Here is a 57,671-nt window from a genome sequence, read left to right as displayed (position 1 = left end):
GGCAACTCGTGGAACAGCGCCGCGAGCAGCCACATCAGGAAGGTGGAGAACAGCGCGGGCTTGCCCTGCAACTCGGCCAGCTCCAGCAGGCTGATCACCCCGCGCCCCTCCTCGGAGCGCATCAGGTCCGCGGGGTCCAGCTCCGGCTCGCCGAAGAACGTGTCCCCGCCCTGCGACTCCAGGTTGAGCAGCGACCGCAGGATCACGCCCGCCGTGGCCGAGGACACCCCGCCCAGCCCCTTCAGGTCCTCCTTGCCCTCGTCGCTGGTCAGGTGCTGGATGACCGCCCGCAGGTCCTTGGTGTCCAGCAGCGGCAGGCTCCGCGAGTCCGCCCAGTGGAAGATCAGGCCGAGGGTGGACTCCTGGGTGTCGTTGAGCCCCAGCACCTTCGACAGCAGGATCGGCCCGAAGCTGGTGATCGTCGCCCGGATCGGCACACTGGACCCGCCGGTTCCCAGCGACAGGAACTGCACCGGGAAGCCCGCGGCCGCCCAGTCGTCCCCCGTCTCCTGCGCCCGCTTGGCCACCTTGTCCCCGCCCGCGCCCGGCGCCGACAGCCCGGACAGGTCCCCCTTCATGTCGGCCATCACCACCGGCACGCCCGCCGCCGAGAGCTGCTCGGCCATCAGTTGCAGGGTCTTGGTCTTTCCGGTGCCCGTGGCGCCCGCCACCAGGCCGTGCCGGTTCAACGTCGCCAGCGGCAGTCGCACCCTGGCGGTGGCCTCGGCCCTGCCGTCCACTACCGCCGCCCCCAGCTCCAGTGCCCCACCCTCGGTGGCGTAACCAGCGGTGATCTCCTCGAATGCGGACACTGCGGCCTCCTGCGGGTTCCACCGATCGGCGCAATCGAGGGTAGACAGGACGGCCCGATCGCGCGCGTTCAGCCGATTATGGCCCGTGGCGGTCTAGGCTCTGCTGGGTGACTGATCGTCTGGTGTGGATTGACTGCGAGATGACCGGGCTCGATCTGGGCAAGGACGCCCTGATCGAGATCGCCGCCCTGGTCACCGATGCCGAGCTGAACGTCCTTGGCGAGGGCGTGGACGTGGTGATCCACGCCGATGACGCCGCGCTGGACGGCATGCCCGACGTGGTCCGCCAGATGCACGCCAACTCGGGCCTCACCGAGGAGGTACGCCAGTCCCCGATCACCCTGGAACAGGCCGAGCAGCTCGTGCTCGACTACATCCGCCAGTACGTGCCCGACCCGCGCACCGCCCCGCTCGCGGGCAACTCCATCGCCACCGACCGCGGCTTCATCGCCCGCGACATGCCCGCACTCGACGCGCACCTGCACTACCGCATGGTCGACGTGTCCTCCATCAAGGAGCTGTGCCGGCGCTGGTACCCGCGCATCTACTACGCGCAGCCCGGCAAGGGCCTGGCCCACCGCGCGCTGGCCGACATCCGCGAGTCCATCCGCGAACTGGCCTACTACCGCGGCACCGCCTTCGTGCCCCAGCCCGGCCCCAGCAGCGAACAAGCCCAGGCAGTGGCCGCCGAACTGCTGCGCGCCGACGGGATCGGCTGACCCGTTTTTGAGCCTCGGCGGGCGTGCGCTACGCTATGCCAGTCGCCGCCGGAGACGGTCGGCAGGACATGGTGGGTGTAGCTCAGTTGGCAGAGCACTGGGTTGTGATCCCAGGTGTCGCGGGTTCAAATCCCGTCACTCACCCGAGAAAAGGGGACCGGCGCTGCTCGCGCCGGTCCCCTTTTCCTATGACTGTGGGGCTCTCGCCCCACGCCCCAAGCCAGGAGGGCTCCGCCCCCTGGACCCCCGGACCGGTTTTGTAACGGCGTTTTAGTTTTGATCACAATACGCGGAATCCGTCAAGGGGGTCGCGTCAGAGCGGCTATTCCGATTGAAGTCAAGGGGGTTTTCGCCTTCTTCCCCGGGCGAGGCGTGTGGTATTCATGAAATACGCGAGAAGGGGGAGCGAAAATGCAGTCAGGTTGGTTCGTGGATGAGCGGTGCACCAACTGCGACGTCGCCCGGCAGTTGGCGCCCAGTCTGATCGGTGAGGTGGCGGGCCGTTCGGAAGTGCTGCGCCAGCCACGGGACGAGGCGGAGGAGCGCACGCTGCACGCCGCGGCGTACGCCTGTCCCACCAGGTCGATCCGCCGCCACGCGCGCGGGTTGGACCCGGAACTCGACCCGTACCCGCTGCCGCTGACCGAGGGCGCGTACCTGTGCGGGCACAACTCGACGCGGACGGCGGGGGCCAATTCCTATCTGCTGCGACGCCCCGGCGGAAACCTGATGATCGACACTCCACGGTGGAGCGAATCACTGGCGCAGCGATATGAGCGGTTCGGACCGGTGACCGAAGTCCTGCTTACTCATCGGGACCACGCGGCACACGGTCGGCGTTATGCGGACCGATTCGGCGCGCGGCTGTGGATTCACGAAGGTGATCTCGAAGCGGCCCCGGACGCGGACGAGGTCCTGACCGGGATCGAGCCGATCGAGGTCGCCGAGGGCGTGGTCGCGCACCCGCTGCCCGGGCACACCGAGGGCAGCGTGCTGTACGTCGCCGACGAGCGGTCCTGCTTCAGCGGGGACAGCCTGTACTGGTCGCGCACCACCGCGGACGTGGAGATCGCGGAGAGCGTCACCTGGTACTCGGTCGAGGCGCTGGCCGCCTCGCTGGAGCGGTCGGTGGACGGGCTGCGCTTCGAGTGGCTGTTCCCGGGCCACGGGGACCGCAGGCACCTACCGGCGGCCGAGATGAGCAGGCGCCTGCGGGGACTGACCGAGCGGGTCAGGGCCATGCGGCCCCAACCAATCGACTTCACCGCCGTCCGCTGGTGACCGAGTAGTGGCGTGAAGGTGGCTTTCACTGCGCTGGGCGCAGTGAAAGCCACCTTCACGTCACCCCAGCCGCCGAAAACAGTTCGCCGCGATGAGCAGCCCTCGGTAGTCTGCCCCGCCTTGGGGGGACGAACCGTGAGCTCGCACGCCGAAGAAGAACTCCGCGCCGAACAGCAATACCTGGTCCACGCGCACGCGTGTCTGCGCAGCAGCCGCGCGCAACTACTCGAACTCGCCGAGCGCGCCCGCGCGCGTCCGGGGGACGAGGAGGCGGTGGCCTGGCTGGAGTGGCGGGCCGAGCAACTGCGCGACGAGAACAAGTCGCCGCTGTTCTTCGGGCGCATCGACGGCCCGGAGCCGCGGCCCTGCTACATCGGACGCCGCCACGTCAGTGACGAGCAGGACGAGCCGGTGGTCATCGACTGGCGGACCCCCATGGCGGCGCGCTTCTACCGGGCCAGCCCCGGGCAGCCGATGGAGGTCACCCGCAGGAGGCGGTTCGGGTTCGCCGCCGACGGGGCGCTGACCAGCTTCGACGACGAGCCGCTGACTGAGAATTCAGTCAGTGCAGGGCTGAGTGAGCTGGTCATCGCCGAGATCGAGCGCACCCACGTCGGACCGATGCGCGACATCGTGGCCACGATCCAGCCCGACCAGGACGAGATCGTGCGCACCGAACTGGCCAGCACGCTGATCGTGCAGGGCGGTCCGGGCACCGGCAAGACGGCGGTCGGCCTGCACCGCGCCGCCTACCTGTTGTTCGAGCACACGAAGCTGCGGCGCAGCGGGGTGCTGGTGGTGGGGCCGAACGACCTGTTCGTGCGCTACATCAGCCGGGTGCTGCCCGCACTGGGCGAGAGCCAGGTCGTGCACCTGTCGGTGGACGAACTCGTTGCGGCGAAGCGGAAACCGGTACCGGAGGCGGCGGAGGTCGCGGCGCTGAAGGGCGACGCGCGGATGGCACAGGTGCTCGCCGCGGCGCTGTGGGCGGGCGTGCGCTTGCCCACCGAGGACACGGTGGTCCGCGAGTCGAGCCCCTACGTGCGGATCCACCCGGAGACCGTGCGCGAGCTCAGCGAAGACCTGGTGGCACAACGGGTTCCGGTTGCACGGGCCAGGGCGCACCTGATCGAGCGGATCACCGCGCACGTGCGGCGCGAGCTGGAGACGCGGGGACACGCCCCCAGCGACGCGGACATGCGGCGGATCGCCCGCGCGAAGTCGGTGCGCGAGCTGGCCGCCTCGGTGTGGCCCACGGTGAACCCGGCCCAGGTGCTGGTCGACCTGTTCTCCGACGCCGACCTGCTCGGCCGCGCCGCCGAGGGCGTGCTCACCGCCGAGGAACAGCGATTGTTGTTGTGGCCCAGCGCTCCCGCCTCGGTCGGCCGGGCGAAGTGGTCGCTGGCGGACCGCTTCCTGCTCGACGAGCTGGCCAGCCTGGTCGAGCCGCCGACCCGATTCGGCCACGTGGTCATCGACGAGGCCCAGGACCTGTCCCCGCTGCAACTGCGCGCGATCATGCGCCGCTGCGTGGACTCGGCCACCCTGCTCGGGGACATGGCGCAGCGCACCACCCCGTGGGCGGCGGGCAGCTGGCGGGCGGTGGCCGAACACCTGGGCGTGCCGAGCCGGGTGCTGCAACTGACGACCAGCTACCGGGTGCCGCGCGACATCGTGCGGGTGGCCAACTCCCTGCTGCCGGAGATCTCCCCCGAGCTGCCGCCGACCGTCTCGGGACGGCACGTGCCGGGCGCGCTGGAGGTCCAGGCCAGCGAGGACACCGCGGACTCGCTGGTGGAACTGCTGCGGGCCGCCGAGCAGCACCCGGACAGCGTGGGCGTGGTGCTGGCCGACGACCGGTTCACCGCGGTCCGCAGGCGGCTGGCCGCGGCGGGCATCACCGCCGGGCTGCCGCACGAGGACGAGGCGGAGCACAAGTTCTCCCTGGTGCCCGCGAGCCTGGCCAAGGGCCTGGAGTTCGACCACGTGGTGGTGCTGGAGCCGGAACTGATCACCGCCGCCGGGCAGGACGGGCTCCGGCTGCTCTACATCGCGCTGACCCGAGCGATCTCCAGGCTGACCATCCTGCACACGGGTGAACTGCCCGCCGCGCTCGCCGCCGCTCGCTGATCTCCGGTTCGAGCCGCCACTCGGGCGATTGCCCGACCAACCATTGACGTGGCCGAAGTGCGTCTGTAACCCTGTGGCAACTCCCTGCAAAACCGATACAGCATTACGCAAATTTTCAGCAACTTGCTGTAAGTGTTTGCCTCCGGCTCCTCCCCACTGCGAGGTACGCCCATGACAACCAGACGCCTCCTCCCCCGGTTGGCCGCCCTGCTGCTGACCACGACCGTCGTCACGCTGACCGCTGTCGGGCTGTCGGCCCCCGCCTCCGGTGCCCGCAACCTCGCCCAGGGCGGGACGGTCACCGCGAGCAGTTCGACCAGCCCCTACGCAGCCGCCAACGCCGGGGACGGCAACCAGGCCAGCTACTGGGAGAGCACGAACAACGTGTTCCCGCAGTGGATCCAGGTCGATCTCGGCGCCACGGTGCCGGTGGACCACCTCGTGCTGAAGCTCCCCGCCACCTGGGAGGCCCGCACGCAGACCTTCGCCGTGCGCGCCAGCGCGAACGGCGAGGACTTCACCGACGTGCTGCCCTCTGCTCAGCACGTCTTCGACCCGGCGAACGGCAACACGGTCGGCCTCCAGTTCGGCGCGGTCACCACCCGCTTCGTGCGGCTGGCGATCACCGCGAACACCGGCTGGCCAGCGGGTCAGCTGTCCGAGTTCGAGGTGTACGGCCCCAGCGGCGGCGTCGACACGACCCCACCGAGTGCGCCGACCAACCTGGCCTACACCGAACCGGCTTCCGGGCAGATCAAGCTCACCTGGAACGCCGCGAGCGACAACGTGGGCGTCACCGGCTACGACGTGTACGCCAACAACACGTTGCGCACCAGCGTGGCCGGTTCCGCGCTGACCTACACCGACACGCAGCCCGCGGGCACGGCGGTCAGCTACTTCGTGCGGGCCAGGGACGCCGCGGGCAACCAGTCGGCGAACAGCAACGCGGTGACCCGGCAGGGCAGCGGCGGCGGCAACGGCAAGAACCTGGCCGTGGGCAAGCCGATCACCGCCAGCTCGCACGCGCAGACCTTCGTGGAGACCAACGCCAACGACGACAGCGTCACCACCTACTGGGAGAGCACCGGCTTCCCCGGCACGCTGTCGGTGAACCTGGGCGCCAACGCGGACATCAGCTCAGTGGTGGTCAAGCTCAACCCGGACCCGGCATGGGGCAAGCGGACCCAGAGCCTCCAGGTGCTCGGCCGCGACCAGAACTCGCAGGCCTTCACCTCACTGGCGGGCCAGGCGACCTACACCTTCGACCCGGCCAGCAGCAACCTCGTGACCATCCCGGTCACCGCCACGGCAGCCGAGGTACAGCTGCGGATCGACGCCAACTCCGGCGCGCCCGGTGGTCAGGTCGCGGAGTTCCAGGTGATCGGCACGCCCTCGGCGAACCCGGACCTGACCGTCACGGACACCTCGTGGACCCCCGCCGCGCCGGTGGAGAACACGCCGGTCACGGTGAGCGCCACGGTCCGCAACGCGGGCACTCTTCCTTCTGGCGCAAGCGATGTGAACTTCTACCTCGGTACGACCAAGGTCGGCACCGGTCAGGTCGGCGCGCTGGCGGCGGGCGCATCGGCGCAGGTCTCGGCGGACATCGGCACCCGTGACGCGGGCAGCTACCAGCTCACCGCCAAGGTGGACGAGTCCAACAGGGTGATCGAGCAGAACGAGTCGAACAACAACTACACCAGCCCGAGCGCACTGGTCGTCACCCCGGTGGCCAGCTCCGACCTGATCGCCTCCTCGGTGTCCTGGACCCCGGACAACCCGTCCGCGGGCAACCAGGTCGCCTTCTCCGTGGGCATCCGCAACCAGGGCAGCGTCGCCTCGGCCGCCGGCTCGCACGGGATCACGCTGACCCTGTTGGATGCCAACGGTGGCACGGTGCGCACGCTCACCGGCGCCTACACCGGCACCATCGCGCCCGGTGCCACGGCGGGTCCGGTCAACCTCGGCGGCTGGGCCGCGGTCAACGGCCGGTACACGGTGAAGGTGGTGCTGGACAATGACACCAACGAGCTGCCGGTCAAGCAGGGCAACAACACCAGCACCAAGTCCCTGTTCGTCGGGCGGGGCGCCAACATGCCCTACGACATGTACGAGGCCGAGGACGGCGTGCTCGGCGGCGGGGCGCAGGTTATCGGTCCGAACAGGACGATCGGCGACCTGGCCGGTGAGGCGTCCGGCCGAAAGGCGGTGACACTGAACAGCACCGGCAGCTACATGGAGTTCACCACCAGGGCCAGCACGAACACCCTGGTGACCAGGTTCTCCATCCCGGACGGCACGGACGCCACCCTGAACGTCTACGTCGACGGCAAGTTCCTCAAGCCGATCAGCCTGACCTCCAAGTACGCCTGGCTGTACGGCTCGGAGTCCGGCCCGAGCAACTCGCCGGGTGCCGGTGCGCCGAGGCACGTCTACGACGAGGCCAACCTCCTGCTCGGCACCACGGTGCCGCAGGGCAGCAAGATCCGCCTGCAGAAGGACGCCGCGAACAACGGCACCTTCGCGATCGACTTCATCAACCTGGAACAGGCCGGCGCGCAGGCCAACCCGGACCCGGCCAGGTACGTCGTGCCCACCGGGTTCGGCCACCAGGACGTACAGAACGCGCTGGACAAGGCGCGGCAGGACAGCAACGCGGTCGGCGTCTACCTGCCCCCGGGCGACTACGACACCGCGCAGAAGTTCCAGGTGTACGGCAAGGCGATCAAGGTGGTCGGCGCGGGGCCCTGGTTCACCCGGTTCCGCGCACCGTCCACACAGGACAACACCGACGTGGGCTTCCGGGCCGACGCCACCGCCAACGGCTCGACATTCGCCGGGTTCGCCTACTTCGGCAACTACACCTCGCGCATCGACGGCCCGGGCAAGGTGTTCGACTTCGCCAACGTGGCGAACATGACCATCGACAACATCTGGGTCGAGCACATGGTCTGCCTGTACTGGGGCGCGAACACCGACTACGTCTCCATCTCCAACTCGCGCATCCGGGACACCTTCGCCGACGGCGTCAACATGACCAACGGCAGCACCAACAACCACGTGTTCAACAACGACGCCCGCGCCACCGGCGACGACAGCTTCGCGCTGTTCTCCGCCATCGACGCGGGGGGCGCCGACGAGAAGGACAACCTGTACGAGAACCTGTCCAGCACGCTGACCTGGCGGGCCGCGGGCGTGGCGGTGTACGGCGGTTACGCCAACACCTTCCGCAACATCTACATCGCCGACACCCTCGCGTACTCCGGGATCACGATCAGCTCGCTGGACTTCGGGTACCCGATGAACGGGTTCGGCGCCGACCCGCCCACCCAGTTGCAGAACATCTCCCTGGTGCGGGCGGGCGGCCACTTCTGGGGCGGGCAGACCTTCCCGGCGATCTGGGCCTTCTCCGCGTCCAAGGTGTTCCAGGGCATCCGGGTCAGCGACGTGGACATCGTCGACCCGACCTACAGCGGCATCATGTTCCAGACCAACTACGTCGGCGGCCAGCCGCAGTTCCCGATCAAGGACACCACGTTCACCAACGTGTCCATCTCCGGGGCGCAGCGCAGCGGTGACGCCTTCGACGCCAAGTCCGGCTTCGGGCTGTGGGCCAACGAGATGCCGGAGGCCAACCAGGGTCCGGCGGTGGGCTCGGTGACCTTCACCAACCTGAAGCTGAGCAACAACTACCAGAACGTCAGGAACACGACGAGCACTTTCACGATCAACGGCGCATAGGACTTGCCATGAAAGTGCCGTTCGTGGCGTTGAACGCCACGAACGGCACTTTCATGGCATACGACGCCGCGTGCCTACCCCCGCAGAGCACGCGGCAGCCGCCGTCCCGGGCCTTCACGAGCAGTGCCACGCGTGGCAGGGTGGCTGCGCGGACCTCGGCCCCTACCGGTGTTGGGGACAACAGTCTGCACGGTTCGGCCCAACTGTTCCCATCCCATTGGCCCATCACCATGGCTTATGGTTGGCCGATCACGCCTTGCGCCATGCGCGGACCGGGAGGTGGCCCACCTCGTGAACGGCCTTGAGCTGCGACACCTGCGCACGATGTGTGCGATCGCGGAGTCCAACAGCGTGACCAAGGCGGCCGCCGCGCTGGGACTGACCCAGCCCGCGCTGACCGCCCAGCTGCACCGGATCGAGAAGTTTCTCGGCGGGCAGCTGTTCGAGCGCACCGCGGCGGGCACCCGGCCGACCGCACTGGGCCGCGAGGTGGTGGCGCTGGCCGGGCAGATCCTGACCGACCTCGACCAGCTCGTGCAGGTCGCGAAGGGCCCACGCCAGCCGGACGGGCAGGCCCTGCTGACGGTGGGCACCGAGCCGGTGCTGTTCCTCGGCGAGCTGGTGACCCAGCTCAAGGCGCTGACCGGCGGCAAGGACGTGCAGGCGCGGGTGGAGACGCACGCCGCCCCGCTGCTGGAGATGCTCGCGGGCGACCGCATCCACTTCGCGGTGATCTTCGGTTTCGACGGGCTGGACGCGGCCGAGCTGCGCGGCATCGAGCTGCGCGAGCTGCTCGTCGAGCCGCAGTTCGTGATGATCGCGGAGGACCACCCGCTCGCCGCGCACGAGTCGATCGAGCTCGCGGAGCTGGCCGGGTTCGACTGGGTCACCCCGCCGCCGGAGACGGACAGCCTGCGGCACGCACTGGATTCGGCCTGCCGCGCCGCCGGTTTCAGCCCGCGCCGAACGCACTACGCCACAGAAGTGAGCACTGCTCGCGCACTGGTGCTCTCCGGCGCCGTCGCACCGGCCGCGCCCGCCTCGCGTTCCGCCGACGGAATCGCCATCCGCCAGCTGCGCGGGGACCCGTTCACCACCACGATGTACGTGGCCACCAAGGCGGACGGGCCGTTCGCCCACTACCGGCGGGAGTTCTTCACCAGCGCGGCGCGGGCCTACCGGACCTCTGTGGACCGCAACCCGTACTACGCGAAGTGGTGGGCGGACAACCCCAAGGCGCACGCGGATCTGGACGCCGCGCTCGTGCTCGGCGAACTTGGGCATAACTCAGGTTGATGTGCAGCTGAGATGGGCCTTTCGGGCCCTTTCTCCCTGATGATCCGGTTATCCGTTCCGGCTCCTGCGCCGGTCCGGTGAACCCTGCGAATCCCTGGGGAAAGGGGCCTCGATGAGGCTGCGCAAGATCGGCACCCTGCTGGCCGTTCTGGCCGGACTGGTGGTCAGCACGCAGACCGCCACCGCCGCACCGACCATCATCGGCGGGACCACCGCCACCGAGAACTACCCGTTCGTCGCGTCACTACAGGTGCCCGGCCAGTTCGACCACTACTGCGGAGCGAGCCTGATCTCCGCGCAGTGGCTGGTCACCGCCGGGCACTGCGCCCAGCAGGACGCCTCGGCCTACGCGGTGCGCATCGGTTCCAACGACCGCACCTCGGGCGGCACCTACGCCCGGATCACCGAGGTCGTGGTGCACCCCGACTTCGACAACTCCCGGCTGAACAACGACATCGCCCTGCTGCACCTGGACCGGGCGGCCAGCCAGGCACTGGTCCAGATCGGCAGCACCCCGCAACCGGGTTCGACGGTGCGGCTGCTGGGCTGGGGCGCGGAGAACCCGAACGGGCAGGGCTCGCCGCGCCGGCTCAAGCAGGTGGAGCTGGGCGTGCTCGACTCCGAGCGCTGCTCCTGGTGGGGCGACATGACCGGCAAGCTGTGCTTCGACGGCAAGCGCAACGCCAGCGCGTGCCACGGCGACTCGGGCGGACCGGCGATCGTGAAGTCCGGTTCCGGCTGGGCACTGGTCGGCGCCACCAGCGGCGGCCAGGACCCATGTGGCACCAGCGAGAACATCTACACCGACGTCTCGGCCTACAGCAGCTGGATCGGCCAGGTCACCGGCGGCGCGGTGCGCGTCGACCGCCACTGACTGAATTTTCAGTCAGTCAGGTTGGACCGAGCGGGACTCGCCGGGGGGATTTCCACGCCCCCGGCGAGTCCCGCTCAGCGGGCCGCCCACTCCTCGGCCAGCACGGACATGATCTCGGCGTCGACCCACTCGCCGAGCCAGAGCAGGGCGTGCCGCTTGATGCCCTCGTGTACGAAGCCCGCCTTCTCGTACACCCGGCGAGCCCTCGGGTTGAACGAGTAGACCTCCAGCTCCACCCGGTGCACGCCGACCACCTCGAAGGCGTGGCCGAGCACGAGCCGGGTCGCCTCACTGCCGAGGCCACGCCCGTAGAACCGCGCCCCGACCAGCAGGATGCGGAACGAGCACGAGTGGTTGTCCAGGTCGAGGTTGTTGAGCACCACCTCACCCGCCACCTCGCCGGTGGCCCGTTCCACGATGGCCAGGTCCAGCCGGTCGGTGTGCTCGGCGCGGGTGGCGTACCAGCGCTCGAGCGCGGGCAGGTCGTGGGTGCGGTGGCTGCCGGTGAGCCGCAGCGTCTCCGGCTCGATCCCGGCCAGGTGCACGGCGTCGTGGACCTCGACCGGGCGCAGGGTCACCAGCTCACCGGTGAGCGTGGGCTTGTCGGCGAACGAGAGCATGCCCCGATCATGACGGCAAGGATCCGCGCACGGGAGTACCCCCCGTGTGTGCGCAATGCCCGATTCGTCGTCATCATGGGTACGTGGACTCCATCGCGCGCGCTGAAACCCAAGACACCCTCAGTCCGGGGCTGACCTCGGCGGAGGTGGCCGAGCGGATCGCGCGCGGCGAGGTGAACCGCACCAGCAAGGACGGTGGGCGCACCTTCGGCCAGATCCTGCGGGCGAACCTGCTCACCAGGTTCAACGCGATCGTGGGCGCCCTGTTCGTGCTCGTGATGATCTTCGGGGCGCCGCAGGACGGCCTGTTCGGGCTGGTGATCCTGGTCAACAGCCTGATCGGCATCGTGCAGGAGCTGCGGGCCAAGCAGGTGCTGGGCAGGCTCGCGGTGCTGGGCCAGGAACCGGTCCGGGTCCGGCGCGACGGGGCGGAGACCGCGATCGCCCCCACCGACGTGGTGCTCGGTGAGGTCGTGCTGCTGGGCACCGGTGACCGGATCCCGGTGGACGGGGTGCTGGACGAGGCCACGGCGCTGGAGGTGGACGAGTCCCTGCTGACCGGCGAGTCCGACCCGGTGGTCAAGGTCGTGGGCGACACGGTGAAGTCGGGCAGCTTCGTGGTGTCCGGCGGTGGCGCGTTCACCGCGACCGCCGTGGGCGACGGCAGCTACGCGGCCCAGCTCGTGCAGGAGGCGAGCCGGTTCAGCATGGCCAAGTCCGAGCTGCAGACCGGCATCAACAAGTTCCTGGGCTACATCACCTGGCTGATCCTGCCGGTGGGCGTCCTGCTGGCGATCAGCCAGCTCAACGCGGCCGACAGCTTCGCCAAGGCCGTGGTGGGCAGCGTGGCGGGCGTGGTGCCGATGATCCCCGAGGGCCTGGTGCTGATGACCAGCATCGCGTTCACGGTGGGCGTGCTGCGGCTGGGCAGGCGGCGCACGATGGTGCAGGAGCTGCCCGCGGTGGAGGTGCTGGCCCGGGTCGACGTGCTGTGCCTGGACAAGACCGGCACGCTCACCGACGCCACGATGGACCTGAAGGAACTGCGCGTGCTCTCCGGTGACGAGCAGGGCGCGCGCGACGCGGTGGGCGCGCTCATCGCCGCCGAGCCCAGGCCGAACCCGACGATGCAGGCCATCGCGCGCGGCGTGCCGGGCGATCCGGGGTGGACGGTCACCGACTCGGTGGCGTTCTCCTCGGCGCGCAAGTGGAGCGGGGCCTCGTTCGCCGGACAGGGGTCCTGGGTGATGGGCGCGGCCGATGTGCTGCTGTCCACTGAGGACGCGCACCGGGCCGGTGCCGATGAGCTTGCCTCGCAGGGACTTCGCGTGCTCGTGCTGGGCAAGGTCGGCGACCTGAACGACTTCGAGCACGCCGAGGCGGTGGCACTGGTGGTGCTGGCGCAGCGGATCCGCCCCGAGGCGGAGCAGACCCTGCGCTACTTCGCCGAACAGGGCGTGGCGATCAAGGTGATCTCGGGCGACAACGCGGCCTCGGTGGGTGCGGTGGCCGCGGGGCTGGGCATTCCCGGCGCGCAGGACCCGGTGGACGCCAGGACCCTGCCGACCGATCGGGCGGAGCTGGCCGAGGTCATGGAGACCCACTCGGTGTTCGGCCGGGTCTCCCCGCAGCAGAAGCGCGAGTTCGTGGCCGCGTTGCAGTCCAAGGGCCACGTGGTGGCGATGACCGGTGACGGGGTCAACGACGTGCTGGCGCTCAAGGACGCCGACCTGGGCGTGGCCATGGGCAGCGGCAGCGGGGCCACCCGCTCGGTGGCCAAGGTCGTGCTGATGGACGACTCCTTCGCCTCGCTGCCGCACGTGGTCGCCGAGGGCCGACGGGTGCTCAACAACGTGGAGCGGGTGGCGAACCTGTTCCTCACCAAGACCTTCTACTCGGTGGCGCTGGCGCTGCTGATCGGCGTGGCCGGGCTGCCCTTCCCGTTCCTGCCCAGGCACGTCACGCTGATCGGCGCGCTGACCATCGGCATCCCCGGCTTCCTGCTCGCGCTGGCGCCCAACACCGAGCGGGCCCGCCCCGGCTTCGTGCCGCGCGTGCTGCGCTTCGCCGTGCCCGCCGGGCTGGCCTGCGCCGCGGCCACCTTCGGCTCGTACTGGCTGGCCTACAACAACCCCGGCTCGGACCTGACCGCCAACCAGAGCACCGCCACGCTCGCGCTGTTCCTCACCTCGCTGTGGGCGCTGGCCCTGGTCGCCCGGCCGTGGACCTGGCTGCGCGCGGGCCTGGTGCTGCTGATGGTGGCGGGCTTCGCGCTGGTCACGGCGGTGCCGTGGAGCCGGGACCAGTTCCAGCTGAACTTCGCCAACCCCGGTGACGACCTGGTGGCCCTGGGCATCGCGGTGGGCATGGCCGCGCTGCTGACCCTCGTGCTGTGGCTGGAGCGCTGGCTGGGCCGGAGGTCCCAAGTAGCATCACGGGTCTGATGAGCGAGCTTGCGAGCGAACCAACCAACACAGGGCCCTGCGCGAAGCACGCGCCGAGCGTCAGCGAGGTGCGGCTCGTGAGCGAGCTAGCGAGCGAACCATTCAACGCAGGGCCGGCGCGCAGCGCTGCGCCGAGCGTCAGCGAGGTGCGGCGATGAGCGCAACACTGGTAGCCAAGGACCTCGCTGCTGGGCACGGTGACCGTGTCCTGTTCTCCGGACTTGACCTGGTCGTCGCACCGGGTGACGTGATCGGGCTGGTCGGCGCCAACGGCGCGGGCAAGTCCACGCTGCTGCGCACGCTAGGCGGGTTGATCCCGGCCGAGCAGGGCAGCGTGCGGCTCACCCCGCCCACGGCCACGGTCGGCCACCTGCCGCAGGAGACCGAGCGGCGGCCCGGCGAGTCGGTGCGGGACTTCCTGGGCAGGCGCACCGGGGTCACCGAGGCCCAGCGGCGGATGGACGCCGAGGCCGAGGCCCTGGGTGAGGGCAAGCCGGGTGCCGAGGACGCGTATGCGGTCAGCCTGGAGCGCTGGCTCGCCCTCGGCGGGGCCGACCTGGACGAGCGGGTGGACGAGGTGGTGGCCGAGCTGGGGCTGGCGGTGCGCCTGGACCAGCCGATGAGCTCGCTCTCGGGCGGTCAGGCGGCCCGTGTCGGCATGGCCTCGCTGCTGCTCAGCCGCTACGACGTGTTCCTGCTCGACGAGCCCACCAACGACCTGGACCTGGACGGGCTGGAGCGGCTGGAGAAGTTCGTCACCGGCCTGCGCGCGGGCACCGTGCTGGTCAGCCACGACCGCGAGTTCCTGGCCAGGACGGTGACCAGCGTGGTGGAGCTGGACCTGGCCCAGCAGCAGGTCAACACCTACGGCGGCGGTTACGCGGCGTACCTGGAGGAGCGGGAGGTCGCCCGCAGGCACGCCCGCGAGCAGTACGAGGAGTTCGCCGACACCAAGGCCGCGCTGGAGGCCCGCGCCCGCACGCAGCGGTCCTGGATGGAGAAGGGCGTCAAGAACGCGCGGCGCAAGGCCACCGACAACGACAAGATCGGCCGCAAGTTCCGCAGCGAGGCCACCGAGAAGCAGGCGGCCAAGGCCCGCCAGACCGAGCGGCTGCTCGAGCGGCTGGAGGTGGTCGAGGAGCCGCGCAAGGAGTGGCAGCTGCGCATGGAGATCGCCGCCGCCCCACGCTCGGGCTCGGTGGTGGCCACCCTGCGCGGGGCCGTGGTGCGGCGCGGGGACTTCACGCTCGGGCCGGTGGACCTCCAGGTGGACTGGGCGGACAGGATCGCCATCACCGGGGCGAACGGGTCGGGCAAGTCCACCCTGCTGGGTGCCCTGCTCGGCCGCATCCCGTTGGCCAGTGGCAGTTCCGCGCTGGGTCACGGGGTTGTCGTCGGCGAGGTGGACCAGGCCCGCGCGCTGTTCTTCGGCACGGACACCCTGCTGGACTCGTTCCGCCCGGCCGTGCCGGACATGGCCCCGGCCGAGGTGCGCACCCTGCTGGCCAAGTTCGGGCTCGCCGCGGCACACGTGCTGCGGCCCGCGGACACGCTCTCCCCCGGTGAGCGGACCCGTGCCGCGCTGGCCCTGTTGCAGGCGCGCGGGGTGAACCTGCTGGTGCTCGACGAGCCCACCAACCACCTGGACCTGCCGGCGATCGAGCAGCTGGAGTCGGCGCTGGCGGACTACCCCGGCACGCTGCTGCTGGTGACCCACGACCGGCGCATGCTGGAGGCCGTGCACACCACCCGGCACATCGAGGTGGACGGCGGGCGGGTGCGGGGCTGATGCCCTGAGAGTGCAAGATCGCCGAACGGCCAGGCTACGCAAGCTGGTGGAGGCGGGACGCACGGGCACGAAGTCGTTGCCACGGCACGTGATCCGCGCACACTGGAGGACCTGGACGGGCTCGTCGCGCGACCGCGGCTGGACGTCACCCAGGACTGGTCGGTGACCGAGTCGGTCACACGGGCGGGCGAGACGCTGCGCGGCTCGGTGGAGGGCACGCCCCTGGACCAGGTCGAGCGGCTCTACCGGCTCAACACGATCGGCGCGCTGCGCGTGCCGGTGGGCGATTCCGCCGTGCGCACCCTCGCCGGACACCAGAACTAGTCCCTTCGGCCGCTTGACAGCCAACCCTCCGATCGTCGGGTGACACCCTGTCGAACCCTCGCTATATTCCGGTGAGTCCGAGGTGAGAACTACGTGAGGTAAACAGTTTTCCCTTACGTACAAACAAGTCCACTGTGGACAGTACCTGCCCATGCAGTCCTGCTCTCCCTGCACAGGAGGACCGCTCATGATCAGCAAGAAGGCACTCGTCGGCGTCGCGGCCCTGGCCGTCTCGACGCTCGGCGTCCCGGCCGCCAACGCCGCCCAGCCCGGCACGGCCGAGTTCGCACAGGCCCAGAGCACGGCCATCACCCAGGCCGAACAGGTCTCGGACGCGCTTGGCACGTCAACCGGCGGCTACTACCTCGACGGCACCACGGCCGTGGTCACCGTGCTGGACTCGGCCGCGGCCAAGGCCGTGCAGTCCCACGGCCTGGTCGCCAGGACCGTCAAGCACAGCCTGGCCACGCTGAACAGCGCCAAGGCCAGCCTGGACGCGATCACCGACGTGCCGCAGACCGCCTGGGGCGTGGACCCGGTGAGCAACCAGGTCGTCGTCACGATCTACGACGCCGCCAGCAAGGCCAGCCGCGACAAGGTGACCGCCGCGGCCCAGCGCCTGGGCGACACCGCGCGCATCGAGCACCAGACCGGTCGGCTGGAGCTGCACATCGCGGACGGGGACGCCATCCGCAACAGCCAGGGCCGCTGCTCGCTGGGCTTCAACGTCAAGCAGGGCAGCACCCCGTACCTGCTCACCGCCGGGCACTGCACCAACCTGGGCGGCACCTGGTCGGGTGGGGACGTCACCGGGGCCAAGATCGTGCACAGCGACTGCCCCGGGGCCGACTCCGGGCTGTTGACCCGGCCCAACGGCACCGGCCCCGGCCGGATCAACACCGGCCAGGCGATCACCAGCGCGGGCAAGCCCACCGTGGGCCAGCGCATGCAGAAGCAGGGCTCGACCACCGGCGGCGGCAGCGGCCAGATCACCTCGGTGGACCAGACCGTCAACTTCGACGTGGGCGTGCTGCGCCACGAGTTCGGCACCACGGCGCACACCGACCACGGTGACTCCGGCGGCCCGGCCTACAGCGGCTCGGTCGGCCTGGGCACCCTGTCCGGCGGCAACACCACGGTCAGCTACTTCTACCCGCTCCAGCTGGAGCTGCAGTCCTACGGCCTGACCCTGGCCTGATCCACGAGACGACGAGCCCGCCCCGCCCGGCCGACTCAGGCCGAGCGGGGTGGGCTCATCGCGAGCAGTTGGGCGGCCCGCCTGCGGTTGGCCAGCTCCGCCTCCAGCTCGGTGATCTGGTCCAGCGCGGCGGCCAGTTCCGGCCTCGTGGAGCTGGCCACCGAGGGCAGCTGTCCGCTGTCCGCCAGGTGCTGGCGGCGCCAGTTGTAGATCGTCTGGTCGCTGATGCCGAACTCGGCGGCCACCTTGACCACCGGTCGGCCACTGGCCACCAGTGCGAGCACCTTCCAGCGGAACTCCGGCGGATAGCTGTTAGCCATGGCGGTGCACCTCCGGCATCGGTGGGCGGTTGGGGTGCTGCTCGGTGGTCTCGCCGGGCATGGTCAGCATCACGCCGAACTCCTGGCGCATGGCGTGCGCCGCGGCACCGACGACCACGCTGTGCGAACCCAGCGTGGAGAAGCGCAGTGACACCACGGGAAAACCGGGCATGGCGCGCAGCTCGAGCACCTCGTTGGTGGCGCGCAGCAGCGGCGGTCCGATGGGGCTGGCCACGATCGGGCCGCCCACGACGAACTCGGTGATGTCCAGCGAGGCGGCGAACATGGAGGCCAGCCGGGCCAGTTCCCTTGCCCCGCGCCGGATCCGCTCGTCCAGCGCGCGGCTGTCCGCGTCGTCGGCCCCACCGAGGTAGGCGGCGACCACCTGCTCACTGGCGTCACCGAGCAGGCCGGGCATGCTGGCCACGGTCTCCAGGCAACCGACCAGCCCGCAGCGGCAGCGCGTGGACACGCCCGCGTCGATGTGGCCGATCTCCCCGCTGCGGAACTCCGGGCCCTCGTAGAGGCGGCCGTCCAGCACGATGCCCGCGCCGACCCCGGTGCCGATCCACAGCAGCACCACGGTGACCGCCCACTGCCTGCTCAGCGCCACCTCGGACAGCGCGACGGCGTTGGCGTCGTTGACCACGTGCACCGGGGTGTCCCCGCAGCGCTCGGACAGCTCCTCGCCCAGCGGCACCATGCGCCAGCCGTAGTTGATCGCCTCGCGGATCACGCCGTCCCCGCTGACGATGCCCGGCACCGCCACGCCGATCCCGCTGAGCTGCCCGTCGAAGGAATCGGCCAGCCTGCGCACGGCGTTCGCGGTGACCGTCAGCGTGTCGTCGCCGACCAGGTGGGGCAGCCGCACGGTCTGCTCGGGGCGGCCGGACAGCGTCAGCAGGCTGGCCGTCACCCGGCCGCGCCCCACGTGCACCCCGACGAACCGGTGGTGCTCGCGGTCCAGCTCCAGCAGCACCCGGGGCTTGCCGCCACGCGAGTCGCCGTGCCCGGACTCGCGGACCAGCCGCCGGTCGATCAGGTTGCCGACGATCGCCGACACGGTGGCCGAGGGCAGACCGGTCTCGCGCACGATGTCCGCGCGGGCGATCTCCCCGCCGCCCGCGGCGACGCTCTGCAACACCAGCACGTCGTTGCGGGCGCGCAGGGACCGCTTGGTGCCCTTCTGCGCGACTCGCAGCTGCGTCACGGCGCCCGACTTTCCTCGTTCACTGCCTTTACTAGTACCGACTGTAAGGTCAACGGTCACGCCGGGACAAGGGGAGGGCTCCGAAGGGCGGTCCGGTTTACGCCATGTGCCGAAGGGGAAACCCCAGGTCAACCAAATGGACCAGACCACGCGGCCGGTGGTCTGGTCCAGTGACTACGCTCGGACACCGAGCAAAGGCTCAGGTCCTGGGCAGCCCGGGCGGGTTGAGCTCGGAGCCGGTGACGGCCTCGTTGGACAGGCCCCAGCGCCGCAGCACCTGGGCGTAGCTGCCGTTGGCGATCACCTCGGACAGCGCCTCGTGCAGGGCCCTGATCAGCCCGTTGTCCTTCTTCGTCGTGGCCGCGATCTTGCCCTGTAGGGCCGTGCCCGCCCCGGAGACGGTGCCGATGAGCTCGGTCTGGCCGGAGGTGGCCGCATGGTAGGCGGTACTCGGGTTCGGGCCGAAGTAGGCGTCGATCCGGCCCGACTGCAACGCCAGGTAGTAGTCGGTGGCCTTCTGGAAGTACTTGACGTCCACCGGCTTGAGGCCCTTCGCGGTGTTCTGCGCGTTCCAGTCCAGCAGCAGCTTCTCCTGGTTGGTTCCGGAGCTGACCGCGATCGAGCGGCCCGCGACGTCGGCCGGGCCGTTCACCTGCCAGCCGGAGCCCTTGCGGGCCTCGAAGGAGACGTTGTCCAGGCGGTAGGTGGCGAAGTCGTACTTCTCCTTGCGGGCCTCGGTGACGGTGATGTTGGAGAAACCCGCGTCGTACTTGCCGGAGTCCAGCCCCACGAAGATGTTCTCCCAGGACACGACGGTGTAGTGCGGCTTGAGCCCGAGCACGTCGGCCACCAGTGAGGCGATGTCCTCCTCCACACCGATGGGGGTGTGGTCGTCGGTGGCGTAGAAGCTCAGTGGCGGCACGGTTCCCGCGTCGGCCACCACCTCCAGCGTGCCCCTGGCCCGGATTGGCTCGGGGACCTCGGCGGCGATCCGGTCCACCTTGCCGGTGCTCACCCGCTTCTGGTCCGGGCCCAGGTTGATGCCGCTGGTGGTACTGGCCGGGGTGGTCTCGGAGGTCGCCGTGCCGCAGGCGGTCAGCAGCAGCGCCAGCACGACGATCAGCTTTCTGGACAAGGGGGTGCCTCCTGGGCTAGAGCACCTTGGCGAGGAACGCCCTGGTGCGGTCGTGTTCCGGCTGGTCGATCACCTGCGCGGGCGGCCCCTGCTCGACGACCCGTCCCTCGTCCAGGAACACCACGGTGTCGGCCACCTCGCGGGCGAAGCCGATCTCGTGCGTCACCACGATCATGGTCGTGCCGCCGCGGGCCAGGTCCTTCATCACGTCGAGCACCTCGCCGACCAGCTCCGGGTCCAGGGCCGAGGTGGGCTCGTCGAACAGCACCACCTTGGGGTCCAGCGCCAGTGCGCGGGCGATGGCCACCCGCTGCTGCTGGCCCCCGGACAGCTGGCGCGGGTAGGCCGATTCCTTGTCCGCCAGGCCAACCCGTTCGAGCAGGGCGCGCGCCTTGGCCTCGGCCTGCGCCCTGTTCCTCGTGCGCGCGGCCAGCGGGGCCTCGGTGAGGTTGGCCAGCACGGTCAGGTGCGGGAACAGGTTGAAGTTCTGGAACACGAAGCCGATCGCCCCACGCTGGCGCAGCACCTCGCGCTCGGTCAGCTCGTGCAGCTTGCCGCCGCGCTGCCGGTAGCCGATCAGCTCCCCGTCGATGCTGACCGTGCCGCGGTCCAGCTTCTCCAGGTGGTTGATGCTGCGCAGCAGGGTGGACTTGCCCGAGCCGGAGGGCCCGAGCACCACGGCCACCTCCCCCGCCGCCACGCGCAGGGTGATGCCCCGCAGCACCTCGTTGGCGCCGAACCTCTTGTGCACCCCGGTGATCTCCACCATGGCCGTGCTCATCGGCTGGATCCCTTCGCGTAGTGCCGTTCCACGAAGTGCTGGACCACCGACAGGGCGGAGGTCAGCACGATGTACCAGACCGTGGCGACCATCAGCAGGGCCACCACCCGCGCGTTGCGGCCGTAGATCACCTGGACCTGGTAGAACAGCTCGCTGATGGCCACCACGGAGACGATCGAGGTGCCCTTGAACAGCGAGATCACCTCGTTGGCCGCGGTGGGCAGGATCGAGCGCATCGCCTGGGGCAACACGATCCTGCGGAACTGCCGCAGCCTCGGGATGCCCAGGGCCGCGGCGGCCTCGCGCTGCCCGGGGTCCACCGAGAGCACGCCGGAGCGGATGATCTCCGCGGCGTAGGCGGCCTGGTGCAGCGCCAGCCCGATCACCGCCGCGCCCATGGGCGAGAACAGGTCCAGGGTGTTCACCGTGACCAGCACCGGCCCGAACGGCACGCCGAAGCCCAGTTTCGGGTATAGGTAGGAGACGTTGAACCAGAAGATCAGCTGCACGATGAGCGGGATGGAGCGGAAGGCCCACACGTAGGCCCAGCTGACCGTGCGCAGGAAGGGACTGTGCGACAAGCGCATCAGCGCCAGCACGATGCCCGCCGCGAAGCCGAGCACCGTGCCGTACAGGGTCAGCTGGAGCGTGACCCCCACCGCGCGCAGGATCGTGCCGCTGGTGAAGAACTCCGCGAAGGTGGGCCAGTCCCAGCCCGGGTTGGTGACCAGGCCGTGCACGAACTGGGCGAGCAGCACCAGCACCACGGCCACACCGACCCAGCGCCACGGGTGCCGTGCGGGCACCACCGGCAGGTCGGCGGCTTCTGGTTGTGCGGACAGGTGGACGGGGCGAGCGGACACGGACATGGCACAGCCCTCCGTGGGCACGACAGGAACGGGAACGGATCAGGCGGAGATCAACACGCCTGCACGGCAACGCGGGCGAAGTCGACGTGCCGCCGCCTCGTCAGTGCCGTCCGGTTCATCACGTGCCCATCGCAACAGCGCGCTCGGTTGACTGTCAACGGTTCCCACGGCGTGGACGCACCCGCGGGAGTGGCGTGAAGGTGGCTTTCACTGCGCTGGACGCAGTGAAAGCCACCTTCACGCCACGTGGGCCGCTAGCTGAGCGGGATGTTGGTCAGGCCCTTGCCGCCGGTGCTGGTGTTGGAGGCCCGCACCAGGTTGGGTGCGGTGGACTTGCACCTGCTCTGGTCGGTGACGTTGATGCCGTAGCCCGGTGCGCTGCCGAGCGTGAACTTGTTGTCGCTGAAGGTGTTGCCGCAGCCGTAGGACTGGTACACGTTGTGCACCTGGAACCCGTCGGTGTAGGGGTGGCTGACGGTGTTGCCGCTGATGGTGTAGCGGTCGCCCTTCACGTCGATGGTGGAGTCACCGGAGTTCTGGTTGCGCTCCCCGGTGCCGTCCAGGACGTTGCCGGAGACCACCCCGTCGTGCGTGCCCTCCTTGATGTCCACGCCCTCGGCGGCCACGTTGGGCCCGATCCTGTTGTTGAGGACCTGGATGTAGTTGCCGGGGTCCGGGCCGCCGCCGACCCCGAAGCAGGCCCAGTTGCTGTTGGCCGAGCCCAGGTACACGCCCTCGCCGTAGCCGGGCTGCTCGGTGCCGGTGTTGTAGACCGTGGAGTTCTTGATCACACCGTAGGCGCTGCCCTTGCGGAAGTGCACGCCCTCGTAGCCGATGTCGTGCACGGTGACCGAGTCGATGGTGACGTGCTGGGCGCCGTCGAGCACGATGCCCTTCTTCGAGTTGGCCACGGTGAACCCGCTGAGGTTCCAGTAGCTCGCCCCCTGCAACCACAGCCCGTAGCCGGTCTGCCCGGAGGGGCAGTCGGTGTCGCCGGGGTTGAACAGCGGGTCGCTGAGCACCGCCCTGGGGCCGCCGGTGAGCGTGATCGGCGCACCGGCGGTACCGGAGGTGGTGGCCAGGAACTGGTCGGCGTAGTCGCCGTCGGCGAGCTTGATGGTGTCGCCCGGTTTGGCCGCGCTCAACGCCGTGCGCAGCTGTGCCGCGGTGCCGACCTGGTAGGTGGTGCCTGCCGCGTGGGCGCCGGACACGCCGAGAGCGGCCAGCGCGAGCGCGCCGATCGCCGCCAGCACCGATGTGCGCCAGTGGACTGTCATGGGTGCGTTTCCTCCCGCCAGCGGTCCCGCTGGAAACGGCGGCGGTGGAACCGTTCATGTTCGTGAACACTGATCACGGATGCGATCAGCAATCACAGTAGGCGAGATCACCTCGGAGCGGAAGGGCGGAAACGGTGGTGCTGAACGGCCCCCTCTACCCCTCAGCACCACCGAGCTATCCGCTACAGCGGATGGTCACGCATGCGGATAATAGGCACAGGGCCTGTGGAGTTGTCAACAAGTGGGTTCAGCACGGAGAATGTGTGACGATCGAATCCGCCACAGCGGACGTAGCCGCCTAGCCGAGGACTCATGACCGACCAGAGCGAGGAGAGCGCGGGTGAGCTGGCCGCCAAGCTCGCCCGGCTGATCGCCGTGCGCTACCCGGACGAGGCCACCCGGCCGGGCTTCGCCAAGCTGGCCCAGCAGATCGCCGAACACTCCGGCACGAAGATCTCCAGCACCTACCTGTGGGAGCTGGCCACCGGCAAGAAGCGCAACCTGACCCAGGGCACCCTGGGCACGCTCGCGCGCTTCTTCGGCGTGCCGCCCGAGTACTTCCTCAACGAGGAGGTGGCCGCCAGGGTGGACAGCCAGCTGGAGCTGGCCGCGGCCCTGCGCAACAACCGGGTCCGCTCCATCGCCCTGCGCGCCGAGGGCCTGTCCGACGAGACCCTCGACTCGATCCTCACCATGCTGTCCCAGGCCCGCAAGATCGAGAAGCTCCCGCCCCTGGAGGAGCCTGGCGAGGCGCCCTAACCCCGTAGGGCTGGGAAGTCCTCTTCCCAGTGCTCACCCTCGGGGCGCTGGGTGGTGTCGGCGTGCTTGTTGTGCTCGCTGCCGCGCAGCTCGACGCGGCGGATCTTGCCCGAGATCGTCTTGGGCAGCTCGGCGAACTCCAGCCGCCGGATCCTCTTGTACGGGGCCAGTTCCGCCCGGGAGTGCGCGAAGATCGCCTCAGCGGTGCTCGCGTCGGCGGCCCAGCCGGGCGCGAGCACCACGTACGCCTTGGGCACCGCCAGCCGCAGCGGGTCCGGTGAGGGCACCACGGCGGCCTCGGCCACGGCCTCGTGCTCCAGCAGCACGCTCTCCAGCTCGAACGGGGAGATCCGGTAGTCCGAGGCCTTGAACACGTCGTCGGCCCGGCCCACGTAGGTCAGGTAGCCCTCCGCGTCGCGGGAGCCCACGTCCCCGGTGCGGTAGAAGCCGTCCCGCATGCACTCGGCGGTGCGCTCGGGGTCGTCCCGGTAGCCGACCATCAGCCCGAGCGGGCGGTGCGCCAGGTCCACGCAGATCTCGCCCTCGTCGCCGACCTGCCCGGTGACCGGGTCGACCAGCGCCACCTCGTAGCCGGGCACGGGCCGTCCCATCGAGCCGGGCTTCACCGGCTGGCCGGGGGTGTTGGCCACCTGCACGGTGGTCTCGGTCTGCCCGAAGCCGTCCCGGATGGTGACGCCCCAGGCCCTGCTCACCTGCTCGATGACCTCGGGGTTGAGCGGCTCCCCCGCGCCGACCACCTTGCGCGGCGGGGTGCTCAGCTGACTCAGGTCGGCCTGGATGAGCATGCGCCACACGGTCGGCGGGGCGCAGAAGCTGGTGACCCCGCAGCGCTGCATGTGCCCGAGCAGGGTGGCCGCGTCGAACCGGGTGTAGTTGTGGATGAACACCGTGGCCTCGGCGTTCCACGGGGCGAACACGTTGCTCCACGCGTGCTTGGCCCAGCCCGGCGAGGAGATGTTCAGGTGCACGTCACCGGGTTCCAGCCCGATCCAGTACATGGTGGACAGGTGCCCGACCGGATAGGACACGTGGCTGTGCTCCACCAGCTTCGGCTTGGCCGTGGTGCCGGAGGTGAAGTACAGCAGCAGCGTGTCCTCGGCGCGGGTGACCCCGTCCGGCTCGAACTCGTGGTCGGCCCACTCGGCGTCGGCGTAGCGCAGCCAGCCGCGCACCCGTTCCCCCACCGCGATGCGGGTGTAGTCCCCCGGCACGCCCTCGAACTTCGGGGCGTCGGCGCTGGTGGTCACCACGTGCGCCGCGTGCCCGCGCTCGATCCGATCGGCCAGGTCCGCGGTGCCCAGCAGCGGGGTCGCCGGGATGACCACGGCGCCCAGCTTCATCGCGGCCAGGATCGTCTCCCACAACTCCACCTGGTTGCCCAGCATGAGCACCAGCCGGTCACCCCGGCGCACGCCCTGGGCCCGCAGCCAGTTGGCCACCTGGTTGGACTTGCGCGCCAGCTGCGCGAAGGACCACTTGGCCTCGCTGCCGTCGGGCTCCACGATCCACAGCGCGGGCCGGTCGTTGTCCGCCGCGATGACGTCGAACCAGTCCAGCGCCCAGTTGAACTCGGTCAGCTCGGGCCAGCGGAACCCGCGAGCGGCTGCGTAGTCCTCACGGTGCGTGAGCAGAAAGTCCCGAGCCTCCCGAAAGGCTGCATGCGCCACAGTTCCTCCACGTGTCCTACTCTGATGCGATGGTGTGACGAACCCAGCACGCCCGCTACCCCCGGACGGGGGCGAGAGCACGGAGGTGAGCAGATGACCGCCGAGGACGCCGCCGAGATCCGACGCACACTGCTGGCCCTGCGCGGGGCCACCGGTCTGCCGGTCGCCTTCGGCGGGGTGGTCACCGACCGTCGCCAGCTGCACCTGTCGGAGCTGTCCGGCACGACCACCAACTCGCTGCTGGGCCTGGCCGTCTGCACCGGGCGCGGGCTGGGCGGCAAGGCGCTGGCGATGAGCAGGCCGCTGGCCGTCACCGACTACTCCAACGCGCAGACCATCAGCCACCAGTACGACCGGCCGGTGGGCGCCGAGGGGCTGCGCTCGATCCTGGCCGTGCCGGTGGTGGTGCAGCGTTCGGTGCGCGCCATGCTCTACGGGGCGCTGCGCCAGGCGCTGCCCCTGGGCGACCGGATCATCACCCAGGCCGTGGAGGCCGCGCGCGAGCTGGAGCAGAACCTGGCCGTGCGGGACGAGCTGCGCAGGCGCATGGAGCAGGCACAGAAGCCCGCGCCCAGCAGCGGTCCCGGCTGGGAGGAGGTCCGCTCCGCCCACGCCGAACTGCGCGTGCTCGCCCAGGAGCTGACCGACCAGGGACTGCGGCACCGGGTGCACGAGGTGTGCGCCAAGCTGGCCTCGGCCTCCGGCAGCCGTACCGGTGAGGAGCCGCCCAGCCTGTCGCCGCGGGAGCTGGACGTGCTGTCCTGCGTGGCCCAGGGGCAGACCAACGCAGCCACCGCCGACCAGCTGGGCCTGCTGCCCGAGACGGTCAAGGCGTACCTGCGCAGCGCGATGCGCAAGCTCGACTGCCATTCCCGGATCGCCGCGGTGGTAGCCGCACGTCGGGCCGGTCTGCTGCCCTAGCCGTACGCGCCGAGCTTGATCATCGGCGCGGCCCTGGCCGAGGTGACGTGCACCCGCAGCCTGCTCGTGTCCACCGGCTTGCTCAGCCGTAGCAAGCGCTTGTTGCCCACCGCCGTGCCAGTCGCCACCGGGTACCAGGCGCAGCCGTTCCACGCCTGTGCCTCGAACCCGGTGACGCGCTGCCCCGCGCGCAGGTCCTCGGCCACCGACACGACCTCGACCCGTTTGGTGCCAACGAGTTCGGCGACCAACGACCCGTCCGGTTCCCGGCTGGTCGAGCGGACCAGGTCGTGCGCGAACATGCCGCTGATCCGCGCGCCGAACTCGTGCAGCCGTGCGACGTCCGCGGCGGTGAACCGGCCGTGGTCGTCCGGCGGCACGTCAAGCAGCAGCTGGCAGTTGCGGCCCACGGAGTCGAAGTACATGTCCACCAACGAGTCCAGGGACTTGGGCGGTTGGTTGGGGTGCCAGAACCAGGTGGACTCCAGCCGCGCGTCGCACTCCGCGGGCGCCCACTTGAGGAAGTCGCCGCCACCGGCCTTGGCTAGCACGGCGTCGCTGCCCAGGTCGGCCGCGGACTCGTCGGCGGCCACGGTGGGCAGGTCCTGCGCGCCGTCCGCCTTGCCGTGGAAGGGAAGTACGCTGAACTCGCCGGTACGCGCCGTGCCGTCCTCGTTGCCGACCCAGCGCAGGTCGACCCCGCCGAACATCACGGCCTCGGGCTGCAACGCGCGCACGAGCTTGATCCAGTCCGGGAAGTCGTAGGTCTGCGACTTGCCGTGGATCGGGTTGAAGCCGTCGAACCAGACCTCGTCCACCTTGCCGTACCGGGTGAGCAGCTCGTAGAGCGTGTTGAGGTAGTACCGGTTGTAGTCGTCGGCGGTCACCGGGAAGGTGCGGCCGGTCGAGTCGGCCGGGTTCTCCGGGATGCTCGTGGGCACCGCCCTGCTGCCGTTGCCGTAGCGGCCACCGGGCAGCGCCTCGTGCAGGTCGGCCGGGGACAGGTAGATGCCGACGGCGAGGCCGAACTTCCTGGCGGAGTCGGTGAAGGCCCGCACGACGTCGCCCTTGCCCGCACGCCAGGAACTGGCCGCGACCCCGTAGCCGCTGTAGTGCGAGGGGTAGAGCAGGAAGCCGTCGTGGTGCTTGGCGGTGAAGATCACCTTGCGGAAGCCCGCGTCCCGCAGGGCGTTCATCCACTGGTCGGTGTCGAGCTGGTCGGGCTGGAAGACCTCGGGGCTCTCCTGGCCGGTGCCGATCTCGCGCCCGGTGAAGGTGTTGACCCCGAAGTGTACGAAGGCGGTCAGCTCCTGGCGCTGCCAGGCGAGCTGGCGCGGGGAGGGCACCACCTGCGCCGCCTTGGCGATGATCTGCGCGGGCGTGTCGTTCGGGCTGATCGGCACGACCTGGGGCGAGACCGGCACTTGCTCCTCGGCGGTGCTGGCGGGCATGGGGAACAGGGTGCTCAGCGCGAGGACGAAGCAACCCGCGATCCTGCGCGCACCGGGCAAGCGCACGAGGGGATCCTCCGTTCGGCAGGGATACATCGGATCTCTCGCTGACCGATGGTGGCGTGCGCGCGCGAGCCCGTCAAGAGTTCTGGCGACTGTTAATGTTCGTAACATCCGCTAACAAGCACTATTGTGCAGAAAGTGCTCTATTTCTGCACACGGCGCCCCAGGTGCGAGACTGCACCTCATGACCGCGATCGACCTGAACTCCGACCTCGGTGAGGGCTTCGGCATCTGGCAGCTCGGCGACGACGAGGCCCTGCTCGACCTGGTGTCCAGTGCCAACGTGGCCTGCGGCTTCCACGCGGGCGACCCCACCGTGCTGCGCCGCATCACCGAGCAGGCCGCCGAACGGGGCGTGGTGATCGGCGCCCAGGTCGGCTACCGGGACCTGGCCGGGTTCGGCAGGCGGTTCATCGACGTGGCGCCCGCGGAGCTGACCAACGACGTCGTCTACCAGATCGCGGCGCTGGACGGGTTCGCGCGCATCGCCGGTACCCGCGTGCGCTACGTGAAGCCGCACGGCGCGCTGTACAACGCGATCGTCACGCACGCCGAGCAGGCCGCCGCCGTGGTGGAGGCCGTGCGGCTCTACGACCCGCGACTGCCGGTGCTCGGCCTGCCCGGTTCGCAGTGGCTCGTGCAGGCCGAGGCCGCCGGGCTGACCACGGTGCGTGAGGCGTTCGCGGACCGCGCCTACAACCCCGACGGCTCGCTGGTGTCCCGCCGACTGCCCGGGGCCGTGGTGCACGACGCCGAGGAGGTGGTGGCCCGCTGCACGCGAATGGCCTTGCAGGGCACCGTGATCGCCGTGGACGGCTCGGAGGTGGACGTGCGGCCCCAGTCGTTGTGCGTGCACGGCGACACCCCGGGCGCCGTGCGGATCGCACGCCAGGTCCGCGCCGCCCTGCTCGCCGCCAACGCCCACATCCGCCCGTTCGCCTGACGCAAACACACCGTACGGGAACGTCCGACACGCGGTACGCGAAGCGCCGACACGCGCTGTGCCCCGCGTGTCGGCGCTTCCGGTACCGCGTGTCGGCGCTTCCGGTACGGCGTGTTTGCGCTTGCGGGACTCGCGGTCAGGGGCGGGTCTGGACTTGGCGCAGGGCGTCGGCCTCGGCGGGTTGGCCGGTGACGAGCAGCAGGCCGCGGGCCTCCTCGCACAGCTGCGGGACCTGGGGCGCCGACCAGGCAGCGGCCGTCAGCAGCTCGGCGGCCTCCACCACGTGGCCGCGGTGGTACTCGGCCACGGCCAGGTTGCGGATCGCCCACGGGGACACCGCCAGCTCGATGGACCGGCGCCAGGCGGCGACCGCACCCTCCAGGTCGCGGGCGAACCAGCGGGCCGTGCCCAGGTGGTACGCGGACAGCCAGTTCTCCGGTGCGCGCTCCAGCAGGTAGCGCCAGTGCCTGCCGACGAGGCTGCGGCCAGGAGCACTGTTCGGATCACCAGCAGGCATGTTGCCCGCCAACAGGTCCAGCCAGGGCTGCTGCTCGAAACCCAGGCAGGAGAACGGGGTTGGCCGCAGCGAGGTCTTCATCCTGAACAGTTCCAGTGCACCCCAACCAGATCCGGCGCACAGCAGCTCGGCGGGCTCGTCGTCGGCGAAACGCCACCAGCCTGGCCGGGGGTCACCGGCCCGCACCCGGGTGCCCACGTGCAGCCGGTCCGATCCGGCGGGCAGCCAGAAGTCGACCTGGTAGGGCAGGTCCAGCACCTGGTCCCACTCCCACAGTCGCAGCACCGGGTCCCCGCCGGGACCGTCCACTGTGGCCGCGTACACCAGCGAGCCGCCCGCCGGGGAGAACACCGGCAGGTTGGCGGAGAGCTCGCGCTCGTCCTCCTTGTGCCACAGCGAATGCAGCCGCCCACCCAGTCCGGTGAGGACGGTCACGCGGACCAGCTCGTTCTCCAGCACCAGGGCCGGGACGGTTCTGGAGCGCGCGCAGGACAGGTCGGTGGCCGGTCTCGGCCAGGGCAGCACCACAGTTCCCGAACCTGTCGTCAACGGGGGCAACGGGCTTTCGAACCCCGAATCCGCCACCGGAACAACGATCTGGACCTGACGCAGCTGGGTCACCGCTCACTCCCCGACTCGCCTGCGCGAATGCTCCCGACCGCACGCCCGCCTGTCAACTCACGCGTCCCCCAACCAGGTCACGTTGACAGCGCGGCCGACGGCTCCTTACCGTGACCAGGCCGTGGTGACGGGAATCCGGTGCGGTACCGGAGCGGCCCTCGCCACTGTGATCGGGAGTCCACGGCGTACCCGGCGCGAACCGGGGTCACTGGGTGGCAGCACCTGGGAAGGCAAGCCGTGGTCGAAGTACCCGTCAGCCAGGAGACCGGCCACGGCACGCGAAGACCCCCACGAGGTGTTGGAGGCCGGCACCCGATGCCTGCTGCACGCAGTTCGGCCCCGTTCGCACCCCGGGCCCGGTTCACCTTCTTACTGATCGCGATGGCCTCACTACTGCTCGTGACCCTGCTGTTCGGGGTTGCGCTCGGTCCGGTGTCACTGTCCGTCGGCGAGGTGTTCTCCGTACTGGCCAGTCATGCCACTCACGGTGTCACCCAACCTGGCGACGCGATCGTATGGCAGGTCCGGGCGCCGCGCGTGCTGCTGGGCGCGGTGGCCGGCGCCTGCCTCGCGGCCACCGGGGTCGCCGTGCAGGCACTGGTCCGCAACGCGCTGGCGGACCCGTTCCTGCTTGGCGTGAGCTCCGGGGCCTCGGTGGGCGCGAGTTCGGTGCTGCTGTTCGGGGCGCTGGCCTGGCTGGGCAGCTGGGCCCTGACCGCGGGCGCCTTCCTCGGCGGGCTGGCGGCGATGCTGGCGGTGTTCGCGCTGGCCAGGACCGGTGGGCGGCTGCCAGCGCTGCGGCTGGTGCTCTCCGGTACGGCCATGGCCTACGTGTTCTCCGCGATGACCAGCCTGCTGATCTACCTGGCGCCGAACGCGGAGGGCGCCCGCACGGCGATCTTCTGGCTGCTGGGCAGCCTGGGCGGCGCCTCGTGGCAGAACCTGCTCATCCCGGCGATCGCCGCCGTGCTCGGGCTCGGATACCTTGCCGTGCAAGCCAAAGCGCTGGACGCCCTGGCCATGGGCGATGAGGCCGCGGGCACACTGGGCGTGGACGTGCGGGCGGTGCGCACCGGGCTGTACCTGGTGACGGCCCTGGTCACCGGTGCGGTGGTGGCGGCTGCCGGGGCGATCGGGTTCGTCGGGCTGATGCTGCCCCACCTGGTGCGGCTGCTGGTCGGCGCCGGGCACCGCAGGGTGCTGCCCGCCAGCGCGCTGCTCGGCGCCCTGTTCCTGGTGTGGACCGATGTGGCGGCCCGCATGGTGGTGGCGCCCGAGGAACTGCCCCTGGGTGTGATCACGGCGGTGTTCGGCGGGCCGGTGTTCCTGTTCCTGTTGCGGCGCAGGAGTTACGCCTTCGGTGGGGTGGCGTCGTGAGAGCGACGAGTACCAGCGAGGAGGTCTCGTGAGTCTGCTCGACGCGCGCGGGCTGCGCTACGAGGTCGGTGGCCAGGCCATCGTGCGGGACGTGAGCCTGGCCGTGGCACGCGGTGAGGTGGTCGGCCTGGTCGGGCCGAACGGCAGCGGCAAGACCACGGTGCTGCGCTCGGTGTTCCGCGCGCTGCGGCCCACCGGCGGTGCGGTCTGGCTGGCTGGGGAGGACCTGTTCTCGTTGCCGCCCAAGCAGGTTGCCAGGCGGATGTCCGTGGTGGCCCAGGACTCGCCGATGGAGTTCGACTTCACCGTGCGCGAGGTGGTGACCATGGGCCGGTTCGCGCACGAGGGCGGCGGCGCGCAGGACGCCGAGGCCTGCCAGCGGGCGCTGGACCTGGTCGGGCTGACCGAACTGGCGGACCGCAGCGTACTGACCCTGTCCGGCGGGGAGCGGCAGCGCGCGCTGATCGCCAGGGCACTGGCCCAGAACGGCGAACTCGTCGTGCTCGACGAACCGACCAACCACCTGGACATCGGCTACCAGCACGAGCTGATGCGCCTGCTGACCGGGCTGGGCATGACCGCCGTGGCAGCCCTGCACGACCTCAACCTGGCCGCGGGCTACTGCGACCGGATCTACGTGCTGCGGGCCGGACTGGTCGTGGCGGCGGGCACTCCCGAGCAGGTGCTCACCGAGGACCTGGTCGAGCAGGTGTTCGGCGTGCGCCCGCACCTGGTGGCCCACCCGGCCAGCGGCCGACCCCAACTGTTGTTCCCCAGCAAGGAGAATCCATGAGACGCGTGCTCGTCACGGTGGCGCTGGCCGCCCTGCTCGCGGGCTGCGGCACCACGCCCGCGCCCACCCCGGCGGGTGCGGGGCAGGCGGTGACGATCACCAACTGCGACCGCCAGGTCACCTACGACAAGGTGCCGACCCGGGTGGTCAGCAACGACATCAACACCACCGAGATGCTGCTGGCCCTCGGGCTGGCCGATCATGTGGCCGGGTACGCGGGCATCGAGGACAAGAACGTGAAGTCCCCGTATGCCAAGGAGTTCGCCTCGGTCAAGCGGCTGTCGGACAAGTACATCAGCAAGGAGGTGGTGCTCGGTGCCTCCCCCGACCTGGTGTTCGCGGGCTGGAACTACGGGTTCAGCGAGGCCAGCGGGGTCACCCCGGACAGCATGGCCGCGCTGGGCGTGCCCACCTACCAGCTGACCGAGGCCTGCCGCCAGCAGGGAAAGACCAACCGAGGGCTGGTCGACCCCATCGAGGCCGCCTTCACCGACCTGCTCAACCTGGGCCGGATCTTCGGCGTCCCCGAGCGGGCGGAGAAGCTGGTCGCCGAGCAGCGCGCCAAGATCGCCGGGGCGCGCAAGCCGGGCGCGGCGGCGCCGCAGGTCTTCCACTACGATTGCTGCGGTGACAAGCAACCGCTGTCCTCGGGCAGGTTCGCGGCCCCGAACTCGATCATCTCGGGTGCCGGTGGCCGCAACGTGTTCGGCGAGGTCGCGGACAGCTGGATCCACGTCTCCTGGGAGGAGGTCGTCGCGCGCCGTCCGGACGTGATCACCATCGACGCCAACGACGACGCGCAGGCACAGCAGATGACCGAGTTCCTGCTCTCCCGCCCCGAACTGGCCGGGCTGCCCGCGATCGCGCACAAGCGCTTCTTCGTGTTGCCCTACGCCAACTGGGTCTCCGGCGTGCGCAACGCCGACTCCGTGGTCGCGCTGGCGGAGTTCCTGTCCCATGGCTGACCGGATCGTGACCGCCGACGCGCTGACCGACCCGGGGGTCGTGGCCGAACTGGTCGCGCTGTCCGGGCGGCAGTGGGCCACCGCGGACCGGCGCGTCGCGGGCACGCTCTGGTGGTACACCACCAGCTCGATCCTGCTCACCCCGTTCCTGACCAGGCTGGCCGAGGTCGACCTCGCGCCCGACCCGGAGCTGTCCGGGGTGCGGCTGCACATCAACCCCGAGGGCCGCCTGCTCAACGCGCAGCCGACCAGGCTGCTGTCCACTGTGGACGAGCTGCCCGGACGGCTGCGCGCGGCCCTGGACGCGGTGCTGCCGGTGCTGGCCGAGGCATCCGGCACGCGGGTGCGCCCGCTGTGGGCGATCACCGCCGACTCGCTGGCCAACGTGCTGCTGCGGGCCTGGCGCGGGCTGGGCGATCCGGACCGGGGCGCGGCACAGGCCACCGAGCTGGCGGCCGCGATCGGCGCGCCGATGCCGGTGCCGAGGTTCGTGGAGGTGGCCGTTCGGGCGGGATCTCCGCCCGTTCGGCTGGTCCGCAGGGTCTCCTGCTGCCTGATCTACCAGGCGGGCTTCGCCAAGTGCGCCAGCTGCCCGCACCAGGAACCCTTCGAGCGGCTGGACCGGATGGCCGAGGCTGCCAGACTGCTCTGATGAGCGAGCTTGCGGAGTTCATCCGGGACGTGCCCAAGTGCGAGCTGCACCTGCACATCGAGGGCACGCTCGAACCAGAGCTGAAGTTCGAACTGGCCGCGCGCAACGGCGTCACCCTGCCCTACCCCGACGCCGCGGCGCTGCGCGCCTCGTACTCCTTCCACGACCTGGCCTCCTTCCTCGTCGGCTACTACGACGGGGTCGGCGTGGTGCGCACCGAACAGGACTTCTACGACCTCGCCTGGGCCTACCTCAGCAAGGCGCACAGCCAGCGGGTGCGCTACGCGGAGGTCTTCTTCGACCCGCAGGCGCACACCTCGCGCGGGGTCGAGTTCGGCACGGTCGTGCGCGGGCTGCGCCGTGCCCTGGTGGACGCGCGGCGGCTGCTCGACCTGCGTGCCGAGCTGATCATGTGCTTCCTGCGCGACTTCTCCGCCGAGTACGCCATGGCCACGCTGATGGAATCCCTGCCGTTCAGGGACTGGATCATCGGTGTCGGGCTGGACTCCGACGAGCGCGGCAACCCACCCGCCAAGTTCGCGGCGGTGTTCGCACGGGCCCGTGCCGAGGGCTACCTGCTGACCGCGCACTGCGACGTCGACCAGGAGAACTCGGTGGCCCACATCCGGCAGTGCCTGGACGAGATCGGCGTGGACCGGATCGACCACGGCATCAACGCGCTGGACGACCCCGAGCTGCCCGGGGAGCTGCTGCGCCGGGGCATCGGGCTGACCGTCTGCCCGGTGTCCAACAGGTTCGTCACCGGGCGGCTGCACCACGAGGCGGTGCGGCGCCTGCTGGACCTGGGGCTGCGGGTGACGGTCAACTCCGACGACCCGGCCTACTTCGACGCCTACCTCACGGAGAACCTGCTCGCGCTGCACGAGGCGATGGACCTCACCAGGCAGGAGGTCATCCAGTTGCAGCGCAACGCCTTCGAGATCGCCTGGCTGCCCGCACGGGTGCGGGACGGCTACCTGGCCGAGTTGACGGCCTACGGCAGCTGAGACAGCCGCTCGGTGATCGCGGTCGCGGGACTGGAGGGCACCAGCACCTCACCCTGGCCCGCGTCCACACCCACGGACCGCAACCGTTGCAGGTGCCCCTCACTGCTCACGCCCAGCGCGGCCACGGGCAGCCCGCAGCTGTGCACGAAGTCCACCAGCGCGGTCACCACCGGCGTGGTGACCAGCGCGGCGTGCTCGTCGACCAGCGAGTCGGTCAGCTTGCGGTCGAGCACCACGCCGTTGAGCGGGAACTCCATGGCCTGCAACAGATCCACGTGCTCGCTGCCGAAGCGGTACAGCACGGTGCCCAGGCCCATCTCGGCCAGCACCATGACGTTGTCGATGATCTCCTCGTCCTGGGCGTCCCCGGCGAGCACGAAGCCCAGCCGCAGCCAGGACGCGTCCAGCCCGGACCTGCCGAGCAGGTGGCGCACCACGCCGACCAGGTCGGGGTCACGCGCCTGGCTGGGCGAGAGGTCCACCACCACCGGCGGCACCCGGTCGCCGAACCGGTCGCGCCAGGCGCCCGTCTGCTCACAGGCCCGCTCCATCAGCCACCGGCCGACGGGCAGCACCACCCCGGTCTCCTCGGCCAGTGCGAGCACGGCATCGTGCCGGTGTAGCGGCCGGCCCGGCGGGGTCCAGGTGACGCGGGTGGTCAGCGCGAGAATGGACTCGTCACTCAGGCGCAGCACCGGCTGGTACAGCGCGTCGAGCTGGTTGTGCTGCAAGGCGCCGGGAATGGTCGCCGCGAGCCGGAACCGGTCCCGGTCCACCGAGTCCTGCTGCGGGTCGTAGAGGTCCCACTGGCCCGCGCCCCTGCGCTTGGCGCGGTGCAGGGTCATGTCCCCGGCCCGCAACAGCTCGATCGGGTCCGTGCCGTGTGCGACCCGGTCCACGATGCCCACGCAGGTGGTCACGGCGAGGCCGTCCCCGTCGAGGTAGACCGGCTCGGCCAGCCGCGCCATGGTCCGGCCGATGAACTCGGTGACGCCCGGTGTGTCCTCGGAGCTCTCCAGCAGCACCGCGAACTCGTCACCGCCCAGCCGCGCCACCATCGCCTTCTCCTCGGCGAAGACCTCCTCCAGCCGCTTGCCCACCGCGCGCAGCAACCGGTCGCCGATGTGCTGGCCCAGCCCGTCGTTGACCACGGTGAAGCGGTCCAGTCCGAAGTGGAACAGGGTGATCCGGCTGGAGCTCGGCTCGCCGCCGAGCACACCCTCCACAGTGGACATGAAGTACTGCCGGTTGGGCAGGCCCGTCAACGCGTCGTGCAGGGACTGGTGCCCGAGCCGGTCACCGAGCAGGTGCAGCTCGGTGACGTCCTCGACCATGGTCACCACGTGCGTGGGCGCTCCGGCGTCGTCGCGCAGCACGGAGACCGCCAGGTAGGCCCAGACTGCCTCGCCGTCCTTGCGGGTGAGCCTGCCCCGCTCGCGGAAACGGCGGCGCCGGTCGGCGAGCACCTCCGCGTAGCACGCGCCGATGTCCCCGGCCGCGTCCGGGTGCAGCAGGTCCTGCATGGTCATCTGGCTCAGCTCGGTGGCGTCGTAACCGAGGATCTCCCGCAGGGACTCGTTGGTCTGCAGGAACCGCCCGTCCGGCTCGCTGATCGCGATGCCGACCGCCGAGGAGGAGAAGATCGCGCGCAGCCGCGCCTCGCTCTCCGCGAGGGTGCGCTCGGTGTCCCGCTTCGCCTGCACCAGCGAGGTCTTCAGGCTCTCCTGGCCGATGAAGGTGCGCTCCCGCAACGCCTCCGCGTACCCGCCCGCCACCGCGCTGAGCACGCCGACCACCCGCTCGGGCAGGTCGGCTGGCGCCAGCTCGGCGGGCATCGCCAGCAGCCGGGTGCCCAGCAGGCCGAGCGTGGTGGGCAGGGTGGTGCGGCCGGAGATGGACCTGGCGACCAGTTCCGCGCCGACCTCGCCCAGTGGGCCGGTGTCGAACGGGTCCGCGCACAGGGCGTCCACGAGCAGGTCCACCAGCTTGGCCAGCATGCGCTCCACCCGCGCCTGGGACATCGGCACGAAGACGGTGGTGCTCAGCTCCTCCGCCCAGGCGCGCGCCAGCCCGACGCGCCAGTGCGTGCCAGTGCCGTGCTGCTCCGGGTCGTCGTTCACGCCGGTGGGCTCGCTCCTAGGTGGTTCGGGGGTGGGCAATCGCCCAAGCGGACGTACCGAGGCAGTGTCTACTCGGTCCTGGCGCCGGAAACGCTCCCCCGAACGTGTGAAACAACGCTCAACTACGTCCCCAGGTGCCCGGCGGCGGCTCCGGGGAGCTCACCGGGGACTCGTCGGTCAGTGGTTCGGCCGCCCCGCTGAACTCCTCCCCGGGCACGCAGCGCGCCGGGAAGATGGCCGCCGCGGCTCTTCGGGCCAGCAGCGCCATGGGCAGCGGCGCCGGGGACGCGACCGCCACCAGGTTGCCGAACCGCCTGCCGCGCAGCACACCCGGCTCCGCCAGCACCGCCACGTGCCCGAAGACCGCGCGCAGCGTGGCCACCAGCCTGCGGGCGAAGCGCAGGTTGCCGCCGTCGGCCAGGTTGACCACGTAGGTGCCGTCCTCGCGCAGCACCCGGTGCACGTCGGTGACGAACTGCAGCGTCGCCAGCGGCGAGGGCATCCGCGCCCGCTCGAAGGCGTCCAGCACGATCAGGTCCGCGCTGTCGGGGTGCCTGCTCGCCACGCCTTCCCTGCCGTCACCGACCCGCACCCGCAGCCTCGGCACCGACCTGAGGTCCAGCTGCTCGCGGACCAGGTCCACCAGCCCGCCGTCGGCCTCGATCACCAGCTGACGCGACCCCGGCCTGGTCACCGCGATGTAGCGCGGCAGGGTGCACGCGCCGCCGCCGATGTGCAGCACCTCCAGCGGTGCACCGTCCGGGGGCAGGCAGTCCACCACGTCGCCGATCCTGCGCACGTACTCGAACTCCAGGTGCGCCGGGTCCTCCAGGTCCACATAGGACTGCGCGACCCCGCCCACCGTCAGCAGCCAGCCACCCGGCCGGTCGTGGTCGCGCACCAGCTCGGCCTCGCCGAATCGGACCGGATAGTGCCCCGGCACCGGGGTGTGCTGTTGCTGGGGACGCGTCCTGGGCGTTCTTCCGTGGCCCACGCCTGTCTCCTCGCGTTCCCCCGGTGGTACCCCGCCAACTATACGGCCGTGACCCGGCTCACCTCGGAGTGGATCATCACCAACAGGCCGCTGAGCAGGCAAGACCGCCTCTGACCAGCCGATTGGGAATCGGCGCGCCCCCTGTGCTAATGTTTCTCCCGTCAGCAGGAGAGATCCTGATGAGCGCCGCTAGCTCAACTGGCAGAGCAGCTGACTCTTAATCAGCGGGTTCGGGGTTCGAGTCCCTGGCGGCGTACAGAAGTAGTAGGTGGGAATACCAGAGGTTAGGTCAGTCTTGATCTAACCCCCGGTATTCCCACCTTTTGTTTTATCTGCCTTCGACGGCTTCCCGCAGTGCGTCCGCCCCGGACCGACCGGGAGCCCGGCGTCCCATGTGGACGTCTCGCGTCCTGGACGGCCGGGCGTGGCCGTCGTTCGACATTACTTGAGGAGTTCGGTGCAGTGTGTTCACACGTGTGCGCTTGCGGCGGCGGAGGGCGAGGTGTCGGCAACCGGGGGCAGTTTCGCGGCCCATGCCGTCAGGACCGCGGCGTAGCGAGCCGGTTCGGTAGTGTGCATCGCGTGCGCCGCATCGGGGAACGACTGGTAGTCCACGGGGACGCCGGCCGCGCGGATGATCGCCTGGGCCCGTTCGGCCTGTAGCTCCGACAAGGCACCGAGGAACTCACCGGTTTCCGGGTCGGTCGTGCGCGCGTGGTGGGTGATCAGCACCGGGGTCTTCACCTGCGACAGCATCCGGTCGTGGGGACAGTGGAGCCCGACCGTTCCCTCGAAGAACACGCGGGCCCACTCCGGGTCGTACTCCCTCAGGTTCTGCGGCGGCTCCCCGGGCATCTTGAACAGGCTCATCATCTTGGCCGGTGACGCCTGGGCGGCTGCGACCAATCCGGCCCAGTCGCCCACCGACCACTGGTCACCGAGGTAGTCGCGGTACAGCTCGAAAACCGGACCCGCACCCTGGCGGACACCATGCCCGTGGGCCGGGGTGAGTTCGGAGGCGAACAACGGTGCGTCCTCACAGAGCGCACCGCGGATCTGGCCGGGCAGCGCGTAGGCGGAGAGCCAGGCGGCGAGCACCCCACCCGAGGAGCAGCCCGCCACGACTACCGGCCGCCGGATGGCGAGCGCGATGAACCGCACCAGGTCGTTGCCGAAGTTGTCGAGGCTGTAGCGCCCAGGGGTCCAGGTGCTGCGTCCCTGGCCCCGGAGGTCGACGGCGAACACGTGGAAGTGCTCTGCCAGCAGGCCCATGGCGGGCTCGTAGCTCCACCACGACCCCGTCTGCTCCGGCAGCAGGAGCAGCGCGGGCTTGTCGGGCGTGCCGGCCTCGGCGTAGTTGAGGACGACCTCGCCGAGGTCGATCTGCTTTTCGGGGAACGCGTGCGGGACGAAAACGTTTCGCGCCGAAGGCGTCACCGGTACGGACATCACTTTTCTCCTTCTCGACGGCGAGGACGCGGGGCTTCGTGTTCGATCCACCGCAGGGCCACCAAAGACCGTCGTGCGGGCGCGGCCTTCAGGCGGGGTGGCGGCCCGGTGATTCCCGGGTGGCGTGCAGGCTCCCCAACAGCGAAAGTGCTTCCTCGTCGGGGCTGCCCGGCTCCGCGAGGTAGACGACCAGTTGCAGGCCGGGGTGGTCGCGCACGTCGAAACCCTGGCGGTACAGGGTGAGGCCGCCGACCTCGGGGTGCCGGAACCGCTCGGCACCAGCGGTGGTGCCCCGAACGTGCCGGCTGCTCCACAAGCTGGCGAACTCCCGGCTGTGCTGGGTGAGGATCGCGACCAGCTCCACCAACCGGGCGTGCTCGGTGTCGGCCACGCACGCCCGGCGCAAATCCGCCACCGCAGCGTGGGCGGCACGCTCCCACGGCTGGTGGAACTCGCGCGCCGCGGGGTCGAGAAAGACCATGAGCGCGAGGTTGTCCAGCCTGCCGAAGGGTGAGTGCAAGGCACGGGCGAGCACGTTGGCGGCCAGCACGTCCATCCGGGAGTCGAGGACGAGAGCTGGTCCCCGCACCCCGTGCTCGAGCAGGGCCACCAATTCCGGGGAAAGCGGTTTCGACCGGACAGGCGGGCCGCCCGGAGCCACCGTGCCGGCGAGCCGGTGCAGGTGGGCACGAGCCTCGTCGTCGAGGAGCAGCGCGCGGGCCAGCGCTTCGACGACCTGGGCCGAGGGGTTGCGCTCACGGCCCTGCTCGAGCCGGGCGAAGTAATCCACGTTGATCCCGGCGGCCGCCGCGACTTCCTCACGTCGCAGTCCCGGAACCCGGCGGGTCCCGGAAGAGGACAGGCCGAGCTCAGCGGGGCGCACCTGCGCTCGACGAGCGCGCAGGAATTCGGCAAGCGGACTGGCGGTCACAAAACCAGCCTAGGCCGCCGAACTGGACTTGCCAGGACGTGTGACCCCCAGGCTCGCGGGGTTGTCCGCCTCGCACGTGGACAGTGTTGATATCGCGAACAGGACGGCGAAGTTGGGAGCCGACCAGTACACCCCGCCCGGACCGGCAGGGCTGTTCGGCACCGGGCTCCCCGCTGCTGATACGCGAGCTAAGCTCGCTTTTCTGACTGGGTGCGGCTACGGCCCTGTCCGGTGGCCAGATTTCGCCATTGTCGCGATGCCGCCACAGGCAGGCGGTTCGGCTCACGCCCTCTCCTGACACCCTGAGGGACAAGTCTCCCAGATCGGGCGAAGGGTCCACCTCAGTGGTCGACAGATGGCGCGGGGGCACTTGTGGCTCAGCCAAGACGGACACGGCGGCGCTGGACTGATGGACACCGTCGTGGCGGAACTGGTAGCGGTGTTGTTGGACACCGACGACATCGAGGTGGCGCTGCGGTACATCGCGGATGCGGTGTCACGAACGCTGATCCAGCGGCCACTGGTGCTGTTGACCGTGCACCACGACGGACAGGTGCTGACCGCGCTCTCCGCTGGGACTGAGCTGATCGACGGGATCCAGCACACCGCAGCACACGGACCGCACCTCGCGTGTCTGCGCACCGGACAGCCGATCCTGACTACCCGGGCGTCCGATGCCCAGCGGGAACTGCCTGCCGGGGTGCACAGCCTCTGCGCGTATCCCCTGCGCGCCTATGGAAAGGTGACCGGCGTGCTGGCCCTGTACTCACGCACACCGGATCGGCTCAGCACACGGACGCTGCTGGCGGTGCAGGCTGCCGCTGACAGCACCGGACTGCTGCTGAACGCCGCGACACACCTCACGCGGCGGATCGCGGTCACCGCACAACTGCGACAGGCCCTGCGGCGCCAGGTCGTGATCGACCAGGCCATCGGCGTGATCATGGCTCTGCTCGGTTGCGACGCGGACACGGCGCTGGACAACCTGCGCCTGGCAGCACAGCCCAACCGATGCGAGCTCGCCGATGTCGCTGCCGGTGTCGTCGCATCGACTGGCTTGATGTGGCCCGGGCCGGGTACCTCAGGCCAGTAACCGTCGCGGGGGTGCCGCACGACGCTGGTCTGGCGGCGTCGGGTTGTCGCGATGTGGCCAAAGGCCTGTTGGCGCCGAATCGGATCGGCCGAGAACCCAAGCCCCACGCGAAAAAGGGAGCAGGCACAACGGTGCCGCCCCGGTAGACCGCCACGAACGCCGCCCGGCAATCGGCTTCGCCTCCTGCCTTGCTCCGCTGGCGAGGCCTACGCTTGCGGGATGCACACGCCGCAGCCGACCCCGGGCGAAGCCGACGTCCGGACCGAGCCGTATCGGATTGTGGCCCTTGCCTCCTCAGCGGGAGGGGTCACGGCGTTGGGCCGGGTCCTCGGCGAACTGCCCTCCGGGTTCGGGATCCCGGTGGTGGTCGTGCAACACCTCGATCCCCGGCACGAGACGGTGATCGCGGACATCCTGGGCCGCCGCGTCAAGCTGAGGGTGGTCCTCGCCCAGGACGGTGTTCGCATGCAACCTGGTTCGGTCTACATCGCGCCGCCCAACCGACACCTGCTCGTGGACACCAACGGAGTGCTCACGCTCTCGAGCAGCGAACTGGTGCACTTCCTCCGCCCGTCGGCCGACCTGTTGTTCGAATCAATCGCGGGCGCGTACGGTGCCCAGGCCATCGCGTGCGTGCTGACCGGCACCGGAAGCGACGGCGCCATGGGGGTGCGGGCGGTGAAGGACCGCGGCGGCACGGTGATCGCCCAGGATCCCGACTCGGCTGATTTCAGCGGAATGCCCGACGCCGCGATCAAGACCGGGGCAGTCGATTTCGTGTTGCCGATCGAGGAGATCAGCGGTGTGCTCACCGGTCTGGCCCAGACGGGGAGCTTCCCATGACCACCAGTTCCGGCGAGCCCGCCAACAGTGAACTGGAGAGCCTGCTGCACTTCATCCGCGACGCGCGGGGGTTCGACTTCACCGGGTACAAGCGGTCATCTCTCGAGCGCCGGATCCGCAAGCGCATGCAGGAAGTGTCGATCCGGGAGTTCACCGACTACCGGGACCTGCTCGAGGCCAGCGCTGAGGAGTTCGGGCAGCTGTTCAACACGATCCTGATCAACGTCACCAGCTTCGTCCGGGACAGTGACACCTGGTCGTTCCTGCAGCACGAGGTTCTTCCCGTCCTGCTCGCGGACGCGGGTGAGGAGATCCGCGTGTGGAGCGCGGGCTGCTCCAGCGGTCAGGAGGCGTACTCGCTGGCGATCGTCTTCGCCGAAGCCCTCGGCGTGGAGGAGTGCGCCAAGCGGGTGAAGATCTACGGCACGGACGTCGACGAGGACGCCCTTGCGAGCGCACGGGCCGGGGTGTACCCGGAGAAGGCGTTGAGCCCGCTCACACCCGAATTGCGGAACAAGTACTTCGAACCGAACGGCTCCCGGTTCGTGTTCCGCCCTGACCTCCGCCGCAAGGTGATCTTCGGTCGGCATGACATCACCCGCGACGCGCCGATCTCCCGGCTGGATCTGCTCACGTGCCGGAACACGCTGATGTACTTCAACGTCGAAACGCAGAAGCAGATCGTCGACCGGTTCCACTTCGCCCTGCGTGAGAACGCCTACCTCTTCCTCGGCAAGGCGGAAATGCTGCTGGCCGACGGCGAGAGGTTCGAGATCACCAGCATGCGCAGGCGGGTGTTCAAGCGTCGTGGCGGCCGCAGCACCTCGGGCAGTGCGATGCCGATCAGGTTCGAGGGGGCGATGGGCACCGAGGCGGCCAACGCCTCCCGCCGAAGACTGCTGCGCGACCTCGCCCTCGACGCGCTGCCCCATGCCATGATCGTTCTCGACGAGAACGAGAACGCCGCGCTGATCAACAGTCAGGCGCGGACGCAGTTCGGGCTCAGCGCCCAGGACGTGGGCCGCCCACTGCGCGACCTGGAGGTGTCCTACCGCCCGACGGAACTGCGCTCGGTGGTCGAACAGGTGCGCAGCGAACGGCGGACCATCCGGCTCACGGCGGTGGAGCACCCGCACGGCGGCAACGAGGTCCAGTACCTCGACATCGTGCTCCAGCCGCTGGCGAGCACCAACGACAAGTCGATGGGCGCCGCGATCACGTTCATCGACGTCACCTACACAACGCGGCTCCAGCAGGACCTCAAACAATACCGGGAAGACCTGGAGACGGCCTACGAGGAACTCCAGTCGACCAACGAGGAGCTGGAGACCACCAACGAGGAACTCCAGTCCAGCATCGAGGAGCTGGAGACCACCAACGAGGAACTCCAGTCGACCAACGAGGAGCTGGAGACCACCAACGAGGAACTCCAGTCCGGCAACGAGGAGCTGGAGACGATGAACGAGGAGATGCGGACCCGCACCGCCGAACTGGAGGAGGCGTGGGCCTTCCTGGAGGGCGTGCTCGCCAGCATCGCGGTCGGTGTGGTCGTGCTCGACCGGGACGGGCGGGTGCGCAGCTGGAACCAGACAGCACAGGAGTTGTGGGGGCTCCGAGCAGCGGAGGTGCAGCAGCAGGACTTCTTCGCCCTGGACATCGGCCTGCCGGCAGAAAAGCTCCACACCACCATCGAGGACTGCCTGACGCAGAACAAGCCGATGCCCGCGGTCCGCATCGACGCGGTGAACCGCAGAGGCCAGCGCATTACCTGTCTGGTCAGCTGCTCGCCGCTGAACAGTGAGCAGGGAGGGATCGTGCTGCTGATGGAGGAAATCCATGACCGGTGACCGGCAGGCAGCACGTGTCCTCCGGGCCGCGGTGCGGTGGCCTCCCAGGACCCCCGATCGACTCGGTGCGTCCGGTCGTCGGAGAACGATGTGACGCCGAGAGGAGCCTGAGTCGGTGGCCGAGCCCTTGAGAACCGGGAGAAAGATCCACGCTGCGATGCGTGTCACCGCTGCCCAACGGCAACGCGCGACCCGGGCTTCCGCGATCGCCGAACGGCACGAGGCGCAGGCACAGGAAGGCCCGGAATCGCTCCGCGCGTTCCACCGGAGGTTGGCCGAGATCCACCGCGCGATCGAACAACGCCATCTCATCGCCGTGCAGATCCATGGGGTTTACGTCGAGAACCTGAAGAGGTGGAGCGACCACGAAGGCGCCAGACCGCCCGAGTTCATCACGGCCGTGGCCGAGGCAACCTGCTCGGACAGCACCGTCATCACACTGCTCGACAGCCATCGTTGCGAGGCACTGGTGGTCGCCTCGGACGACCTCGCCCAGACCGCGCACGACCTGGAGACCACCTTCGCCGAGGGACCGATGCACGACGCCGTCACCGAGCGTCGCCTCATCGCCGTCCAGGGCCGCGAACTCCAACACCGCTGGCCGCTCTACGGCTCGGCGATGCTCGACGCGGGTATTCGCGCGACCGCTGCCGCTCCCCTGCACTTGGCGAGATCCTGTCTCGGCGCGTTGGCCGTGTTCCACCCGCACCGGCTCCCGGCTCGCGCTTCCGTCCCGCTCGACAGGATCGCCGATGCCGTGACCCACACCGTTCTCAGCGCCCAGGAGGTGACCGCCAGTGAGGATGACTCCGTGCCACTGCCGCTGCTGGAAGAGTCCGATCACCAAGCGACGGTGAACCGCGCGGCCGGCATCGTCGCGGTGGACTGTGCCTGCAAGATCACCGACGCGCTCGCACTCATCCAAGCCAGGTCCTTCGCGGAAGGGCGATCGATCATCTCCGTCGCGACGGAGATCGTGAGCGGTCGGCTGCGTCGGCGCGACCCCGAGTAGGGCGGGGTCCGGCTCTCTGCTGCGCGGGCACCGCTTGGCCTGCACCACCAACGCGGCCCGGATGGCTGGTCGCCGTCGTGGTCGCGGCGATCGGCTGCCGCGCCCATGGGCTGTTCGGTCTGGTTGGGCGACCCGCTGCGGCACAGCGAGGAACTGTTGGGCGCGTTCGTGTTCGACGCCTTCCCGGACAATCCCGCCGCGTCCGGGGTTCGGAACCTGACCCGTGTTGTGTCAGGGAACCCCGCGCGACATGGGTGTGCAGCGCTACGACGTCCCCAGCCCCGACGGGTCGAGCGCGTTCGTACCCACGACGTGGGCGCCAGTCAACTCGCCGCTGACCGATCCTGGCGGGCACGTGGTGGGGGTGCTGCACCACGTCGAGGACGTCACTGCCGTGCAGGAGACCCTCGACTGCGTCAGAGCCGCCGACCTGGTTGGCGCCTCATCCGTGGCCGGTGAGGCGATGCGCCTGGCCGCCCACTACCGGCGCGCACTGGGTCGCCGCGACCGGCGAACTGGTGAGCCTGCGGGCAGCGCCGCCGCCGGATCGGCCGCGGTTACTGCGGCTGGGTGGCGTTGCCGAGGAGGTCGGCGCCGGGCATGTCGGGCTCGCTGCTGGTGAAAACGCCGTGCACGGAGCGCTGCCACTCCGCACGGCTGACCCGGCCGTCCCCGTCGGTGTCCATCTGGTTGAAGGCGGAGTAGGCAATGGCGGCGGCAATGCCCGCCCCGCTGTAGACGGCGACGAGTTCGGTGCGGTCGAGGAAGCCGTCGTGGTCGATGTCGGCGGCGTCGAAGGAGGCGTTGGCGGCGGCCGTGACCACGTCGAGGTAACCGGGATCGGTCAGCAGGCCGCGGTCGACGGCTGCGGTGAACTCGGCCCTGGTGACGCTGCCGTCCCCGTCGGCGTCGGCGCCGGAGCGGATCTGCTCCCACCAGGCCTCGTGCGTGGCGGTGACGGCCGCGCGGTGCGGGGAATCCTCGCCGAGTTCGAACACCTCGATGATGCCCGCGCTGAGAATGGTCATGTCCTGGCGTTCGATCAGGCCGTTGCCGTCGTGGTCGAGGGCGTTGAACACGGATTCGACGTTCTTGCGCTGAAGTTCGCTGAGCATGGCTCGGTACTCCCGGGTGCGGTGGCGGTCATCCGACGCTAGCGGTGCCGCGGGCGCCCCGCTGACCTGTTCACACCCCGGAGTGAGGGTGAACCGGACGCGGGTGCCGCGCGTAGTCCAGGGGAACCGTGTCTGCACGGAGGTGAGCAGGTCATGTCCCGGAGCTGGGCGCTGTTCGACGGCGCGATGATCACCGGTAGCGCGCTGCTCGCGTCGGTGGTGATCGGCGCGGTGGTGGGCCTCAACCTGGTCGAGGCCCCCGCCCCCAGAGGCGCCACCGAGGTGCGCAGCGAGCCGGTGCCGGGGACGGCGACGGTCGTGACGACCACGCGCACGATGATCCCGTTCGTCCCGGCGAAGACCAGGTCAGCACGGCCGACAACGGTGTCAACGACCACACGGGCACCGACGAGCACCGCGGTCACGACAACAACCACGAGAAGCACGACCACCAGGCCGACCACGACCCGCACGAGCACGACGACCGCCTCGCCGGACGTGCTGCACACGGTGTTGCCGATACTGCCCTGATGGCTCAGCCCACCGCGTCGGGCAGCTTCGCTACGTGGGCGTGCGGCACGGTGTAGCGCTGACCGCCCACCAGCTCGACGGGGCCGCCCCCGTGTCATGAAGGTGCCGTTCGGGACGTTCAGCGTCTCAAAGGGCACCTTCATGACGGCGCCGAAACTCGCCGCGAAAGGACCATTCGCTGCGTTCAGCGCAGTGAAAGCCACCTTCCGGGCGGTCCAGGCCGGTGACCTGGCTCCGGCTCCCCGCTGGTCACGGCGAGTCCGATCTCGGAACTCATCGCTGACACGCCTGCCGCTGGCACGCATGATGGAGGGACCACCACGCCTGCCGGGAGGACTGCCGTGCCGGAGTCGGAGATCGCGCTGTTCAGCGAGCAGTACTGGGACCGGGCCACCGAGGTGGCGGCCCGGCTGCGCGAGCAGGGACCGGTGCACCGGGCGGTGATGCCCAACGGACTGCCGGTCTGGGTGGTCACCCGCTACCAGGACGCGCGGGCGGCGCTCACCGATCCACGGCTGTGCAAGGACGCCGACCGGCTCAACGAGATCATGCGCGGCAAGCTCGCCGCGGCCGGTGCGTCCACCGAGCTGTTGAGCATCTTCAGCAAGCACATGCTGATGGCCGACCCGCCCGACCACACGCGGCTGCGCAGGCTGCTCGCCCGCGAGTTCACCGCGCGCCGGGTGGAGCTGCTGCGACCGCGCGTGGCGGAGATCACCGCCGAACTGCTGGACGCGCTGCCCGCCGGGGAGCCGGTGGACCTGGTCGAGCGGTTCGCCTTCCCGCTGCCCGTCACGGTGATCAGCGAACTGCTCGGCATACCACTGCCCGATCGCGCCCAGTTCCGGCACTGGACCGCGGACTTCGTGCAGGAGAGGTCCGAGCTGAGCCTGCCCGCGTCCCGGGCGATCGTGGAGTACCTCACCGGGCTGATCGCGGCGAAGCGCGCCGAGCCCGGCGAGGACCTGCTGTCCGCCTTGACCATCGCCAGCGAGGACGGGGACAAGCTGGCCGAGCGCGAACTGCTGGCCACGGCGATCCTGCTGCTGATCGCCGGGCACGAGACCACGGCGAACCTGATCGCCAACGGCGCGCTGTACCTGGTGCAGCGGCCCGAGCTGTGGCGGGAACTGGCCCAGCGCCCCGAGTCCGTGCCGCCGGTGGTCGAGGAGCTGCTGCGCGTGGACGGCCCGGTGCGCATGTCCACCTCACGGTTCACCAGCGAGCCGGTGGACATCGGCGGCACGACCGTGCCCGAGGGCGAGGTGGTCCTGGTGGCGATCACCTCGGCCAACCACGACTCGGACCGCTTCGACCGGGCTGCGGAACTGGACCCGGGCCGGGGCTCCGGCCACCTGAGCTTCGGCCACGGCATCCACTACTGTCTGGGCGCCCCGCTCGCGCGACTGGAGGGCGAGATCGCGCTGGGGCAGCTCGTCCGGCGGTTCAGCCCGGCCGAACTCCTCGTGCCCGCGGAGCAGGTGCGCCGCAGGCACAGCGCGATCATGAACGGGATCGAGGCGCTGCCGCTGCGGCTTCAGGCCGCGGGGCAGGAGGTGCCGGTGGCCGGAACGGTCTGAGCCACCAGGTAGTCGTCCACGGTGTGCCGCACGCAGTCGGTGCGGAAGTAGGCGGTGTGCCCGGTGCCGTCGTAGCGGAGCAGCACGGTCCGCTGCGGCGCCTGCCGGTGCAGGCCCTGCGCCCAGGAGTAGCCGGTGGCCGGGTCGTGCAGCGGGTTCACCAGCAGGATCCGCGGGCCGGGGCCGAGTCGCACGGGCCGGGGCGGGTTGGCGGCCTGCTCCGGCCAGCCCACGCAGGACAGCACTGCCTCGCGCGCCTCCGAGGAGTAGCGCAGGTGTGGTGCGGCGGCCCGCTCGGCGCCGGTGATCCGCTGCCAGTCGGCGTAGCTGGTCACGCGCGGGGTCCAGTCCTGGCAGAACACGGCGGGGCGCGGGTTGTCGGTCAACTCGCCCCCGGCCGTCTCGGCGGAACTCGGCTGGGGCACTGGTGAGGCGGTGATGCGCAGGGTGGCCAGCCACTGGGCCAGCCCGGGGAAGTCGGGACGGATGAGCGAGCCGTAGGCGTGCTGGATCACGTACCAGCTCGACGCGGGCATGGTGTCGACCTGCTCGACGAGGCGACCTTGATCGGCCGCGTCGAGCAGCTGGTCCCAGTAGCTGAGCACCTGCTTGCCGTGCAGCGCACAACTGTCCTGCCGCTGGCACCAGTCGGCGAAGGTCGCCAGCGCGTCCTCCCCGCTGGCTGCGGCGCTGACTGAGAATTCAGTCAGGTGCAGACTGTGGTCCATGACGCCGTCCAGCACCATCGAGCGGACCCGGTCCCCGTGGCGCTCGGCGTACTGCTGGCCGAGCAGCGTGCCGTAGGAGGCCCCGTAGTAGCTGATCTTCGACTCGCCCAGGGCGGCGCGCAGCGCGTCCACGTCCTGGACCACGCTCATCGTGTCGGCGTGGTCGAAGATCGGGCCCGAGTGCTGGCGGCAGTCCGCCCGCTGCCGCCGGTTCGCCTCGGCCAGCGCCTCGAACTCGGCCTGGCTGGTCGGCGGTCGCGCGGACGGCCGCGAGGCGCACTTGATCGGTTGGCTGGCGCCGACACCCCTCGGGTCGAAGCCGATCAGGTCGAAGCGCGACACCACGTCCGGCCCGAAGAACCTGTTGGCCGACAGGGCCATGGACACGCCGGATGCCCCCGGCCCACCGGGGTTGATCAGCAGCGCGCCGATCCTGCCCGCCTGGTCGGTGGCCCTGCGCCGGGCCACCGCGAGCGGGAACGTGCCGCGTGCGGGGTCGGCCCAGTCCACCGGCACGGTCAGCGTCGCGCAGTCCGCTGTGCCGTCCTGTTCGCACGGGTGCCAGGCCAGGCCGCCCGCCGCAGCCACGGCGGGCGCCTGGGTGAGTCCGAGCAGGAGTACGGCACCGAGCGCGAGCAGTCGCATGGTTACCCCATTTCACTACTGAAGTAGTGTTGAGGTTACACGCCTCGGCGCAACGAGGTCACCCGACTGTCCGCGGCGCCCAGCGCGGTGGCGAGCAGCCGCACCGCCATGCCGGGATCGGCCCGGTCCCCGCAGGTGAAGACGTCCACGAAGGCCGAGCCGATCTCGGGGTAGGTGTGCACCGAGGCGTGCGACTCCGACAGCAGCGCCAGCACCGTGACGCCCTGCGGCTCGAACCGCTTGGACACCACCTCGCACACGGTCGCGCCCGCCGCGTACAGCGCGTTGTTCATCGTGGTGCGCAGGAACTGCTCGTCGTCGAGCAGGCCCGCCCGCACCCCGGCCAGTTCCCCGAACACGTGCGTGCCGGTGAACACGCCGACGGTCGTCTCCAGCACCGCTGATCCTCCTCAGACGCAGTAGGTCGGCAACGGACCGGCACCCAGTTCGCCGATCACCACGCTGGCATCGGCCACCACCGAGTCGCCCGGCTCCACCAGCAGCCGCAGGTCCCCGCGCTCGCCGAACGCCTCCTGGATCCCAGCCGCGCAGACCAGCAGGTGATCGCGCCAGGACGCGGGCACGCCCACCAACTCCGCCAGCGAGGCGCCGATCCGGAACGAGATGCCGTACGGCACAAGCCCAAGCCAGCGTGCCGTGCTCAGCACCTCGACCGCCACGTCCAGCACGGCGCCGCAGTCGTTCGGACCCGGTGCCGGGACACGGCAGTACACCGCGGCCCCCGGAGCCAAGGCCGCCAACGCATCCAGACCCTGCTCACCGTCCACTCCGAACAGTCGCACGCCCCGGTCGGACACGTCAGCCAGGTCCTCGGTGCCGGTGTAGGACAGCGCGGTGGGCGCGATCCCGTTGAGCAGGCACAGATCCACGTCCCCGGGCGTGGCCGCGTCGAACCGGCAGCCCAGGCGGGCCGCCGATCCGAGCACGCCAGCCGCCTGCCCGCAGCGCACGGCGTGCACCAGCTCGGCCGAGGGCAGCGCCATGCGCAGCTCGAACAGGTGCCGCTCGACCGTGGCCAGGTCCACGATCCGGCAGGGGGTCTGCGGTTCCTTGCAGTTGAGGAACTCTCGAATTCTGGTCTGGGTGCCGCGCCAGGCCCCTGCGGCCTCGACGATCGGCGACCCCTCAGCCAGGAACTCACGCACCGCGGGCTCCCGCTCAGCCGCGCACCGGGCGGCCGCCGTGCAGCACCGTCATCAGCGACGGGGCGTGCACCGGCTCGGCACCGGCGCGCAGCAGGTCGTTGTGGGCTTCTGCCTTGCGCAGAAGGAAAAGGACGTCAACAAGACGGGTCAGGAAGGTCATCGGTCGACTCCGTTCGACACCGCGGAGCCGCGCCCGGGTCAGTGCTGGCGGGCGAGCTCCGGTACACGTACTGGTTTCGGACTTCGACTGTCTCCGGGACTCATTCCCGCCACCTCCCTTCGTCGTGTCGCACGACGGGCAGCGCGCACCGGTCGAGCAACCGGCCGCACACCCCTCTCGTCAGAGCTTTGGCACTGCACGGCGTATCCCGTTGCCGGGAAGCCACTTGGGGTCACCCCTTAGGCCGGGGAGACCTGTCCTGACCCGGAACGTCTCTCGACGTTGGGGGGTCAGTGGCCTGTGTCCGCACAGAAGCCTCACCGAACGAGGTGCTTCCTCACCCAGTGAACTCCCACGATCGACACCGTGTCAACTCAGGCACGCGGTGTCACCGGTCACGGTGCACGGAATCCCTTTGCCGCAGAGGATTCCCCGCCATGCGATGCGCACCGGGATGAGCATGGCTCGCGCCCGACTGGGCGGGGGTCGCGCTCCGCAGAGCGGGACTCGCGCTCGCCATTGCGGGACTCACGGCACGGCGGGCGAGACTCACGCTCCGCTGGACGGGACTCACAGTCCAGTGAGCGGGGATCGCGCTCCCCTGGACGGGACTCACCAACCTGCGGGCGGGACTCGCGCTTCGCTGGACGGGACTCACAGTCCAGTGAGCGGGAGTCGCGCTTCGCTGGACGGGACTCACTGGCCTGCGGGCGGGGGGCTCGCGCTTCCCAGAGCGGGACTGGCGGCCCGGCGGGCGGGACTCGCCGTCGACAAAGCGGGACCCGCGCCCGCCAGAGCGGGACCCGCAGGCCAGTAAGCGGGACCCGCAGGCCAGTAAGCGGGACTCGCGGCCAGGCGGGCGGGACTCACGCCCCCCAGGACGGGACTCGCCGGGCGCGGGGGGGCACAACCCGGGCCTGGTGCGGCGGTTACTCGCCGGGTAGGGGTTGCACGGCGGCGAGGGCCTCGCGTAGCAGGGTCTGCACGCCGGAGACCTGCTCGTGCGCCTGCCGCCGCACCGCAAGCGCCCGCTCACCACTGGACCGGGCCTCGGCCGCCAGGCGGTCCGCCTCCTGCGAGGCCTCGCGCACCAGCCGCTCGGACTCGGTCTTGCCCTGGGCCATCAGCAGGGCGTGTTCCTTGCCGAGCTTGTCACGCAGCTCGTCGTACTCCTTGTCCAGCGAGTCGTGGTGCTCCGCGTACTTGTGCTCCAGCTCGGTGCGCCGCGCGGTGAGCTCGGCCAGCGACGCCTGGTGCTCGCTGGCCAGCTTGGCGCGTTCCTGCTTCAGCTCGGCCTCGACCTGGTGCCTGCGCTGGTCCAGTTCGTCCTCGACCCGCTCACGCAGTTGCTCGAGCTCAGCACCGCGCTGCTGCATCTCGGCCTCCAGCGCCTGGCGCCGCTGGACGAGGTCCGCGTCACCCTGGAGGCGCTGCTTCTCCAAGTCCTCAGCACGCTGCTCGTGCTCGGACTCCAGCAGCTGCCGCTGTTGCGCGTGCTCGGACTCCAGGGTCTGTCGCAACTGCTCGTGCTCGGACTCCAGCTGCGTCCGCGACTGCGCCAGGTCAGTCACACGCTGCTGGTGCTCGGCCTCCAACGTCGTACGCCGCTGATCCAGGTCAGCACCACGTTCAGCGTGCTCGGCGTCCAAGACCTGACGCCGCTGCTCGTGCTCGGACTCCAGCTCGGCCCCGCGCTGAGCGTGCTCAGCATCCAGTTGCTGCTGGCGCTGCTCGTGCTCGGCGGCCAGTCGGAGCCGGGTCTGCTCCAGGTCAGCGCCGCGCTGCTCGTGCTCGGCCTCCAAGTCCGCGCGCTGCTGCTCCAGCTTGGATGCACGCTCAGCGTGCTCCGCGTCCAACGCCTGACGCCGCTGATCATGCTCGGACTCCAGCTGGACCCGCTGCTGCACGAGCTCGCTCACGCGCTGCTGGTGCTCGGTGTCCAGCTTCGCGCGTTCCTGCGCCAGCTCCTCCTGAGCCTGCTTGCGCAGGTGGGCCAGCTCGGCCTCGCCCTGCTCACGGCGCTGCTCCAGCTCGCTCTCGGCCAGCTGGCGTCGCTGGGCCTGTTCGGCCTCACGCTGCTGGTACTCGGCCTCCAACGTCTGGCGGCGCTGCTCCAGCTCGGCAGCGCGCTGCTGGTGCTCGGCCTCCAGCAGCTGGCTGCGCTGATCGTGTTCGGAGTCCAGGTGGGCACGCCGCTGGGCGAACTCGGCCTCGGCCTGCACGCGGCGCTGCTCGTTCTCGGCGGCGGCCTGCTGGCGCTGGGCGGCCACGGCGGTGCCCTGCCGCTCGGCCTCGACCCGGGCATCGGCCATGAACTTCTGCACCTCGGCGTGCACCGCGGCGGCGTGCCGGTCCGCGTCCCCGCGCACCGTGGTGGCGTGCCGCTCGGCGTCGCCCTTGACCGCGGAGGCGTAGCGCTCGGCCTCACCGCGGCTGGTGGTGGCGAACCGCTCGGCCTCGGCACGGGTCGCGTCGGCGTGCTCCTTGGCCTTGCGCCGCAGCTCGGCGATCTCCTCCTCGGCCAGGCTCATCATCAGCCGGACCCGCTCGGACACGTTGGCACCGGTCACCGGGGCGTTGACCACCGCGGCCAGCTGCTGGCGTACCCTCGCCAGCTCGGCGCGGGTGGTGTTGAGCAGCTGGGCCAGCTCGGCGGCCTGGCCCTGGGCGAGCTCCCGGTCCCGGGCACAGTTGCGCAGGTCGAACTGGAGTCGGGTGACCCGCTCGTTGACCTGGCGCGTGTTGTACCCGCGCAACACCACGTCGAAGTGCGGCGCACGGCCCCCTGCGTCTGCCCCTTCGGCACCAACCATGTACTCAACAGTACTGAGACTGTCAGCGTTCTCCTCACCCGATACGGGGATGTAACTGGACCTGTACGTGCTCCTTCATGTTCGGACAGTCACCAGGGGGCCGACTGTTCCTCCCATCGTTATGCGCATTGGTGCAGGTGGGTGAGGTTTTGTGGCAGCGTGACCGGCAGACTCCGATCCCGGAGCGGTGGGAGGGTCTGATGGGCGGGACACACCGGGTGGGCGTGGAGCGAAGAGGCATCGAAGTGGTGCCCGCGGGGGAACGGTACGGCACCGCGCGCGGCCAGTTCTGGGTGTGGGCGGCGGCCAACCTGAGCATGCTGCCGGTGGGCTACGGGGTGTTCGTGGTGGGGCTGGGACTTGCCTGGTGGCAGGCGGTGCTGGCGATCCTGATCGCGCTGGCGGCCTCCTACCCGCTGGTGGGCCTGATCGCGCTGGCGGGCTCGCGCACCGGGGTGCCGACGATGAAGCTGAGCCGGGCCGCGTTCGGGCACGCCGGGGCCAGGCTGCCGATGCTGGTGACCTACGCCTCGCTGATCGGCTGGGAGATCGTCAGCCTGGCGCTGGGCGCGCTGGCGACCAGGACGGTGCTGGGCAGGCTGTCGCCGAGTCTGGCCAGGGGCCCGCTGCTGGTGCTGAGCTTCCTGGTGATGGCGGGACTGACGATCCTGCTCGCGGTCTACGGCTACCACCTGATCCAGCGCGTGCAGCGGTGGATCACGCTCATCGTGGGTGAGGTGACGCTGGCCTACCTGGCCATCCAGCTGGCGCAGGCCCACCTGTTCAGCTCGCACGGGTCGACCGGCTCGCTGCCCGCGCTGCTCGGCGGGATCACGCTGGCGATCGCCGGTACCGGCCTGGGTTGGGTCGCGGGCGGCGCGGACTACAGCCGCTACCTGCCCGCGGACACACGTCCCCGCTCGGTGATCGGCTGGACGGCGCTGGGCGGCGGCGCCGTACAGGGCGTGCTGCTGCTGGCGGGCGTGCTGCTGTCCACCGGCGACCCGGGGCTGGCCGGACGGGTGGCCAAGGACCCGATCGGCGGGCTGACCAGGCAGTTGCCGACCTGGTTCCTGGTGCCCTACCTGCTGGCGGTGGTGTTGAGCATCGTCGGCGCGGCCGTGGTGGACCTGTACTCCTCCGGCATCGTGTTGCAGGCGCTTGGCGTGCGGCTGCCGCGCCCCGCCGCGGCCGGGCTCGACGGGGTGCTCATGATCGCCGGAGCGGCCTACGTGGTGTTCTTCGCCCCGAGCTTCTTCACCCCGTTCCAGGCGTTCCTGTTCACCGCGGGCTCGTTCGTCGCGGCCTGGGCGGCGGTGTTCCTGGTGGACATGCTGCTGCACCGCGACCGGGGCCGCGGCTACGACGTGCCCGGCCTGGACGACCCGGCCGGCCCCTACCGGGGGTGGAACTGGCCGGGCGTCGGCTCGATGCTGGTCGGTGCGGTGCTCGGGCTGGGCCTGATCACCTCGGCCGACCCCAGGCTGGACCGCCTGGTCGGCTTCCTGCTGCCGGAGGCGGTCCGCTCCGGTCCGCTGGGCTCGGCGAACATCGGTGTGGTGGTGGCCTTCTTCGCGGCCGGTCTGCTGTACGCGGCGGTCACCAGCCGTCAGGCAACGGCGGCACGGGCCCGCACCCGCCACACCAGGTCGACCAGTTCCCTGCCCGGCTCCACACCGAGTTCGGCGGCCAGCAGCTCCCGGTAGCTGGTGTAGCCCCGCCGCACCTCGCTCACGTTGCCCTCGGCCAGGTGTGCCAGCACGAGCGCGCGCTGACCGGACTCGCGCAGCGGCTCCGCGCCGACCACGACCATCGCCACGTCCACCGCCTCCGCGATCCTGCCCACGTCGACCAGCTGCGCGCTGAGCGCCTCCAGCGCGTGCAAGGTGTTGTGCCGCAACCGTTCCCGCTCGCCGCACGTCCAGTCCTCGTACCAGCCGGGCAGCAGGTTCAGCGCGTCCTGCCACCAGGTGGGCAGCGCCAGGTCCGCCGCCTCCGGCAGGCCGCGCAGCACCCGGTCCGCCCAGGCGTGCGCCTCGGCGAGGTCCACCCGCACCTCCTCCCGCAGCGACAGGCCCCACTTGTCGGCGCTGACCAGCTCCACCCCCGTGGAGCGCAGTCGCCACAGCGTGGACCGCAGGTTGCCCGCGGCGCGGGTCTGGTCCACCTCCGGCCACAGCGTGCTCGCCACGAACCGCCGGTCCAGTCTGGCCCGCTGCACGGACAGCAGGGCCAGCAACCGCTTCCCGCCTTCCGGTACCTCCACTCGCGAACCTCCGCGGACCACGTACGGCCCGTCGAGCAGGTGCACGGTGGTCGTGTTCGGTGCACTCATCGTTGATCTCCCCCGATCCCCTGACTGCGAGGCGATGCTGGCAGCGCGGCGTCACAAACCTGTCACCGCGCCGCGCCCATATGGGCGGTCGTTCGTGCGAACGGTGGAATCCGGCAAAGCGGGCAGGTACACAGGAGTGGTCGACAGGCAGCTCGGAGGCGCCGTGTCCACGCACCAGTTCAACCTGAACCTGCTCAACGGCTTCGCGCTGCGCCAAGGGGCAAAGCCCGTGCCAACGCCCAGCACTGCCAAGCGGGTGCTGGCCTACCTGGCCGTGCACGGGCCGAGTTCCCGCGCCGTGGTGGCGGGCGAGTTGTGGCCGGAGGTCACCGAGGGCCGCGCGGACGGCAGCCTGCGCAGCACGTTGTGGCGGCTCGGCCGGCGCTCGCACGACCTCGTGCGGTGCCACGCGGACGTCCTGTCATTGGGTGAGCCGGTCGAGGTGGACGTGGACGAGCTGGACCGCGCCGCGCGTGCGGTGCTGGACGGCGAGCCGATCGGTGCCGCGGGGCAGGCGGTGGTGCTGCGCGGCGGCGACCTGCTGCCCGATTGGGCAGAGCAGTGGGTGGTCATCGAGCGGGAACGCCTGCGGCAACTGCGCCTGCACGCGCTGGACGCGCTGGCCGAACAGCTCTGCGCGCGGGGCGGCTACCCCGAGGCGCTGGCCGCCGCGATGCAGGCGGTGGACGTGGAACCGTTGCGGGAGAGCGGACATCGCGCGCTGATCATGATCTACCTCGCCTCGGGCTCACCCGGGCACGCACTGGACCACTACGAGTCGTACCGGACGATGTTGCGCACTGTGCTGGGACTGGAGCCCTCCGCCAGGATGCGGACACTGCTCTCCCGCGGTGTACGGGATACCCCGGATGTGCGGGCGGCCGATCCAGGGTGATGATCGCAGTGCCGCTGGCCGTGGAGGCAGGTGTCGATCATGTCCGAGAGACCCAGTCTGGTCCTGCTCGACGGGTTCGCGCTGTCCGTGCGGGGACAGCACGTCGAGCTCGCCCGTTCCCTGCAACGACTTCTGGCCTACGTGGCCCTGCACCGGGTCCCGTCCCGGCTGCGCACGGCCGCCGCGCTGTGGCCGGACCCGCAGGCGGAGCGCTCACTGAGCAGGCTGCGCACCGCGCTGTGGCGGACCTCCCGGCTGGCGGTGCCGGTGCTGGTGGCCGAGGGCGAGCGGCTGCGGCTGGCCCCGCAGGTGCGACTGGACCTGGACCAGCTGACGAAGGGACGGGAGCAGCGGCTGGCCGCCCTGGTGCGGCGCAGGCACGAGTTGCTGCCCGGCTGGTACGAGGACTGGGTGCTGGAACGCCGCCAGCACACCAAGTTGCTGTACCTGCGCGCACTGGAGCGGGCCGCCGAGCGCGAGCTGCGGCAGGCCAGGTACGGGCGGGCGGTGGAGGCGACCATGGCCGCGCTGCGCACCGAGCCGCTGCGCGAGACCCCGCACCGGCTGCTGATCGAGATCCACCTCGCGGAGGGCAACTACACCGAGGCGCTGGCCGCCTACCAGAGCTACCAACGACTCCTGCGCGAGGAACTGGGCATCGGGCCCGCACCACACGTGCAGCAACTGGTGCGGCGGCCACCGTGCTGAACCGCCGCACCGGTTCCGGTCACTTGTTCTGCTGCATCGCGTCGATCTTGTCGCTGAGCGCCTGCACCTGTTGGCTGAGCTTGGCGACCGCATCGGCCAGCGCCCTGCGCTCGCTCTCCTCGCGGGCGA

General features: G+C 70.3%; 50 protein-coding genes, 2 tRNA genes and 2 riboswitches (2 of these 54 cut by a window edge). Of the genes, 29 read left to right on the top strand and 23 right to left on the bottom strand.

Annotation, left to right across the window (positions count from 1 at the left end; translation table 11 throughout):
- Positions 1-812, bottom strand: partial view of a helicase HerA-like domain-containing protein gene (locus KALB_RS06870; protein WP_025354984.1) — the 5' portion only. The gene continues 715 nt to the left of window position 1, outside the view; only the first 812 of its 1,527 coding nucleotides appear in the window; it begins with the start codon at positions 810-812; its stop codon lies beyond the left edge, outside the window.
- A gap of 107 nt (positions 813-919) precedes the next feature.
- Between KALB_RS06870 and orn the strand changes: the two genes are divergently transcribed.
- The 7 genes from orn to KALB_RS06835 all read left to right on the top strand — a co-directional run bounded on the left by orn (position 920) and on the right by KALB_RS06835 (position 10,853).
- Positions 920-1,531: an oligoribonuclease gene (orn, locus tag KALB_RS06865; RefSeq protein WP_025354983.1), complete on the top strand. Its 612-nt coding sequence runs from the start codon at positions 920-922 to the stop codon at positions 1,529-1,531.
- Between the two features lie 71 nt (positions 1,532-1,602).
- Positions 1,603-1,675 (top strand) — tRNA-His (locus tag KALB_RS06860).
- 267 nt (positions 1,676-1,942) lie between these two features.
- Positions 1,943-2,812 (top strand): MBL fold metallo-hydrolase, encoded by an 870-nt coding sequence (locus tag KALB_RS06855; RefSeq protein WP_025354982.1) that lies wholly within the window; start codon positions 1,943-1,945, stop codon positions 2,810-2,812.
- 135 nt (positions 2,813-2,947) lie between these two features.
- Entirely contained in the window at positions 2,948-4,942 is a 1,995-nt protein-coding gene (locus tag KALB_RS06850) for a HelD family protein (RefSeq protein ID WP_025354981.1), read from the top strand.
- A gap of 171 nt (positions 4,943-5,113) precedes the next feature.
- Positions 5,114-8,683 carry a discoidin domain-containing protein gene (locus KALB_RS06845; RefSeq protein ID WP_025354980.1) on the top strand — a complete coding sequence of 1,190 codons (3,570 nt, stop codon included), beginning with the start codon at positions 5,114-5,116 and terminating at the stop codon, positions 8,681-8,683.
- Positions 8,684-8,974: 291 nt separating this feature from the next.
- Entirely contained in the window at positions 8,975-9,979 is a 1,005-nt protein-coding gene (locus tag KALB_RS06840; RefSeq protein ID WP_025354979.1) for a LysR family transcriptional regulator, read from the top strand.
- 112 nt (positions 9,980-10,091) lie between these two features.
- The gene (locus tag KALB_RS06835) at positions 10,092-10,853 is read left to right on the top strand and encodes a S1 family peptidase (protein WP_025354978.1); all 762 of its coding nucleotides are present in this window, start codon (positions 10,092-10,094) and stop codon (positions 10,851-10,853) included.
- Positions 10,854-10,927: 74 nt separating this feature from the next.
- Here the strand turns inward: KALB_RS06835 and KALB_RS06830 are convergent, their stop codons facing one another.
- The gene (locus KALB_RS06830; protein ID WP_025354977.1) at positions 10,928-11,473 is read right to left on the bottom strand and encodes a GNAT family N-acetyltransferase; all 546 of its coding nucleotides are present in this window, start codon (positions 11,471-11,473) and stop codon (positions 10,928-10,930) included.
- 83 nt (positions 11,474-11,556) lie between these two features.
- Between KALB_RS06830 and KALB_RS06825 the strand changes: the two genes are divergently transcribed.
- The 4 genes from KALB_RS06825 to KALB_RS06815 all read left to right on the top strand — a co-directional run bounded on the left by KALB_RS06825 (position 11,557) and on the right by KALB_RS06815 (position 17,228).
- Complete coding sequence (locus tag KALB_RS06825; RefSeq protein WP_025354976.1) at positions 11,557-13,917, top strand: HAD-IC family P-type ATPase; 2,361 nt, start codon at positions 11,557-11,559, stop codon at positions 13,915-13,917.
- Positions 13,918-14,071: 154 nt separating this feature from the next.
- A complete protein-coding gene (locus KALB_RS06820) occupies positions 14,072-15,706 on the top strand; it encodes an ABC-F family ATP-binding cassette domain-containing protein (RefSeq protein ID WP_025354975.1) in 1,635 nt (544 codons plus the stop codon).
- Positions 15,707-15,868: 162 nt separating this feature from the next.
- Entirely contained in the window at positions 15,869-16,030 is a 162-nt protein-coding gene (locus tag KALB_RS47495; protein WP_158510723.1) for a hypothetical protein, read from the top strand.
- Between the two features lie 187 nt (positions 16,031-16,217).
- Entirely contained in the window at positions 16,218-17,228 is a 1,011-nt protein-coding gene (locus tag KALB_RS06815; protein WP_025354974.1) for a S1 family peptidase, read from the top strand.
- A gap of 35 nt (positions 17,229-17,263) precedes the next feature.
- On the opposite strand, the gene KALB_RS06810 is transcribed toward KALB_RS06815, so the two are convergent.
- The 6 genes from KALB_RS06810 to KALB_RS06785 form a co-directional block, all read right to left on the bottom strand.
- Complete coding sequence (locus KALB_RS06810) at positions 17,264-17,548, bottom strand: transposase (RefSeq protein ID WP_025354973.1); 285 nt, start codon at positions 17,546-17,548, stop codon at positions 17,264-17,266.
- Positions 17,541-18,758 carry an ROK family transcriptional regulator gene (locus KALB_RS43690; RefSeq protein WP_025354972.1) on the bottom strand — a complete coding sequence of 406 codons (1,218 nt, stop codon included), beginning with the start codon at positions 18,756-18,758 and terminating at the stop codon, positions 17,541-17,543. The genes KALB_RS06810 and KALB_RS43690 overlap by 8 nt, the downstream gene beginning before the upstream one ends.
- A gap of 199 nt (positions 18,759-18,957) precedes the next feature.
- Complete coding sequence (locus KALB_RS06800) at positions 18,958-19,893, bottom strand: ABC transporter substrate-binding protein (RefSeq protein WP_025354971.1); 936 nt, start codon at positions 19,891-19,893, stop codon at positions 18,958-18,960.
- A 16-nt stretch (positions 19,894-19,909) separates the two neighbouring features.
- Complete coding sequence (locus KALB_RS06795) at positions 19,910-20,674, bottom strand: amino acid ABC transporter ATP-binding protein (protein WP_030111639.1); 765 nt, start codon at positions 20,672-20,674, stop codon at positions 19,910-19,912.
- Positions 20,671-21,543 carry an amino acid ABC transporter permease gene (locus KALB_RS06790; protein ID WP_025354969.1) on the bottom strand — a complete coding sequence of 291 codons (873 nt, stop codon included), beginning with the start codon at positions 21,541-21,543 and terminating at the stop codon, positions 20,671-20,673. The genes KALB_RS06795 and KALB_RS06790 overlap by 4 nt, the downstream gene beginning before the upstream one ends.
- Positions 21,544-21,797: 254 nt before the next feature.
- Positions 21,798-22,820, bottom strand: coding sequence for a right-handed parallel beta-helix repeat-containing protein (locus tag KALB_RS06785; protein WP_042220276.1), 1,023 nt, complete (start codon positions 22,818-22,820; stop codon positions 21,798-21,800).
- A 312-nt stretch (positions 22,821-23,132) separates the two neighbouring features.
- On the opposite strand from KALB_RS06785, the gene KALB_RS06780 reads away from it, so the two are divergent.
- Positions 23,133-23,579: a hypothetical protein gene (locus KALB_RS06780; RefSeq protein WP_030111641.1), complete on the top strand. Its 447-nt coding sequence runs from the start codon at positions 23,133-23,135 to the stop codon at positions 23,577-23,579.
- Here the strand turns inward: KALB_RS06780 and KALB_RS06775 are convergent.
- Positions 23,576-25,267 (bottom strand): AMP-binding protein, encoded by a 1,692-nt coding sequence (locus KALB_RS06775; RefSeq protein ID WP_025354967.1) that lies wholly within the window; start codon positions 25,265-25,267, stop codon positions 23,576-23,578. The two genes, KALB_RS06780 and KALB_RS06775, sit on opposite strands and share 4 nt — an antisense overlap.
- A 93-nt stretch (positions 25,268-25,360) precedes the next feature.
- Between KALB_RS06775 and KALB_RS06770 the strand changes: the two genes are divergently transcribed.
- Positions 25,361-26,188 carry a LuxR C-terminal-related transcriptional regulator gene (locus tag KALB_RS06770; RefSeq protein ID WP_025354966.1) on the top strand — a complete coding sequence of 276 codons (828 nt, stop codon included), beginning with the start codon at positions 25,361-25,363 and terminating at the stop codon, positions 26,186-26,188.
- Here KALB_RS06770 and KALB_RS06765 read toward each other — a convergent pair.
- The gene (locus tag KALB_RS06765; RefSeq protein ID WP_025354965.1) at positions 26,185-27,705 is read right to left on the bottom strand and encodes an alpha-L-fucosidase; all 1,521 of its coding nucleotides are present in this window, start codon (positions 27,703-27,705) and stop codon (positions 26,185-26,187) included. The two genes, KALB_RS06770 and KALB_RS06765, sit on opposite strands and share 4 nt — an antisense overlap.
- A 181-nt stretch (positions 27,706-27,886) precedes the next feature.
- Between KALB_RS06765 and KALB_RS06760 the strand changes: the two genes are divergently transcribed.
- Positions 27,887-28,645 carry a LamB/YcsF family protein gene (locus KALB_RS06760; protein ID WP_025354964.1) on the top strand — a complete coding sequence of 253 codons (759 nt, stop codon included), beginning with the start codon at positions 27,887-27,889 and terminating at the stop codon, positions 28,643-28,645.
- A gap of 136 nt (positions 28,646-28,781) precedes the next feature.
- On the opposite strand, the gene KALB_RS06755 is transcribed toward KALB_RS06760, so the two are convergent.
- On the bottom strand, positions 28,782-29,783 hold the full coding sequence (locus KALB_RS06755; RefSeq protein ID WP_148309377.1) for a tetratricopeptide repeat protein: 1,002 nt from the start codon (positions 29,781-29,783) through the stop codon (positions 28,782-28,784).
- 105 nt (positions 29,784-29,888) lie between these two features.
- Positions 29,889-30,071: riboswitch (cobalamin riboswitch) on the top strand.
- Positions 30,072-30,164: 93 nt separating this feature from the next.
- On the opposite strand from KALB_RS06755, the gene KALB_RS06750 reads away from it, so the two are divergent.
- The 5 genes from KALB_RS06750 to add are packed head-to-tail and all read left to right on the top strand — an operon-like array spanning position 30,165 to position 34,577.
- Positions 30,165-31,160, top strand: coding sequence for a FecCD family ABC transporter permease (locus tag KALB_RS06750; RefSeq protein ID WP_236650191.1), 996 nt, complete (start codon positions 30,165-30,167; stop codon positions 31,158-31,160).
- A 28-nt stretch (positions 31,161-31,188) separates the two neighbouring features.
- A complete protein-coding gene (locus KALB_RS06745; protein WP_236650190.1) occupies positions 31,189-31,953 on the top strand; it encodes an ABC transporter ATP-binding protein in 765 nt (254 codons plus the stop codon).
- Entirely contained in the window at positions 31,950-32,918 is a 969-nt protein-coding gene (locus KALB_RS06740) for an ABC transporter substrate-binding protein (protein ID WP_025354960.1), read from the top strand. The genes KALB_RS06745 and KALB_RS06740 overlap by 4 nt, the downstream gene beginning before the upstream one ends.
- On the top strand, positions 32,911-33,570 hold the full coding sequence (locus KALB_RS06735; RefSeq protein ID WP_025354959.1) for a (2Fe-2S)-binding protein: 660 nt from the start codon (positions 32,911-32,913) through the stop codon (positions 33,568-33,570). The genes KALB_RS06740 and KALB_RS06735 overlap by 8 nt, the downstream gene beginning before the upstream one ends.
- Positions 33,570-34,577 carry an adenosine deaminase gene (gene add, locus KALB_RS06730; RefSeq protein WP_025354958.1) on the top strand — a complete coding sequence of 336 codons (1,008 nt, stop codon included), beginning with the start codon at positions 33,570-33,572 and terminating at the stop codon, positions 34,575-34,577. Before KALB_RS06735 ends, add begins: the two co-directional genes overlap by 1 nt.
- On the opposite strand, the gene KALB_RS06725 is transcribed toward add, so the two are convergent.
- Both KALB_RS06725 and KALB_RS06720 read right to left on the bottom strand, forming a co-directional pair.
- Complete coding sequence (locus tag KALB_RS06725) at positions 34,565-36,697, bottom strand: putative bifunctional diguanylate cyclase/phosphodiesterase (protein ID WP_025354957.1); 2,133 nt, start codon at positions 36,695-36,697, stop codon at positions 34,565-34,567. The two genes, add and KALB_RS06725, sit on opposite strands and share 13 nt — an antisense overlap.
- A 118-nt stretch (positions 36,698-36,815) precedes the next feature.
- Positions 36,816-37,691 (bottom strand): spermidine synthase, encoded by an 876-nt coding sequence (locus KALB_RS06720; protein WP_042220275.1) that lies wholly within the window; start codon positions 37,689-37,691, stop codon positions 36,816-36,818.
- A 183-nt stretch (positions 37,692-37,874) separates the two neighbouring features.
- Between KALB_RS06720 and KALB_RS06715 the strand changes: the two genes are divergently transcribed.
- Positions 37,875-37,947: transfer RNA gene (locus KALB_RS06715), tRNA-Lys, on the top strand.
- A 212-nt stretch (positions 37,948-38,159) separates the two neighbouring features.
- Here the strand turns inward: KALB_RS06715 and KALB_RS06710 are convergent.
- Both KALB_RS06710 and KALB_RS06705 read right to left on the bottom strand, forming a co-directional pair.
- Positions 38,160-39,140 carry an alpha/beta fold hydrolase gene (locus KALB_RS06710; protein ID WP_025354955.1) on the bottom strand — a complete coding sequence of 327 codons (981 nt, stop codon included), beginning with the start codon at positions 39,138-39,140 and terminating at the stop codon, positions 38,160-38,162.
- A gap of 88 nt (positions 39,141-39,228) precedes the next feature.
- Positions 39,229-40,071: a helix-turn-helix transcriptional regulator gene (locus tag KALB_RS06705; RefSeq protein WP_025354954.1), complete on the bottom strand. Its 843-nt coding sequence runs from the start codon at positions 40,069-40,071 to the stop codon at positions 39,229-39,231.
- Between the two features lie 409 nt (positions 40,072-40,480).
- On the opposite strand from KALB_RS06705, the gene KALB_RS06700 reads away from it, so the two are divergent.
- The 4 genes from KALB_RS06700 to KALB_RS06685 all read left to right on the top strand — a co-directional run bounded on the left by KALB_RS06700 (position 40,481) and on the right by KALB_RS06685 (position 44,866).
- Entirely contained in the window at positions 40,481-41,164 is a 684-nt protein-coding gene (locus KALB_RS06700; RefSeq protein ID WP_025354953.1) for a GAF and ANTAR domain-containing protein, read from the top strand.
- Positions 41,165-41,383: 219 nt separating this feature from the next.
- Complete coding sequence (locus tag KALB_RS06695) at positions 41,384-42,007, top strand: chemotaxis protein CheB (RefSeq protein WP_025354952.1); 624 nt, start codon at positions 41,384-41,386, stop codon at positions 42,005-42,007.
- Complete coding sequence (locus KALB_RS06690; RefSeq protein WP_025354951.1) at positions 42,004-43,854, top strand: CheR family methyltransferase; 1,851 nt, start codon at positions 42,004-42,006, stop codon at positions 43,852-43,854. Before KALB_RS06695 ends, KALB_RS06690 begins: the two co-directional genes overlap by 4 nt.
- A gap of 115 nt (positions 43,855-43,969) precedes the next feature.
- Positions 43,970-44,866 carry a GAF domain-containing protein gene (locus tag KALB_RS06685; protein WP_025354950.1) on the top strand — a complete coding sequence of 299 codons (897 nt, stop codon included), beginning with the start codon at positions 43,970-43,972 and terminating at the stop codon, positions 44,864-44,866.
- A 557-nt stretch (positions 44,867-45,423) separates the two neighbouring features.
- Here KALB_RS06685 and KALB_RS06680 read toward each other — a convergent pair.
- Positions 45,424-45,981 carry an EF-hand domain-containing protein gene (locus KALB_RS06680; RefSeq protein WP_025354949.1) on the bottom strand — a complete coding sequence of 186 codons (558 nt, stop codon included), beginning with the start codon at positions 45,979-45,981 and terminating at the stop codon, positions 45,424-45,426.
- A gap of 153 nt (positions 45,982-46,134) precedes the next feature.
- On the opposite strand from KALB_RS06680, the gene KALB_RS06675 reads away from it, so the two are divergent.
- The gene (locus tag KALB_RS06675) at positions 46,135-46,512 is read left to right on the top strand and encodes a hypothetical protein (RefSeq protein ID WP_025354948.1); all 378 of its coding nucleotides are present in this window, start codon (positions 46,135-46,137) and stop codon (positions 46,510-46,512) included.
- A 341-nt stretch (positions 46,513-46,853) separates the two neighbouring features.
- Positions 46,854-48,092, top strand: coding sequence for a cytochrome P450 family protein (locus KALB_RS06670; RefSeq protein ID WP_025354947.1), 1,239 nt, complete (start codon positions 46,854-46,856; stop codon positions 48,090-48,092).
- On the opposite strand, the gene KALB_RS06665 is transcribed toward KALB_RS06670, so the two are convergent.
- From KALB_RS06665 to KALB_RS43685, 5 genes are all read right to left on the bottom strand, one after another.
- Complete coding sequence (locus KALB_RS06665) at positions 48,050-49,465, bottom strand: alpha/beta hydrolase (protein ID WP_025354946.1); 1,416 nt, start codon at positions 49,463-49,465, stop codon at positions 48,050-48,052. The two genes, KALB_RS06670 and KALB_RS06665, sit on opposite strands and share 43 nt — an antisense overlap.
- Positions 49,466-49,500: 35 nt before the next feature.
- Positions 49,501-49,863: an adenosylmethionine decarboxylase gene (gene speD / locus KALB_RS06660; protein ID WP_025354945.1), complete on the bottom strand. Its 363-nt coding sequence runs from the start codon at positions 49,861-49,863 to the stop codon at positions 49,501-49,503.
- 12 nt (positions 49,864-49,875) lie between these two features.
- A complete protein-coding gene (locus tag KALB_RS06655) occupies positions 49,876-50,631 on the bottom strand; it encodes a type III PLP-dependent enzyme domain-containing protein (RefSeq protein WP_025354944.1) in 756 nt (251 codons plus the stop codon).
- Between the two features lie 13 nt (positions 50,632-50,644).
- Complete coding sequence (locus KALB_RS47490) at positions 50,645-50,791, bottom strand: hypothetical protein (RefSeq protein WP_158510722.1); 147 nt, start codon at positions 50,789-50,791, stop codon at positions 50,645-50,647.
- A gap of 165 nt (positions 50,792-50,956) precedes the next feature.
- Positions 50,957-51,127: riboswitch (M-box (ykoK) riboswitch) on the bottom strand.
- Positions 51,128-51,720: 593 nt separating this feature from the next.
- Positions 51,721-53,604 carry a coiled-coil domain-containing protein gene (locus KALB_RS43685; RefSeq protein ID WP_025354943.1) on the bottom strand — a complete coding sequence of 628 codons (1,884 nt, stop codon included), beginning with the start codon at positions 53,602-53,604 and terminating at the stop codon, positions 51,721-51,723.
- 200 nt (positions 53,605-53,804) lie between these two features.
- Between KALB_RS43685 and KALB_RS06645 the strand changes: the two genes are divergently transcribed.
- On the top strand, positions 53,805-55,310 hold the full coding sequence (locus tag KALB_RS06645; RefSeq protein ID WP_158510721.1) for a purine-cytosine permease family protein: 1,506 nt from the start codon (positions 53,805-53,807) through the stop codon (positions 55,308-55,310).
- Here the strand turns inward: KALB_RS06645 and KALB_RS06640 are convergent.
- The gene (locus KALB_RS06640) at positions 55,214-55,939 is read right to left on the bottom strand and encodes an AfsR/SARP family transcriptional regulator (protein WP_025354941.1); all 726 of its coding nucleotides are present in this window, start codon (positions 55,937-55,939) and stop codon (positions 55,214-55,216) included. The two genes, KALB_RS06645 and KALB_RS06640, sit on opposite strands and share 97 nt — an antisense overlap.
- Positions 55,940-56,102: 163 nt before the next feature.
- On the opposite strand from KALB_RS06640, the gene KALB_RS06635 reads away from it, so the two are divergent.
- Entirely contained in the window at positions 56,103-56,834 is a 732-nt protein-coding gene (locus KALB_RS06635; protein WP_158510720.1) for an AfsR/SARP family transcriptional regulator, read from the top strand.
- Between the two features lie 39 nt (positions 56,835-56,873).
- Entirely contained in the window at positions 56,874-57,542 is a 669-nt protein-coding gene (locus tag KALB_RS06630) for an AfsR/SARP family transcriptional regulator (protein WP_042221771.1), read from the top strand.
- A gap of 19 nt (positions 57,543-57,561) precedes the next feature.
- Here KALB_RS06630 and KALB_RS43680 read toward each other — a convergent pair whose 3' ends face one another.
- Positions 57,562-57,671, bottom strand: the final stretch of a protein-coding gene (locus KALB_RS43680; protein ID WP_025354938.1) for a glycoside hydrolase domain-containing protein. The gene runs 718 nt beyond the window's last position; the window shows 110 of its 828 coding nt (coding positions 719-828); the start codon falls outside the window, past its right edge; the stop codon is at positions 57,562-57,564.

This window comes from Kutzneria viridogrisea DSM 43870 (genome assembly GCF_000525635.1).
GTDB classification, from domain to species: Bacteria; Actinomycetota; Actinomycetes; order Mycobacteriales; family Pseudonocardiaceae; genus Kutzneria; species Kutzneria viridogrisea.
Note: the sequence above shows the minus strand (reverse complement) of the source record. Positions and strands in the feature narration are given on the sequence as shown.

Bases quoted from the DNA above. Each gene is read 5' to 3' on its own strand.
- KALB_RS06855 (WP_025354982.1), top strand. From the start codon at position 1,943: ATGCAGTCAGGTTGGTTCGTGGATGAGCGGTGCACCAACTGCGACGTC.
- KALB_RS06845 (WP_025354980.1), top strand. From the start codon at position 5,114: ATGACAACCAGACGCCTCCTCCCCCGGTTGGCCGCCCTGCTGCTGACC.
- KALB_RS06835 (WP_025354978.1), top strand. From the start codon at position 10,092: ATGAGGCTGCGCAAGATCGGCACCCTGCTGGCCGTTCTGGCCGGACTG.
- KALB_RS06830 (WP_025354977.1), bottom strand. From the start codon at position 11,473: ATGCTCTCGTTCGCCGACAAGCCCACGCTCACCGGTGAGCTGGTGACC.
- KALB_RS06820 (WP_025354975.1), top strand. From the start codon at position 14,072: ATGAGCGCAACACTGGTAGCCAAGGACCTCGCTGCTGGGCACGGTGAC.
- KALB_RS06815 (WP_025354974.1), top strand. From the start codon at position 16,218: ATGATCAGCAAGAAGGCACTCGTCGGCGTCGCGGCCCTGGCCGTCTCG.
- KALB_RS06810 (WP_025354973.1), bottom strand. From the start codon at position 17,548: ATGGCTAACAGCTATCCGCCGGAGTTCCGCTGGAAGGTGCTCGCACTG.
- KALB_RS06795 (WP_030111639.1), bottom strand. From the start codon at position 20,674: ATGAGCACGGCCATGGTGGAGATCACCGGGGTGCACAAGAGGTTCGGC.
- KALB_RS06790 (WP_025354969.1), bottom strand. From the start codon at position 21,543: ATGTCCGTGTCCGCTCGCCCCGTCCACCTGTCCGCACAACCAGAAGCC.
- KALB_RS06785 (WP_042220276.1), bottom strand. From the start codon at position 22,820: ATGACAGTCCACTGGCGCACATCGGTGCTGGCGGCGATCGGCGCGCTC.
- KALB_RS06780 (WP_030111641.1), top strand. From the start codon at position 23,133: ATGACCGACCAGAGCGAGGAGAGCGCGGGTGAGCTGGCCGCCAAGCTC.
- KALB_RS06770 (WP_025354966.1), top strand. From the start codon at position 25,361: ATGACCGCCGAGGACGCCGCCGAGATCCGACGCACACTGCTGGCCCTG.
- KALB_RS06760 (WP_025354964.1), top strand. From the start codon at position 27,887: ATGACCGCGATCGACCTGAACTCCGACCTCGGTGAGGGCTTCGGCATC.
- KALB_RS06750 (WP_236650191.1), top strand. From the start codon at position 30,165: ATGGCCTCACTACTGCTCGTGACCCTGCTGTTCGGGGTTGCGCTCGGT.
- KALB_RS06740 (WP_025354960.1), top strand. From the start codon at position 31,950: ATGAGACGCGTGCTCGTCACGGTGGCGCTGGCCGCCCTGCTCGCGGGC.
- KALB_RS06735 (WP_025354959.1), top strand. From the start codon at position 32,911: ATGGCTGACCGGATCGTGACCGCCGACGCGCTGACCGACCCGGGGGTC.
- add (WP_025354958.1), top strand. From the start codon at position 33,570: ATGAGCGAGCTTGCGGAGTTCATCCGGGACGTGCCCAAGTGCGAGCTG.
- KALB_RS06710 (WP_025354955.1), bottom strand. From the start codon at position 39,140: ATGTCCGTACCGGTGACGCCTTCGGCGCGAAACGTTTTCGTCCCGCAC.
- KALB_RS06700 (WP_025354953.1), top strand. From the start codon at position 40,481: ATGGACACCGTCGTGGCGGAACTGGTAGCGGTGTTGTTGGACACCGAC.
- KALB_RS06695 (WP_025354952.1), top strand. From the start codon at position 41,384: ATGCACACGCCGCAGCCGACCCCGGGCGAAGCCGACGTCCGGACCGAG.
- KALB_RS06690 (WP_025354951.1), top strand. From the start codon at position 42,004: ATGACCACCAGTTCCGGCGAGCCCGCCAACAGTGAACTGGAGAGCCTG.
- KALB_RS06680 (WP_025354949.1), bottom strand. From the start codon at position 45,981: ATGCTCAGCGAACTTCAGCGCAAGAACGTCGAATCCGTGTTCAACGCC.
- KALB_RS06675 (WP_025354948.1), top strand. From the start codon at position 46,135: ATGTCCCGGAGCTGGGCGCTGTTCGACGGCGCGATGATCACCGGTAGC.
- KALB_RS06665 (WP_025354946.1), bottom strand. From the start codon at position 49,465: ATGCGACTGCTCGCGCTCGGTGCCGTACTCCTGCTCGGACTCACCCAG.
- KALB_RS47490 (WP_158510722.1), bottom strand. From the start codon at position 50,791: ATGACCTTCCTGACCCGTCTTGTTGACGTCCTTTTCCTTCTGCGCAAG.
- KALB_RS43685 (WP_025354943.1), bottom strand. From the start codon at position 53,604: ATGGTTGGTGCCGAAGGGGCAGACGCAGGGGGCCGTGCGCCGCACTTC.
- KALB_RS06645 (WP_158510721.1), top strand. From the start codon at position 53,805: ATGGGCGGGACACACCGGGTGGGCGTGGAGCGAAGAGGCATCGAAGTG.
- KALB_RS06640 (WP_025354941.1), bottom strand. From the start codon at position 55,939: ATGAGTGCACCGAACACGACCACCGTGCACCTGCTCGACGGGCCGTAC.
- KALB_RS06630 (WP_042221771.1), top strand. From the start codon at position 56,874: ATGTCCGAGAGACCCAGTCTGGTCCTGCTCGACGGGTTCGCGCTGTCC.